Consider the following 55614-nt stretch of genomic DNA (forward strand, 5'->3'; position numbering starts at 1 on the left):
GATGTGTATAAGAGACAGCCCTACCCCCGCAGGGACTCCACGGCCTTCTCGATCCGCCGGGCCCGGGTCTCCGGGGCCTTCGCCTGCGTGACGGGGTCGGCGAGCGCCCGCTGCCGTGAGTTGGACAGCGTGTCGAACGCCGCACGCACGCCGGCCTCCTGCAGCGCGGCGGCCAGGTCCTCCGGCAGGTCGACCGTCCGGGGCAGGGTGTCGACCTCGAGCGAGACCTCGACGGTGTCCCCGGCGGCGATCCCGGCGGCCGCACGGTGGGCGGCCGACAGCGGCACCAGGAACTGCTCGTCCATGACCCCGACGGTGGAGCGGTAGGTGTAGCCCCGGTTGATCGTGACGACCACCGCGGGGCGCTTGCCGGATCCGAGCGCCTCGATGACGGACTCCGGGACGGGGAGTCCGGTCGCCGTCTTCCGCGCTTGCAGGACCGTCGTCGTGAACCGCATCCGTGCCTCCAGGCCTGGTCTGGGCGCGACCCTGCGCCCAGAACGAGCAAAGCGTACAGCCGCACCCGCTGTTCCGCCGTCGTTCACCACCGGAGCACGGGCCGGAAACCGGCCGCGTCCACGATCGAGCAGAACCCGGACACCCGGTCCCCGCAGCACCTTCCCCCACCCGAAAGGCCCACCCGTGCAGCACAAGCGCACCCTGGCCGGCATCGCCCTGGCCGCCGCCGCAGTCGTCACCCTCGCCGGATGCTCCTCGACGAGCTCCGCCAGCACGAGCAAGGGCGACGCCGACTGGAAGACCACCACCAGCGCCGAGTCCGCCGGCGGCATGGACGCCCTGGTCAAGGCCGCCAAGGCCGAGGGCCAGCTCAACGTCATCACGCTCCCGCCGACGTGGGCCAACTACGGCAAGATCATCGACGGCTTCACCAAGAAGTACGGCATCAAGATCAACTCCGCGAACCCGAACGGCTCGAGCGCCGACGAGGTCGCCGCGGTCAAGTCGCAGAAGGGCCAGTCCACCGCCCCCGACGTGCTCGACCTCGGGAACGCCGTGCTGCAGGAGAACCTCGACCTGTTCGCCGACTACAAGGTCGCGAACTGGGACGACATCCCCACGAACCTGAAGGACGAGGACGGCGCCTGGACGCGCGACTACACCGGCCTGATGTCGATCGGGTACGACTCGTCGAAGATCTCCGACGCCCCGAAGGACATGACGGACCTGCTCGGCTCCGAGTACAAGGGCAAGGTCTCGATCGGCGGCGACCCGACGCAGGCGAACCAGGCCGCGTCCGCGGTGTACCTGGCGGCGCTGGAGAACGGCGGCTCGGCCGACGACATCACCAAGGGCGTCGACTTCTTCGGCAAGCTCAAGCAGGCCGGCAACTTCCAGAACGTGCTGCCGACGCAGGCCACCGTCGCCTCGGGTGAGACCCCGGTCGTCGTCCAGTGGTCGTACAACAACCTGGCCTGGGGCCCGGCGGCGGGCGCGAGTGGCAACAAGGACTGGAAGACCGTCGTCCCGAAGGGGCAGGCGCTCGGCTCGTACTACTCGCAGGCCATCAACAAGGACGCCCCGCACCCCGCGGCCGCCCGCCTGTGGGAGGAGTACATCGCCAGCCCCGAGGTCCAGAACCTGTACCTGCAGGCCGGCGCCTTCCCGTCCACCCTCGCCGCGCTGACGAAGTCGGGCAAGGTCGACCAGGACGCCCTCGACGCCGCCGGTGGCGCACCGAAGGACTACGTCGAGCTGACCGACGCGCAGGTCGCCGACGCCGCCAAGGTGCTCAAGGCCAAGTGGTCCTCGACGATGGGGTCCTGAGCAGCATGACCACCGCATCGGCAGACGCGCCCGCGGCGAGCGGCGCAGCCGCGACCGACGCCGCACCGGCGACGAGCGCGACGAGCGCGACGAGCCCCGTGCGCCCGACGTCCGCACGAGCGTCCACCGATGCCGTCCGACGCGGCGCCGGACCCCGTGTCCGGCGCCGCGTCGGCCTCGCCTGGCTGGGGCTGACGCCCTTCGCCGCCTACGTCCTGCTGTTCCTCGCGGTCCCCGCCGTGATCGCGATCGGCAGTGGCTTCTTCGACGGCTCCGGAGCGTTCACGTTCGCGAACCTCGCGGCCTTCGCCGACCCGTCCGTGCTGCGGGCGTTCGGCGGGTCGTTCGGCCTGTCCGCCGCCTCCGCGGTCATCGGTGCCGTGCTCGGCGCGGTCGTCTGCTGGGCGCTCTCGGCACTGCGGCCGGACGGACTGGTCCGGTCGATGATCGACTCGGCCGCGAGCGTCCTCGCCCAGTTCGGCGGCGTCATGCTCGCGTTCGCGTTCATCGCCACGATCGGTGTGCAGGGCCTCGTCACGACGTGGTTGGTGACGGTCTTCCACGTCGACCTCAACGCGGACGGCGCCTTCCTGTACACGGTGCCCGGGCTCGTGATCCCCTACGTCTACTTCCAGGTGCCGCTCATGGTCCTCACGTTCATGCCCGCACTCGAGGGCGTCAAGGCCCAGTGGGGCGAGGCCGCCGCGACCCTCGGGGCCTCGCGCCTGACGTACTGGCGCCGGATCGCGTTGCCGGTCCTGGCGCCGGCGTTCTGGGGGTCGCTCCTGCTGCTCTTCGCGAACGGCTTCTCGTCGTTCGCCACCGCCGCGGCCCTCATCTCGCAGGGCGGCATCGTGCCGCTGACGATCCGCACGCAGCTCACCAGCGAGACGCTCGCCGGCCTGCAGAACGTCGCCGGGGTGCTCGCCTTCGGCATGGTCGTCGTGATGGCGGTCGTGATGGGCGCGTACTCGCTGCTGCAGCGCCGTGCCGCACGGTGGCAGCGATGAGCGCGGCGGCCCCGGTCCGTCCGGTCCGCCCGGCGCAGCCGGTTCGGCTCGGAGGCCCGTCCCGCGTCCGCCGCTTCGGCACGGCCCCGTCCCGTGGTGCGGCAGCGATCGTGCTCACCGTGATCGGGCTCCTGTTCGCCGTGCCGCTGGTCGCCCTGCTGCAGTTCACCTTCCGGCAGGGCACCGACGGCGGGCTCACCTTCGCGCACTGGGCGGCGATCGGTGACCCGGCCAACGCGTTCACCTACCAGCCGGTGTTCGACGGGCTCGGGGCGTCGCTGCTCATCGCCGTGATCACCGTCGGGATCGTGCTGCTCGTCCTGCTGCCCGCCCAGATCATCACCGCGCTCCGCTACCCCAGGCTCCGGAGCGTCCTGGAGTTCGTCTGCATCGTGCCGATCACCGTGCCGGTCGTGGTGCTCGTCGTCGGGTTCATCCCCGTGTACCAGGTCGTCTCGCAGGTCTTCGGGTCCGGCTCCTGGACGCTGGCGTTCGCGATCGGCATCATCACGCTGCCGTTCGCGTTCCGCCCGATCGCCGCCGCCATCACCGCGACGGACCTGATCGTCCTGTCCGAGGCGGCCCGGTCGCTCGGTGCCTCGTGGTGGACCGTCACCTGGCGCGTGCTCCTGCCGAACCTGCGCCGGGGCATCACCGCCGCGTGCTTCCTCACGATCACCGTGGTCCTCGGCGAGTACACCCTCGCCGCGTTCCTCTCCCGCAGCACGTTCCAGACCGGGCTCGTGCTCGTGCAGGGGACCGACCCGTACGTCGCCGCGATCTTCTCGGTCGCCGCGCTCGCGTTCGGCTTCGTGCTGCTCGTCCTCATCGGCCGCATCGGGACCCGTCGCACGGGCCGCGTCCGCCGCACCCGCACCACCCGTCGTCCCCGCCTCGAGGAGTCCGCATGACCGTCACCGCTCCGGCAGCCCCGGCGTCCCTCGCCACCACCGGTGCCGTCGTCGAACTCCACGCCGTCGAGAAGCACTACGGCGCACACCGTGCACTCGCCGGACTGTCCCTCCGTGTCGAGCCGGGGGAGTTCGTGTCACTGCTCGGCCCATCCGGTTGCGGCAAGACGACGGCGCTCCGCGCGCTGGCGGGCCTCGAGGCCATCGACGCCGGCTCGATCCGCATCGACGGCCAGGACGTCGCCGACACCCCGGTCAACAAGCGCGACATCGGCATGGTGTTCCAGCAGTACTCGCTGTTCCCGCACATGACGGTCCGGCAGAACGTCGCCTTCGGCCTCGAGATGCGCCGGGTCCCCGCCGCAGAGCGCAAGAGCCGGGTGGTCGAGGCCCTCGACATGGTCCGCCTCGGCGAGTTCGCCGAGCGGTACCCGCACCAGCTCTCCGGCGGGCAGCAGCAGCGCGTCGCCCTGGCCCGTGCCCTGGTCACCCGCCCCCGGGTGCTCCTGCTCGACGAGCCGCTGTCGGCCCTCGATGCGAAGGTCCGGGTGTCGCTGCGCGACGAGATCCGCCGCATCCAGAGCGACCTCGGCATCACCACCGTGTTCGTGACGCACGACCAAGAGGAGGCGCTCGCCGTCTCCGACCGGATCGCCGTGATGCAGGCGGGCGACATCGAGCAGGTCGGCACGCCCGAGGAGCTCTACCGCACCCCGTCGTCGGCGTTCACGGCGGACTTCGTCGGCCAGTCGAACCGGCTGCAGGGCGACCTGCGCGGGGGCGACGTCTTCGTGTACGGGTTCCGGGTGCCGGCGCTCGACTCCTCGGCTCCGGACGGGCCGGTGCTCGCCTACGTCCGGCCGGAGGACATCGCCTTCGCTCCGGAGGGCATCACCGGCACCGTCGTCACCTCGAGCTTCCTCGGGTCGATCCGCCGCACCACCGTCCGCCTGGACGACGACACCGTCGTGACCGTCCAGCACGAGGTCGGCGACCGCCGGGCCACCGGCGACCCCGTCGCCGTGCGCCTGCTCGGCGCACCCGTGGCGGTCGCGCCGCTCGCGTAGCTCCACCCCCCCCGCGAAAGCGACAGATCGCGCTCGCGACCGCGCTCACCGTCGCGAAAGCGACAGATGGGCGCGGATGCTTCGCGGACTTCTGTCGCTTTGGCGGGGTGGGCGGCACCGACGGCGGACGGGAGGCCCGTGGCGGCCTGGCACCGCGCCTCCAGACCGGTGGGGTCAGCGCTGGAAGCGCGCCTCGCGCTCGTCGGCCAGCCCGGCCTCGACGCGTGCCCGCATGTTCTCCGACATGTCGGGCAGGGCGTCGAGCCGGGCCCAGAACGCCTCGGTGTTCTCGCCGTCGGCGGGGTTCGGCGTCCCGGAGACGTACCGGCAGGTGAAGACCAGGTCGAGGTACTGCGACCGGTCGCCGTTCGGGTAGGTCATCTCGGGCAGCACCTGGACCCAGGCCAGACGTTCGGCGACGGCGACGACGTCGGCTTCTTCCAGGACCTCGCGTTCGGCGGCGACGGCGGGTTCCTCGCCCGGGTCGACGATCCCGGTGACCGGCGTGTACGCGCCCGTGTCGGCCCGCCGCACCACGAGCAGTTCGCGCTCGGCGCCGGAGCCGCGGGTCACGATGGCGCTCACGCCCGACAGCCAGAGCGGCGCCGTGCCGATCTTCTCGCGCAGGGACAGGACGAAGTCGGGGGTCGGCATGCCTCCACGCTACCCACACGACCCCTGTCGCAGACTGGTCATGACCAGTAGGCTTGCCGTGTGGAGATCATCATCCTGCCCACGCCGGACGAGGTCGGTCGCGTCGCCGCGGCCAAGATCGCGTCCGTCGTCGCCAAGAAGCCGTCCGCCGTCATCGGTCTCGCCACCGGATCCAGCCCGCAGGGCATCTACACCGACCTGCAGCGCCGGGTGCAGGCGGGCGAGATCTCGTTCGCCGAGGCTCGTGGGTTCGCCCTCGACGAGTACGTCGGCATCCCGCTCGAGCACCCCGAGTCGTACGCGGCCGTGATCGCTCGCGACGTCGTGGCGCCGCTCGGCTTCGACGCCTCGCGCGTGCGGGTGCCGGACGGACGTGCCGCCGACCTGGAGTTCGCGGCCAAGGAGTACGACGCCGCGATCCGTGCCGCGGGCGGGATCGACGTGCAGATCCTCGGCATCGGGGCCAACGGCCACATCGGGTTCAACGAGCCGACCTCGTCGTTCGCCTCGCGCACCCGCATCAAGACCCTCGCGCCGTCGACCCGTGACGCCAACGCGCGCTTCTTCGACTCGCCCGAGCAGGTCCCGACGCACTGCATGACGCAGGGGCTCGGCACCATCCTCGAGGCCCGCGAGCTCGTCCTCGTCGCCCAGGGCCCGTCGAAGGCCGCGGCCGTCGCCGCTGCGATCGAGGGGCCGCTCAGCTCCTTCGTGCCCGGTTCGGCCCTGCAGCTGCACGAGCACGCGACCGTCGTCGTCGACGAGGAAGCCGCCGCCGGGCTGCAGCTCGCCGACTACTACCGCTACACGTACGCGAACAAGCCGGCCTGGCAGCGGTTCGAGTAGGCGTCGGGCTCGGGCTCAGGCGCGCGCGGCTGCGGCGAGGCGGCTGAGCCCCTCGTCGAGGGTCTCCGCCGAGCACCCGAAGTTCAGCCGCGCGAAGCCCCGGCCCTGCCGTCCGAACGCCGGGCCGGAGCCGAGCGCCACCTTCGCCCGGTCGACGAGCTCCGCCGCGGGGTCGTCGCCCCACGGCAGCGCCCGCAGGTCGAGCCACGCCAGGTACGACGCCTGCGGCTGCCGGTACTCGGCGCCGGGCAGCACGTCGCCGATCCGCTCGGCCAGGGTGCGCCGGTTCGCCGCGAGCTCGGTGAGCAGTGACGCCAGCCACGGTCCGCCCTCGCTGAAGGCCGCGACGCTCGCGGTGTAGCCGAGGATGCCGGTGCGCTCGACGACCTCGGTCGGCAGTCCGTCGAACCAGGCGCGGGCCCGCTCCGAGGCGCCGATCATCATCGCGCACTTCGTGCCGGCGAGGTTCCAGGCCTTGCTCGCACTCGTCAGGGCGACACCGAGCGACGCGGCCTCGGGGCAGGACTCCAGGAACGGCGTGAACACCGCGTCGGCGTGCACGAGCGGCGCGTGGATCTCGTCGGACACCACGACGGCGTCCCACTCGGCGGCCAGCTTCGCGAGTGCGACGAGCGACGCGCGGTCGTGCACCAGGCCGAGGGGGTTGTGCGGGTTGCAGAGCAGCACCGTGCGGGCTCCGTCGGCGAACGCCTGTGCGATGCCGTCCAGGTCCATCCGCCAGCCGGCCGTGGTGTCGAAGGGGTCGGCCGGGCCTGCGGGGGCGAGCAGCGGGACCTCGGTGACGGTGCCGCCGGCCTCGGACACGTACTCCCAGAACGGCGGGTACACGGGCGGCATGATGACCACCTGGTCGCCCGGCTCGATGACCCGGCGCAGCACCTCGACCGCCGCGACCGACACGTCCGTGGTGGTGCGGACGAGGTCGGGGTCGACCCGCCATGCCCACCGGCTCTCGGCGAAGTCGGCGAACGCCTCGGGCAGGGCCCGTCCGTGCCCGACGTACCCGGTGTCGCCGTTCGTCACCGCCGTGACCAGGGCGTCGCGGATCGGCTCGGCGAGCATGCTGTCCATCTCGGCGACGAACATGGGGAGCACGTCCGGCGGGTAGGCCGTGTACTTCTCGCTCGTGCGGGACCGGTACGCATCGAAGACGGACACCATGACGCTCATGCGCCCATCCTGACAGCGAGGCACGCGGGGCGCGAGGGTGGTGGTCAGGCCGGGCGGAGGCCCGCCAGCAGCACCTCGACGTAGCGCTCGGGGTCGTGCACCCGGGAGCCACCCGCCACGGCGGCTGCCCGCATCCCGCACAGCAGTCGTCGCAGGTCGTCCGCGTCGACATCGGCACGCACGAGCCCCTCGGCCCGTGCCCGTGCGAGCAACGCGTCGACGGACTCGACCAGGTCGCCCGCGAGCGCCGCGGTGTCAGCGCACGAGAACCCGCCGTTCGTCAGGAGGTCGCCGAGGGCCGCGTCGTCGACCATGCTCCGGAACGCAGCCGTCACGACCCCCCGGAGCGCGTCCACCGCGTCGGGCAGCGCGACGGCGACACGGACGAGGTCGAGCATGTCCTCGAGCGCATCGATCGCGAGCGCCTCGAGCAGGTGCTGCTGCGACGGGAAGTGCCGGTAGGCGGTCCCGACACCCACACCGGCCTCGTGTGCAACGGCGTTGAGGAGCGGCTGCTCGCCCCGCTCGAGGAACGACCGGGCGACGTCGAGCAGCGCGGTCCGGTTGCGTTGCGCATCGGAGCGCAGCGCTTCGGGTCGGGCCATCGCGATCGTCATGCGGACACTCTATCCGCTTGTGCTACCGTTCCGGATGGATCATCCGATTCCACACGACGAGTGAGCAGGAGACGACCATGGACACCTTCGAGTGGGAACCGTCCGCGATGCCCGACCAGCACGGCCGGACCGTGGTGGTCACCGGCGCGACCGGCGGACTCGGGCTGGTGGTCGCGACCCGACTCGCAGCCGCCGGAGCACGCGTCATCGCGGCGGTCCGCAACCCCGACAAGGCGGCTCGCGTCCTGCCCGTCGGCCTGGAGGCGCGGGTCGTCGACACCGCGTCGGTCGCCTCGGTCACGGCGTTCGCCCGGCAGCTCGCGGCGGACGGCATCGTCGTGGACGCCCTCGTCAACAACGCCGGCGCGACGCTGGGCGCGTTCGGGTTGACCGACGAGGGCATCGAACGCACCTGGGCCACCAACGTCGTCGGGCCGGCCGTGCTCGCCGACGCGATGATCCCGGTGCTCGGCGGACCGTCGCCCCGGGTCGTCCTCGTCGGGTCGAACCTGTCGCAGCGCACCCGCCGCGTGCCCGCACCGGGCGGGGTCGACGATCCGAGCGACTACTCCCAGCTCGCCGTGTACACCGACTCGAAGACGGCGGCGACGGCGCTCGCGGTCGACCTCGGTGAGCGGCTCCGCGCGGCCGGCTCGGACGTCCGCTCGGTCATCGCACACCCCGGCATCGCGGCGACGGGGATGAACGACCAGGCCGAGACCCTCGCGCAGCGCCTCGGCGGCATGATCGCCCGCAGCATGGCCCGGACCGCGGAGGACGGCGCTCGCTCGACGCTCTGGTCGGCCACCGCGCCGGACGTCGCCGAGGGGGTCTTCGTCGGGCCGGCGCTGCGTCGGGGTGACCGGCGACTGCACGTCGTGCCCGTCCGCGGGGCCGCCGCGGATCCGGTGTTCCGGCAGCGGGTCCGCACCTTCGTCGACGAGGTCGCCGCCCGCACCGTCGTCTGACCGAGGCCGGGCCCGACGCCGAACCCGACGTGAACAGCGGGAGAGCGCTCGGTGACGCAGGCGGCGTCCCCCGTCCGAGGGGGCTAGCGTCGCCGATGTGAACCGATCTCGCGTGCACCGTCGCCCGCTCGTCCGTCCGCTCCCGCTCGCCGCGGTGGCCACGATCGCCGCACTGCTGGGCACGGCGATCGTCGCCGCGCCGGCCGTGGCCTCGCCGTCGACGCAGGCCGGGCGCACCGTCAGCGATCCCGCGCGGTACGTCGACCCCTTCATCGGCACGAGCAACAACGGCAACACCTGGCCGGGTGCCACGGCGCCGTTCGGGATGCTGCAGTGGAGTCCCACGGGCACCGCGGGCGACCAGACGTCGACCCCGGTCGCGAACGGCTACTCGTACGACGTGAACCGGCTGCGCGGCTTCAGCCTGACGCACCTGAACGGTGCCGGGTGTGCGCCGGGTGCCGCGGGTGACGTGCCGATCATGCCGGTCACGACCCCGGTCACGACCTCGCCGTCCGCCGACTCGAAGGACGCCGTCTACGCCGCCGGGTACTCCCACGACCAGGAGTCCGCGAGCCCCGGCCGCTACGGCGTCACGCTCGACAACGGCGTCCGCACCGACCTGGCCGTGACCACCCGCGCTGGCGTCGGTGCGTTCACGTTCCCGGCCGGCAAGGACGCGAACCTGCTCTTCCGCACGTCGAACTCGATCAACGGCAGCGAGGCCGCGATCACCCGCGTCGACCCCCGCACCCGCACGGTCAGCGGCAGCGTCCTGACCGGCGGCTTCTGCAGCCGCCGCGCGAACGGCGGCGGCGCCACCAACCCGGACCGCCGCAGCTACTACCGCCTCTACTTCACCGCGACCTTCGACACGGCGTTCGCGAGCACCGGCACCTGGAAGGACGGCACGGTCCAGCCTGGAGGCACGTCCTCCTCCGGTGGGGAGGGCTACCTGACCGGCGCCGACCGCGCCGGACGCGGCTCCGGCGCGTGGGTCGGGTTCGATGCGCGTCGCGGAGCGACGGTGCAGGCGAAGATCGGCATATCGTACGTGAGCGCGGCCGGAGCGGTCGCCAACCGTGACGGCGAGGTGACCGGGCGCTCGACCGTCGCCAGCGTGGCGGCCGGCACACGGGCCTCCTGGAACCGTGAACTGTCGCGCCTGCGCGTCGGTGGCGGCACGGCGGACCGGACCACCCAGCTGTACACGTCGGTCTACCACGCACTCATGCAGCCGAACACGCTGAACGACCGTGACGGGCGCTACCTCGGGCCCGACCTGCGGGTGCACCGGATGGACCGCGGACACCGGGCCGTCTACGGCACGTACTCCGGGTGGGACCAGTACCGGGCGCAGATCCAGCTGCTGGCCCTGCTGCGGCCGGACGTCGCCGGGGACATGGCGCAGTCGATGCTGCGGTTCGCCGAGCAGAACGGCGGCGTGTGGGACCGGTGGCTGCACCTCGGAGCGCCGACGCACGTGATGACCGGCGACCCCTCGGCCGCGACGCTCGCCACCTGGTACGCCATGGGCGTCCGGAACTTCGACGTCCGGGCTGCCTACGCCTCGCTCAAGCGCCAGGCGACGGTCGAGAACGCGGACGCCGAGAGCGACATCGGGTGCCCGGGGCAGTGCCTGGCGCAGCGGCCCGCACTCGACGAGTACCTGGAGCGGCAGTACGCGGCGAACGACGACTGCTCCTGCTGGGGCGGTGCGGCCGAGACCCTCGAGGACTCGATCTCCGACAGCGCGCTCGGGTACTGGGCCGGTTCCCTCGGGCTGCGGTCGGACGCCCGGATGTTCGCGGAGCGGGGGACCTACTGGAAGAACACCTTCAACGCCGCCGTCGGCTACCAGGCTGCTCGTCAGGCCGACGGATCGTGGACGCCCGACTGGTCGCCCTCGACCGGCACCGGGTTCGCACAGGGCACCAGCGCGCAGTACACCTGGCTCGTGCCGCAGGACGTGCAGGGGCTGTCGAGCGCGCTCGGCGGTGACGACGCCGCGACCGCTCGGCTCGACGACTTCTTCCACGACAGCACCGGTGCGTTCGCGGTGACCGGTGGCGACGCCACGAAGTTCGACCCGACGAACGAGCCCGACATCCACACGCCGTGGATGTACAACGCCCTCGGCAAGCCCTGGAAGACGCAGGAGACCGTGCGGCAGGTCGTGGACGACGCCTACTCGACCGGCCCCGGCGGCCTGCCGGGCAACGACGACCTCGGCACGATGAGCGCCTGGTACGTCTTCGCCTCGATCGGCCTGTTCCCGCAGACGCCCGGGCGAGCGGAGATGCTCATCGGCAGCCCGACGTTCAGCACGGTCGACATCCGGCGCTCGAGCGGCGAGCGGATCGTCATCCGGTCCTCGGGGACCGAGCCGTACGTGCAGAGCGCCCGGTTGAACGGGTGGACGCACGAGCGGTCCTGGGTGCCGGCGTCGTTCGTCACCCGGGGCGGCACGCTGTCGCTCCGGGTCGGGGGCACGGCGGACACGGGCTGGGCGAGCGGGGTGCGGGGGCGCCCGATCGACCGCTGAACACCGCTTGACACGCCATACTTCAGCGGTGATATGTTGACCTCCTCGGGGAACACGAGGGGGCACCATGGGGGATCTGACGGTCGACCTGCCGACGATGCAGGCGGTCGCACGAGCGGCGGGGCAGGCGGTCACCGACCTCCGCTCTGAGCGCCCGTTGTCCGGTTCGGACGGCGGCGCGTTCGGCTCGGGGGCGGTCGAGTCCGCGTTCGTCGCGTCGGCCAGGGCGCACGACGCGATGATCCGCTCCCTCGGTGACGACGCGGACACGCTGCGCGAGTACGTGACCGCCGCCGCCGAAGCGGTCCTGTGTGCGGATGCCGACCTCGCCCGGCGGGTCCGGTGAGCGCGGACCCGGTCGCGGGCGACCCGGACGGCATCCAGCGGATCGCCCGTCGGCACGACGACCACTCGGACGCGGTCCGTGACGGCGCCCGGCACGTGCTCGTCGCCGCGGAGCACGCGGCGTCCGGCTGGGCGGGGCGGGCGCAACAGCGGTTCCTCGTGACGGCGGCGGCGATGCCGGCGAGTGCCCAGCGCGTCGCGGCGCGGCTGGACGCGGCGTCGGCCGCACTCGCCACCTACGCACGCCAGGTGCGGGAGATCCAGCACGACGCCGCGAGCCTGCAGACGACCCGGCGGAACACCGCGGACGACATCGCGGCCAACGAGCGGGCGATCCGCGATGCCACCGTGGTGGCGTCCGGACCGGATGCGGTCGAGTCGGACCGTGCGCTCCTGCAGCAGCTGGAGCGCAGCGGGGAGTGGTTGGCAGCGCTGGACGCTCGGCTGACGGCGCAGTGGGACGAGCTCGTCGCCCGCCGAGCCGCAGCCGACCGAGCGGCGGCCTCCGCGCTCGAGGACCGGTCGGTGCTCGGCAAGCTGGTCTCCGCCACGGTCGTGTCCGCGATGAGCGACGGGCAGTTCCTCACCTGGCTCGGCACCCTCGACCCGGAGACCGTCGCCGCGCTCGGTGACGACGCACGGGTCGCCGAGCGGCTCGCCGGACTCGACCCTGCGCAGGTGGCCGGGTGGTGGCAGGCGATGTCGGGCGTCGACGGTGTGCCGTCCGCGGTCCAGCGGGCGTTCGTCGCGGCGATGCCGGCGGTCATCGGCAACCTGAACGGTGTCGCCTCCTGGGCGCGGGCACGGGCGAACACGACGGTGTTGGCTGACCGGCTCGCACACGCGCGGAAGCAGGTCCGCCACTGGCGTGGGCGGCACGACGCCGCCCGGAACCCGGCCGAAGCGGCGACGGCACGGGAGCAGCTGCTCGTCTGGGAACGGCAGCGCGACGCCTACCGGAACATCCAGGACACCCTCGCCACGACACCGGTCTCGCTGGTGGCACTCGTCGACGACCGTCCCCCGCTCGCGCAGATCGTCGCGGGTGACCTCGACCGTGCCACGCACGTCAGCGTCATCGTGCCGGGCATGAACACCGCGACGTACCAGGACGGCACGGTGCAGGACTACAGCGCGATCGCCCGCGGGATGCGTCGTGAGGAGGCTCGTGTGGCTGGCATCCGCCGCAGTGACATCGCCGTCGTGTCCTGGATCGGCTACCACCCGCCGATGGCCGACGACCCGTCCTTCCGGACCGTCCTGGCGGACGACCGAGCGCGAGCGGGCGCCGAGCGACTCGTCGCCGACTTCGACGGGTTCCACGCGGCGCGAGCGGCCGCCGGGCGGGACGCCGACCTGACCGTCATGGGGCACTCCTACGGCACGACCGTGGCGACCATCGCCCTGACCAAGACCCACGCCGACCACGTGGTGCTGCTCGGCTCGGCCGGCGTGACGGACGCCGTACCGAACGCGTCCGCGCTGCACGTGCCCGAGGGGCAGGTCTTCGCCAGCCAGGGCGCGAAGGACGGCTGGGCCGTCACCGGGCAGAACCTGTCCGGTCGGCGTGACCCGACCGAGTCCACGTGGGACGCGCACGCGTTCAGCTCCGAGACCGAGGGTCGTGGGTCGGACACCCTGCACGGCGTCACCCGCCACGGGCCGTACGACGGCGATGACGACGACGGCCGGTACTCGTACTTCGACGATGGGACCACCGCCCAGCACAACGCTGCACGAGCGGCGATGGGACACGGGGACGAGATCCCGGAGCGAGGCGGCCCCTTCGACCGGATGCGGCAGCAGACCAGGGACGACTGGCTCATGTACGGCTGGCAGACCGGGGGCACCGGTGACCCGACGCTCTGAACCGTGGGGCGCCTCACTCGCCGGAGCCCTGGTGGTCACCGCACTCCTGACCGGGTGCACCGGCGCCTCCCCGGACTCCCCGATCCAGAAGGACACGTCGATGAACGTCGAACAGTCGCACCAGGACGTCCTGGACATCTTCGCCGCCGTGCGCTCGGTCGTCGGGCAGGACGGTTGGGGTGACGAGGACCCCGGGTGGAACCTCTGCGGAAGTGATGGCGAGGACGCTGCGCAGTACACCTACGCGAGCACTCGGCGGCTCCCGCTTCCTGGTACAGCGGATCAGGTTGCCGAGGGGGTCACACGGGCCCTCGCGGCGATCGGGTACGAGGGTGCGCGTGTTCAGCACGACACGGAACTCACGCCGGAGCGGACGGTCATCAGCTACCCGAAGGGGTACCTCGGTGGGACAGCGGCAGACGGGTTTGCCATCTTCTTCCAGGCGTTCGATTCGTACGCGGACGTGTCCATCGACGGCCACTGCGTCCCCGGCCGGGCCCCACGGTTCGGTGAGCCGCTCAACCCCCGCCCGACCGACCTGCCATGACGTGTCCGAGCGAGCCGTCTGCGCCGTGCGCGCTTCAGCGCAGCTCGCGCCCGCCGCCCCAGACGCGCTCGACCTCGAGCGACGGCGTCAGCGCCACAATGTCGGCGGCGAACCCCGGAGCCAGCCGACCCAGACGGTCGCCGAGCCCCAGCGCGCCGGCCGGCACGCTCGTCAGCGCCGCCACGGCCTCGGGCAGGGTCCGCCCGGTGAGCGAGACCGCGTTGCGGAGCGCCACGTCCTGCGTCAGCGTCGACCCCGCGATGGTCTCCGTCCCCGCCACGTGTGCGACGCCGTCGGTCACCGTGACGTCGAGCGACCCGAGCCGGTACGAGCCGTCCGCAGCGCCGGCGGCACCCATCGCATCGGTGATCAGCGCCACCCGACCCGGCGTCGCTCGGAAGAGCGTGTCCGCCACGACCGGGTGCACGTGCACGGCGTCCAGGATGAGCTCGAGCGTCACGCGGTCGTCCGCCACGGCGGCCCCGATCGGCCCCGGTGCGCGGTGGTGCAGCCCGGGCATCGCGTTGCAGGCGTGGGTCAGGATCGTCGCGCCGGCGTCGAACGCGGCCCGCGCCTGGTCGTACGTGCCGACCGTGTGGCCGACGGCGACCGTGACGCCGGCGTCGACGAAGCGGCGGACGGCGTCGAGCGCTCCGGGCAGCTCGGGCGCGATCGTGACCTGGCGGATGACACCCTCGCCCGCTTCGAGCAGGGCGTCGACCGCGGCGGGGGTCGGGTCGATCAGGAACGACTCGTTGTGGGCGCCCTTGTTGTGCGGGGACAGGAACGGCCCCTCCAGGTGCACACCGAGCACGAGCGGGTCGGTCGCCATCACGGCGCGGACGTGGGCCAGCGACGCCGCGAGGGCGGGGACCGGGTTCGCGACGAGCGACAGGACGGAGCGGGTCGTGCCGTGCGAACGGTGCATCGCGAGCGAACGGTCGAACGAGTCGTCCTCGTACGCCTCGGTCGCCCCACCGTGTCCGTGCAGGTCCACGAAGCCGGGCGTCAGGACCGCGTCACCCAGGTCGACGACCCGGTCGGCCACGGGGGCCTCGGGGCCGGAGCCGGTCGCGTGGATCGTGTCGCCGGCGACCAGGACCCAGCCGTCGGCCGTGGTGCCGGCCGCGTCGACGACGCGGGCTGCGCGGACCAGCGTGCGCTGGGCCTCCTGGCCGGTCTGGAGGCCCGTGGTGCTCATGCGGTCTCCTTGCGGAACGCGATCACGCCGCTCAGGGCGGCGATCACGATGAAGACGATGCCGACGACCGGGTGGCCGATGGAGATCCAGGTCGCGCCTCCGGCGACGACCAGGGCGACCTCGACGATGGTCTTGCCGACGATGTCGGTCTCGATCGGGGAGCGCGGCGACCGGAAGAAGTACCAGACGACCGCCGCGAACAGCGGAGCCCCGACCATGAACAGGTAGCCGGGGAGCGGGAGCTGCCACGACCAGTAGCCCCAGAAGGCCAGGGACAGCAGACCGAACACCATCACGGCGATCCGCAGGATCATCCAGGCCTCGAACCGCCGACGCGGCTGCCGGACGGCTGCCGGGTCGGGGACCGATTCCCAGTCGACGGGGGACTGCGGGGCGTTGGTCATGGTGCTGCCTACTTGAAGATGATGGTGCGGGCGCCGTCGAGCAGGACGCGGTCCTCCGCGATCCAGCGCACCGCCTGGGTGAGCGTGCGGGACTCCTCGTCCTGCCCGATGGACACCAGCTCGGCCGGTTCCTTGGTGTGGTCGACGCGGACGACGTTCTGCTCGATGATCGGGCCCTCGTCGAGGTCGCTCGTCACGAAGTGCGCGGTCGCACCGATGAGCTTCACCCCGCGGGCATGCGCCTGCCGGTACGGGTTCGCGCCCTTGAAGCCGGGCAGGAACGAGTGGTGGATGTTCACGGCACGCCCCTCGAGTGCCGCGCAGAGTTCGGGCGACAGGATCTGCATGTAGCGGGCGAGGACCACGAGCTCGATGTCGTGCTCCTCCACCGCCTGCAGCACGCGCCGCTCCATCTGCTCCTTCGACTCGGCGTCGGTGACCGGGCGGTGCTCGAACGGCACGGAGTAGAACGCGGCGAGCTCGGACAGGTCCGCGTGGTTCGACAGCACGAGGGGGACCTCGATCGGCAGCTGTCCGCCGCGCTGCCGGTAGAGCAGGTCGTTCAGGCAGTGGCCCGCCTTCGACACGAGCACGAGGGTGCGCAGCGGACGACCGACGACGTCGAGCTGGACGCGGGCGTCGTAGCGGGCGGCGACGGGGGCGAGTGCTGCCTCGAAGGCGGCGCGGTCCACCGGCGCCATCACCTGCAGGCGCATGAAGAACGTGTTCGTGTCGGCGCTGGAGAACTGCTGCGACTCGGTGATGTTGCCCTGGGCGGCGACGATCGCTCCGGAGACGGCGTGCACGATCCCGGGCTGGTCGTCGCAGACGAGCGTCAGGGTCCAGTGCGTGGGGGTCGGGTCGGTCACCGGATCAGGGTACCGGCCGCGGGGGACGTGCTTCGTGAGCAGGAATGGTCGAGTGCGCCGCGGCGACTCGACCATTTGTGCTCACGAACCGTCAGTGGCGGGCGCGGCAGTGGTAGCGCGCCCGGCGTCAGCGCCGGCGCGCGAGCAGACGACGGACGAAGTAGACCTCCATGCACAGGGCCAGGACCGTCGCCGCGATGCCGATGCCGATGTACGCGGAGCCCCGGTCGGCGTTGACGATCGCCGCGATCGGGATGCCGATGCAGAGGATGCCGCAGATCACCACGTTCCAGATCGCGCCTGCCTTGGTGTCGCTGCTGAACCCGCCGCCGTTCGCCATGCCCGCGACGCTACCGGTCCGCGGGTGGCGAGGTGCTCCAGGACGTCCGGAGGCCGCCGAGTGAGCAGAAGACGTCGGGTGCGGGGGTGCGACCCGTCATCTTCTGCTCACTCGGCGTCGGGTGCGGGTGCGGGTGCGGGCGCGGGCGTGGACGCGGGCGTGGACGCCGGCGCGGGCGCGGCGGTGGCGCGCCCGGCGTCGGCGTCCCGCAAGCGCCGGTCGGCCAGGGTCAGCACGGTCAGGAGCACCGCGACGCCGAGGATCACCCACGCCAGCACGTGCAGGTCCGGCGTCGTCGGGGCCTGGCCGAACACGCCACCGATGAGCGAGGACGCCGCGATCGCCCCGATGTACACCGCGGTGCGCGACAGCCCGGCCGCGGTGCCGATGTACTCCGCGGGGACGAGCCGGTACAGCGCCGCCTGGTTCGACACCGACGCCAGGGCCTGCGGCACCCCGAACAGCGCCGGGGTCAGGGCGAGCAGGACGACGGGCGACCCGGTGTGCAGGAAGAGCAGGAGCACACCGCCCAGGATCGGCACCAGTGCGGCGACGACGAGCGGCCCGCGGATCGCGGTCTTCCGTGCGACCACGAACGAGGCCACCCCGGCGACGATCGCGGCCGGCAGCTGGATGTACCCGGCGACGTCGCTCGGGTAGCCCGCGACGTCCTGCACCCACTGCGAGAACCCGTAGGTCATCGTGTAGGCGAGCAGGTACGTCAGGAACAGGCGGCCGTACGTCCGGGACAACGCGCCGTTCCGGGCCAGCAGCCGCACGTCGACGAACGGTCGCACGGCCCGGAGCTCCCACGCCACCAGGGCGACGAGCAGCACGACGGCCACCGCGAGCAGCCACCACAGCCCGGCGGACAGGTCGAGCAGGAAGACGAGCAGCGCCGAGACGGTCCCGGTCATCAGCACCATGCCGAGCGGGTCGAGCGCCTGCAGCACCGGTAACTCGGCGTCGTCGCGCGGACGCAGTCGGTCGGACGGCAGCCAGAGCGTCGCCACGACGATGCCGAACACCGCGAGCGGCACGTTCACCAGGAAGATCGCGTGCCAGCCGAACGCGGCGATGAGCGCCCCGCCGAGCGGTGGGCCGGCGGCGGCGGACACGAGCGACGTGATCGACAGCGCCCCGAGCACGAGCGGCGGCGTGGGCTTCCCGATCCGGACGGAGTGCTGTCGGAGGGTGGTGAGCGCCGCCGGGTACGCCGACGACGTCCCGATGCCGATGAGCACCCGGGCGAACACGGCGCCGCCGAACCCGGTCAGCACCTCGGGCACCACCCCGGCGATCCCGACGATGACGAGCCCGGTCAGGAACACCTTCTTCGGGCCGAACCGGTCGGCGAGCTTGCCCATCGTGGGCTGCGCGATCGCACTCGCCAGGTACAGGGCCGCGACGAGCCAGATCGCCTGCGCCGCACCGATGCCCAGGTCGCGGGAGATCGGGGTGAGGGCGACCGACACCATCGTGGTGTTGATCGGGTTGAGCAGGGGCCCGACGAGCACCGGGATGAGGAGCTTCGGGCCGAAGCCGTTGCCCGTGGTCGTGTCGGGGGTCGTGGTGGTGGTGGTGGACGTGAGAGCGCTTCTTCCGGTTGCAGGACTGGGCGAGGGGTGCGGGTCAGGGATCGACGATCGGCCCGAGCAGGTCCATCGCCCGCGCGACGACGCGGCGGTCCGCCTCGGGGAGGGTCGCGAGTCGCTCGGCGAGCTCGTGGTTCCGCGCGGCCCAGGCGGCCTGGCGGGCGTCCCGACCGGCCGCCGTCGCGCTGACGATCGACCGCCGGCCGTCCGTCGGGTCGGCCTGCCGCTCGGCCAGGCCGAGGTCGACGAGGGCCTGGACGGTCGCGCCCATCGACTGCGGTCGGACACCCTCGGCTCGCGCCAGGTCGGCGATGGTGGCCGGCCCGTGCCGCAGCAGGCGTCCGAGGGCGGCGGTCTGCGACGCCGTGACGTCGTCCGACTTCGAGGCCAGCAACGACCGCCGCAGTCGCCCGTGCATCGTCAGCACGGCGTCGGCCAGGTCGGTCGGGTCGGTCTCCGGTGCGTCGGTCACGCCCGGAGGCTAGTCCGTCACCAGCCCGCCTTGCAAGTTTGCCTTCTGATATCGCTCAGGGAACGGCGGACCCGTCGTCGCCCGCGTCCGGCTCGAGCAGCGGGAGCAGGGTCGCCGAGATCGGTTCCGCACCGTCGCCGAACCACGCGTTGCTCGCCCGGACGATCGGGTGGGCTCGTGCCAGCAGCGCCTCGCCCTGGTCGGTCAGCCGCATCCGGGAGGCCCGTCCCCGGCCCGGTGCGGCGCCCCGCTCCACGAGTCCCCGCGTCGAGAGCCCTCCGACGAGCGTCGTCATGCTCTGCGGTCGGACGCCGACCGCTCGCGCCAGGTCGGCCTGGCTGAGCTCGCCCGCCGCCGCGAGCTGGATGAGCGCCCCGAACTCCACGGGTGTCAACCCGAGCGGCGCCAGCTCGGCCGCGAGCCGACGGGAGAGCGTCCGTGCGGCCCGGATCACCGTCCACGCCACGATGCCGTCGACGTCGTCGCGCGGGGCTGGGAGTTCCTGGGGCACGGGGCGATCGTACCGGCGTACGTTCTGGTATCAGGAAACTGATATCAGAACGAGTCAGCGGGACGAGGAGCAGACATGGGCGAGATCGTGGCGGTCACCGGCGTGACCGGGGACGTCGGGGGCAAGACTGCGGAGCTGCTGCGGGCGGCCGGGGTGACGGTGCGTGCCGTGGTCCGACGGCCCGAACAGGTCGACGCGCTCCGGGCGCGGGGCATCGACGGACGTCTGGCCGACCTGGACGACGAGGACGCGCTCACCGCGGCGCTCGAGGGGGTCGACCGGTTCTTCCTCGTGACGCCGGTCAGCCAGCGGCAGCGCGAGCAGGGCACCACCGGGGTCCGTGCGGCGCAGCGTGCAGGGATCGGCCGGATCGTGCAGCTGTCGGGCGGGGACGCCGCCGAGCACTCCCCGATGTCGTGGGCGAGCGCCGCCTGGCACATCGACCGGCTGGTGCGCGAGAGCGGGCTGGCGTGGACGATCCTGCACCCCTCGTCGTTCATGACGAACGTGCAGCCCTCGGCCCCGGCGATCCGACGGGGGTGGTTCCCGCACACCACGGGCCGCGGGGTGATCGGCTGGATCGACACCGAGGACATCGCCCGGACCGCCGCCCGGGTGCTGACGGAGGACGGCCACGACGGCACCGAACCGGTGCTCACCGGCCCGGACCTGCTCGATGCGCGGGGTGTCGCCGCCGCGCTCGCCACCGGGCTCGGCCGACCCGTGCGCGCCTTGCACCTGCCGAGCCGGGTCTACGCCGGCGTGCTGCGCGTGAGCGGCGTGCCCGCGTGGCAGGCCGAGGGGCTCCGGCAGCAGTTCGGCCGGGTCGTCCGCCGCGGTCTCGACGGCGTCGACGTGATGAGCGACGACGTCCTGCGCATCACCGGCACCGCACCCCGGAGCCTGACCGACTGGGCGCGAGCCCACCGCGACGACCTGCTGGGGTGACCCGCCGCACCGGAGGTGATCCGGGCCTCCAGGCCGTGGGCCGTCAGCGCGACGTGAGCGTGACGACCAGGTGTTCCTGCACGTAGCCGAGCCAGTCGTAGACGTCGCGCAGGCCGACGCCCGCGTCGGCCTCGACCGAGCGTTCCTCGTCGTCGGCGTCCTCGATGCCCAGCCGATCGGCGATCGTCAGCCGCAGGTCGGTGAGGGTGCGGAGCCACGCCTGCTCGTCCTCGGCGTCGAGCGAACCGTCGCGGGTACCCGTCAGCCAGTCGTGCACGATCGAGGCGTTCGTCGTCTTCTGCGTGAGCAGGTCGGACTCCGTGTACTTCCGGAACTCCGCGCTCGCCGCGTCGTCGCCGGGGTAGGCGTCCGGGAACATCCGTTCGCTGATCGGGTCGGTGGACAGGTCACCGCCGAGCACCTGCCGCAGCTGCTCGGTGAGCGAGGCGAGCAGGTCGCGCTCGCCGGAGGACAGGCCGAGGTGGACGCCGTCGGCGCGGCGGACGAACGGGATCACGCTTCGGGGGCCTTGTCGACGGTCGCCTGCAGCCCGTAGCCGTGCATGGACTGCACGTGGGCCTCCATCGACTCACGCGGGCCGGTCGCCACGATCGCCCGGCCGTCGTCGTTGACCTGGTGCATGAGCCGCTCGGCCTGCTCGCGTGAGAACCCGAAGTGCCGCTGGAAGACGTAGGTGACGTACGACATCAGGTTCACCGGGTCGTCCCACACCACCGTGACCCACGGGGTGTCCGCCCGCGCACTGGTCCGTTCGTCCGTGGTGGTCCGTTCGTCCACGTCGGGCGAGAGCAGCGTCATGCATCCAGGGTGACACAGGGTGCGGTGGCTCGGTACGATCGTCAGGTCGCGACTGGCGTTGGATGGGTCACCATCGGGGAGCGACAAAGACACGGTGCGCGGCCGTACGCCTGGGCTGCACCGACCGACCGTCCGAGTGCGACCAGCTGGTCGTCCGCACACCGTAGGAGTCCCGTGTCCATTGCCGATCTGCCCCCGTTCGTCTCCGACTCGGCCGAGGTGGCCGAGCAGACCGCCGCACGCGCCGCCTTCAACGCCCCGCTCGCCGAGGTCGACCCCGAGATCGCCGCCGTCCTGCAGCAGGAGCTCGGCCGCCAGCGCGACACCCTCGAGATGATCGCGTCCGAGAACTTCGTGCCGCGCGCCGTGCTCGAGTCGCAGGGCTCCGTGCTCACCAACAAGTACGCCGAGGGCTACCCGGGCAAGCGCTACTACGGCGGCTGCGAGTACGTCGACGTCGCCGAGCAGCTCGCCATCGACCGTGCCAAGGCGCTCTTCGGTGCCGAGTACGCGAACGTGCAGCCGCACTCCGGTGCCACGGCCAACGCGGCCGTCCTGCACGCCATCGCCTCGGCCGGCGACACCATCCTCGGCCTCGAGCTCGCGCACGGCGGTCACCTGACCCACGGCATGAAGCTCAACTTCTCGGGCCGCATCTACAACGCCGTGGCGTACGGCGTCGACCCCGAGACGTTCGAGGTCGACTACGACGACATCCGCGCCAAGGCCATCGAGCACCAGCCGAAGGTCCTGATCGCCGGGTGGTCCGCCTACCCGCGCCAGCTCGACTTCGCGAAGTTCCGCGAGATCGCGGACGAGGTCGGTGCGAAGCTCTGGGTCGACATGGCGCACTTCGCCGGCCTCGTCGCCGCCGGGCTGCACCCGTCCCCGGTCCCGCACGCCCACGTCGTCTCGTCGACGGTCCACAAGACCCTCGGCGGCCCCCGCTCGGGCATCATCCTGTCGAACGACGAGACCCTGTTCAAGAAGCTGAACTCCGCGGTCTTCCCGGGCCAGCAGGGCGGCCCGCTCATGCACGTGATCGCCGCGAAGGCCACCGCGTTCCTGCTCGCCGGCACCCCGGAGTTCAAGGACCGTCAGGAGGGCACGATCCGCGGCGCCCAGGCCCTCGCCGCCCGTCTGACCGCCGCCGACGCCAAGGCCGCGGGCATCGACGTGCTCACCGGCGGCACCGACGTGCACCTGGTGCTCGTCGACCTGCGCGCGTCCGAGGTCGACGGCAAGCAGGCCGAAGACCTGCTGCACGAGGTCGGCATCACCGTGAACCGCAACTCCGTGCCGTTCGACCCGCGCCCGCCGATGGTCACCTCGGGTGTCCGCATCGGCACCTCGGCGCTGGCGACCCGCGGCTTCGGCGACGCCGAGTTCACCGAGGTGGCCGACATCATCGCGCTGACCCTCATGCCGAACCCGGACGTCGCAGCACTCTCGGCGCGGGTGAAGGTCCTGACCGACGCGTTCCCGCTCTACGCGTGAGCGGTTCGGTCAGCGCGGCGCTCCCGCGCGAGCTCTGGGCCGGTGAAGGGAGTGCCGTCCGCATCGACGGCACGGCCCTCGCCGCCCGGACGCTCGACGAACTCAGGGGCCGGATCGACCGCCTGCACGAGCACGGCATCCGTCCGGGTCTCGGCACGATCATGGTCGGCTCGAACCCCGGCTCGATGTCCTACGTCGCGGGCAAGCACCGCGACTCGGCGTCGATCGGGCTCGACTCGCACCGCATCGACCTGCCCGAGACGGCGTCCGCTGCCGACATCCGGGCCGCGATCCTGCAGATGAACGACGACCCCCGGGTCACCGCGTTCATCGTGCAGCTCCCGCTGCCGCAGGGCATCGACCCGACGCCGATGCTCGAGCTCATGGACCCGTCGAAGGACGCCGACGGCCTGCACCCGACGAACCTCGGCGAGCTCGTGCTCGCCGTGCCCGGTGGTGCCGGCACGATCGACGCACCGCTGCCCTGCACACCGCGGGGCATCGTCGCGATGCTCGACGCGTACGAGATCCCGATCCGCGGCGCGCACGTCACGATCATCGGCCAGGGGCTGACCGTCGGACGGCCGCTCGGCCTGCTGCTCACGCGGCTCGAGGCGACCGCGACCCTGACGCACTCGCTGACCGCCGACGTCGCCGCGGAGTGCCGTCGCGCCGACATCATCGTCGCCGCGGCCGGGGTCGCCGGGCTCGTCAAGCCGGACTGGGTCCAGCCCGGTGCCGCAGTCATCGACGTGGGGATCACCCGCGTGGTCAACGAGGAGACCGGCAAGGCGAAGCTGCACGGCGACGTCGACCCCGCGGTCGCGTCGGTAGCGGGCTTCCTGTCGCCGACCCCCGGTGGCGTCGGGCCGATGACCCGCGCGATGCTCATGAAGAACGTCGTCGAGGCCGCCGAGCGCCAGCTGTCGTAGCGCGCGGTCGCGCGCGGCGTGCCGGTCGCGTGACGCTCGCGTGCTGGTCGCGTGGCGATGGTGAGCAGCAATGGTCGGGTGGCGTCATCGCACCCGACCATTGCTGCTCACGAAGTGCACTCCGCCGGTGCTACGGTCGCGGCATGGGGGACGAACGACTGCAGACGACGCCGGTGATGCGAGCCCGGCCCGAGCCGTCGCAACTGACCAAGGACGCCCGGTGGCTGATCGTCATCGTGGCGATCTGCGTGCTGTTCCAGGCTCCCGGGTCGACCTGGGCGACGACCTTCGTGCACGCCGGCCAGGAGTACACGTTCACGTCGGGCCCCTGGTCCGGATGGACGCTCGCGACGGTGGGGTTCGCGGTCGCCGGGTTCGTCGTCGCGATCGCCCGCCGTGGTGCAGCCCGGTTCGACGAGCACACCGTGATGGGCCTGACCCTGGCCGCCGTGCTCGGGACCACCGCCCTGGTGTGGTTGCTCATGCCGGCGCAGACCGCGTGGGTGGAGTGGGCCGTGGAGCACGGTCGGACGCACCCGTTCGTGCTCGGGAACGTGGTGGAGTACGTCCGTTACGCGGACTACCTCGGCTGAGTCGGCGGGGGCGCGGCGGGGCTGTCGGGGTGCTGCCGTTCTTTCGCGCTGAGCGACAGCCCACGGGCTGATCGCCGCGTGAACTGTCGCTCAGCGCGAAACGTCGAGCGGCGGAGCGCCGTCAGTCGCGCCGGGCGCCCTGCGCGGCGTGCACCGTGAACACGTTCGGCTCGCGGAACCCGGCGTCGGCGAAGGCGGCGGTGACGGCGGCGGTGATCGCCTCGCGTGACTCCTGGTCGACCAGCGCGATCGCCGCACCGCCGAACCCACCACCGGTCATGCGCGCACCGACGGCACCCTGCTCGACCGCGGTCGCGACGGCCAGGTCGAGCTCCGGCACGGAGATCTCGAAGTCGTCGCGCATCGACTCGTGCGACGCGACGAGCAGGGAACCGATCGCCCGGGGACCCTGTTCGCGCAGCGTGCGGACGGTGTCGAGGACGCGCTGGTCCTCGGTCACGATGTGCCGGACCCGGCGGAAGGTCTCGTCGTCCAGGAGCTCCTGCGCACGAGGCAGGTCCTCGACGCTGACGTCACGCAGTGCCTCGACGCCGAGCACCTGGGCACCCTTCTCACACGAGGCCCGACGAGCCGCGTAGCCACCGGTTGCGTGGGCGTGCTCGACGCGGGTGTCGATCACCAGGACCTCGAGCCCGTTCGCCTCGAGCGCCAGGTCGACGACGGCGGTGTCGAGCGTGCGGCAGTCGAGGAACACGACGGCGTCCTGCTCGCCGAGCAGCGAGGCGGACTGGTCCATGATCCCGGTGGGGGCACCGACGGCGTGGTTCTCCGAGTACTGCCCGACGCGCGCCAGGGTCTTCCGGTCGAGGCCGAGTTCCCACAGGTCGTTGAACGCCAGCGCGACACCGCATTCGATCGCCGCACTGGACGACAGGCCCGCACCGACCGGCACGTCGGACTCGATGAAGACGTCGAACCCGGTCTTGTCGTTCAGATCGGCACCGGCATGCTCGCGCAGGGCCCATGCGATCCCGAAGACGTAGGCCGACCAGCCGCCCATCGCCTCGGGCGACAGGTCGTCGAGGGACAGCGCCATCGGCTCGCTCGAGGCGTCGAAGGCGGAGGCGACGCGGATCGTCCGGTCGTCACGCTGCGCGATGGAGGCGGTGGTGCGACGGTCGATCGCGAAGGGCAGCACGTAGCCGTCGTTGTAGTCGGTGTGCTCACCGATCAGGTTGACGCGACCCGGGGCGGAGTACCGCACCGTCGGCTCGTACCCGTAGACCTGCTGGAACGTCATGCGCGCTCGACTCCCTGTCGGATGAACTCGGCCGCCTTCTCGGGCACGAGGTCCCCGATCCAGGCGCCCATGGCGGCTTCGCTGCCGGCCAGGAACTTCAACTTGTCCGCCGCACGTCGCGGCGAGGTGATCTGCAGCATCAGCCGCACGGTGTCGCGGGCGGTGTGCACCGGCGCCTGGTGCCACGCGGCGATGTAGGGCGTCGGGTCGCCGTAGAGCGCATCGAGCCCGCGGGTGAGCCGGAGGTGCATGTGGGCCAGCTCGTCCTTCTCGGCCTCGGTCAGGCCCGCGAAGTCGGGGACGTGGCGGTGCGGCAGCATGTGGATCTCGATGGGCCAGCGCGCGGCGAACGGGACGAAGGCGGTGAAGTGCTCGCCAGCGAGGACGACCCGCTCGGAACCCCGCTCGTTCGCGAGGTGCTGCTCGAACAGGTCCGGACCGAACCGTTCGATGCTCGCGAGCAGGCGCTGGGTGCGCGGCGTGATGTACGGGTACGAGTAGATCTGCCCGTGCGGGTGGTGCAGCGTGACACCGATCGCCTCGCCCCGGTTCTCGAAGGGGAACACCTGCTGGATGCCCGGCATCGCGGAGAGTGCGGCGGTGCGGTCGGCCCAGGCTTCGACGACGGTGCGGGCACGCGACTCGGAGATGGAGGCGAAGGACCCGGAGGTCTCGGGCGAAAAGCAGACGACCTCGCACCGGCCGACCGAGCGGAGCTGGCGGTTCAGGCCGACGTCGCTCAGGGACTCGAGTGACTCGGGGGCGTCGTCGGCTTCGAGCAGCGGGCCGAACGACGGCGAGCGGTTCTCGAACACGGCGACGTCGTAGCGGCTCGGGATCTCGGACGGGTTGGCCGGGCTCTGGGGCGCGAGCGGGTCCTGGTCGGCCGGCGGCAGGAACACCCGGTTCTGCCGGGACGCCGCGATCGACACCCATTCGCCCGTCAGGACGTCCTGCCGCATCCGCGCCGTCTCGGGCCGCGGGTCGAGCACGCGCTCGTCGATGCTGCGTTCTGCGGGCAGTGTCGAGTCGGCGTCGTCGAAGTAGAAGAGGTCGCGGCCGTCCGCGAGCTTCGTCACGCGCTTGGTGATCACCGGAACAGCCTAGCGCCCATCCGAAGCGTTGCGAAAGACATCGGAAGCAAGCGAAACTGTCCACATGACGGACGCCGACCTCTCCTTCCTCGCCGGCGCGCTGCCCGCGCCCCTGCGGCAGGACCGCATCGTCGCGATCGTCGACGGCGCCCCTGGCATGGTCCGGACGGCCGCGTTGGCCGCGTCCCTCGGCACCAGCGAGGTGACGGTCCGCCAGGACCTCGCCGTCCTCGACCAGGAGGCCCGGATCCGGCGGGTGCACGGAGGCGCGGTCCGCCTCGGGGCCGGGTCCACCGAGCGCCCCTTCGAGGAGACCGCCGTCGAGCACCAGGTGGCCAAGGCCGCCATCGGCCGTGCGGCCGCTGCGCTGGTCCGCCCGGGGGAGTGCGTCGTCCTCGACGTCGGCACCACGCCGGCCGCCGTCGCCGAGGCCCTCGTGGCGCGCACCGAGCTCACCGGCGTCACGGTCGTCACGAACTCCCTCACCACGGCGCTCGCGCTCGAGCGTGCGGTCCCGCGCTTCACCGTGATCGTCACCGGCGGCACCCTCCGGCCCCTGCAGCACTCGCTCGTCGCCCCCTTCAACGGCGCGGTCCTGCCGATGATCGCCGCGGACCTCGTGTTCCTCGGCGGGACCGGACTCGACGTCGACCACGGCCTGACGAACGTGAACCTGCCCGAGACCGAGGCCAAGCGGATGCTCGCGGCGACGGCCCGGCGTACGGTCGTGGTCGCGGACGGGTCGAAGTTCGGCCGGGCCCACATCGGGGTCGTCCGCGCGCTCGAGGACATCGACGTCGTCGTCACCGCCGAGGCCGACGCCGCCGCGGTCGCCACGATCCGGGCGGCCGGGGCCCAGGTGATCGTCGCCGACGGCGAGCAGCACACCGAATCAGCCGGAAGGAAGAACACCCCATGACCGCAGCACCCACGGGTGGCCAGTACCGCCTCCACCACGCCGGACCCGACGGGGTCGTCGAAGCCGTGGTCACCGAGGTCGCCGCGGGCATCCGCGAACTCCGCGTCGCCGGCTTCGACATCACCGAGCCGTTCCCCGTGACCGAGCAGCCGCCGGGGGCGAACGGCATCGTCCTGGCGCCCTGGCCGAACCGCGTCGCCGGTGGTGTGTGGGAGTTCGACGGCAAGCGGCAGCAGCTCGACGTCTCGGAGCCGAAGTACGGCAACGCGTCGCACGGACTGCTCCGGTTCGCCCCGTACCGGGTGGTCTCGCAGACCGAGACGTCGATCCAGCAGGAAGCGACGATCCACCCGCAGCACGGGTGGCCCTTCACCCTCGAGACGCGCGTGCTGCACGAACTCGTCGACGACGGCATCCGTGTCACGCACGAGGTCACGAACCGTTCGGGCGTGCGCGCACCCTTCGCTGTCGGCGCGCACCCGTACCTGCGTGCCGGTGACACCCCCGCCGACGACCTGGTCGTCACGCTCGACGCCGCGACCGCCTTCACCGTCGACGAGCAGAAGGTCCCGAACGGTTCGGTGCCGGTCGAGGGCACGCCGTACGACCTGCGCCAGGGGCGACGTGCCGGGGACTCGGACCTCGACACCGCCTACACGGACGTCACCCCCGACGCCGACGGGATCCGCCGCACGACGATGCACGGGCCGGAGGGCGACGGGGTCGAGCTCTGGCAGGACGCCTCGTTCCCCTACGTGCAGGTCTTCACCTCGCGCGAGTACCCGCGGGGCGACGGGAAGGGCCTGGCGGTCGCGGTCGAACCGATGACGGCGCCCGCGAACGCCCTGAACTCGGGCGAGGGCCTGCGCTGGCTCGAGCCGGACGAGACCTGGACCGGTTCGTGGGGGATCCGCCGCGTCTGGTCCTGAGGAGTCCGGTCGGCACCACCGCTGACACGAAGAAGGCCCCGCCGGGTGTCCGGCGGGGCCTTCTGTGTTCGTGTCGGACGCCGGGCGTCAGCCGCGGCGCATCCGGAGTGCCTCGACCGCGAGGGACTCGGTCGCGTACCGGCCGACCTCGTGCGCCCACGCCGGGTCGTCGCCACGGAGCGCGATGAAGTCCTTGCGCTGCCGGCAGACGTAGCCGAGCACGGCGGTGGCCGTCGCGACCTCGATGAAGTCCTTGCGGATGTGGCGGGTCGTGACCTGGGCGTTGCGGCGGAGCGTGTCGAGCAGGAGCTCGTTGCTCATCGTCGTGTTGGTCGCTGCTGCGAGCTCGACGATGCGGCGCGCGTCACCGGTGGTGCTGGTCTGCGTGGCTTCGATGGGCTCGATCACGGTGTACCCCGTTCGTTCGTGGTGGTGCTGTGCTGCAGGATCCGGTGATCGGATCCGGGAACGACACTATCGGCGGCAGCCCAACAATCCGCTGAGGGCGGGCTGTGGTGGGCAGGGGATCTCCCATGAGCCCGCTGGGGACGGGTTGTACCCCGTTCAGGAGCAGATGGCGCCGCTCAGACGCAGCGGGCGCTGCCGACGGGTGCGCCGAGGGCGTCGAGGGACTCGCTGACGCGGTCCGCCAGGTACTGGTAGCCGGCGTCGTTCGGGTGGCCGCCGTCGACGGCGGAGTACCCCGGGCTGTTGCTCGACGTGAACCACCTGCCGGCGAGGGCGTCGATGTACGGGACACCGGCGGCGGCGGCACCCGCGGAGACCGACGCGGCGACACCGACGGTCGAGTTCGCCCACGGCAGCGGTGCTGACGGGCCGAGCGCGACGACGACGGCGTCCGGCCAGGTCTGCTGCGCCGTGCGGAGGGTCCGCTCGACGGTGGCGCGGAGGGTGTCCGAGTCGACGAGCCAATCGTTCTGGCTTCCCTGCACGATCACGAGCTGGGGGTCGAACGCAGCGTGCCGCTCGAGGCGTGGCCCGTACGTGTAGTGCGACGAACCGGTCCGACCGGTGTCGACGTAGCCCGTGCCCGGGTACCCGTCGATCTTGGCCGTCCACCCACGGTCCTCGCTGAGGTCCTGTGCCCAGCCGCGGAGTCCGCTGGCCGAGCCCCGACCCGAGGTGTACGAGTCACCCACGATCAGGACGCGTGACCCGGGTTCGATCGCCGCGGCGACGCGATCGGCCGAGACGCCGGGGGCAGCGACGGCCGAGGCCGAGGTCGACGAGGACACCGGCTGGCAGGCACTCGAGACGCTCGGCAGGATCAGCAGGAGTCCGGAGACCCCGAGTGCCATCGCGCCGAGGGCGAGTGCCGGCACCAGCTTCCGGCGGCGTCGGCGCATCGTCGCCGGGCCGGTGGGGGTGCCCGGCCGCTCGCGCTGCGATCGTCGGCCCATCCGTCGCATTCTAGACAAGAGGCCAGACCGGGGCTGTGAAGGCAGGCCGGAAGGTGTGGGCCCCGTGGGGCTCGAACCCACGACCCTCGGATTAAAAGTCCGGTGCTCTACCAACTGAGCTAGAGGCCCTCACCCGCAAGGCTAGCGGGTGAGGGCCTCCGGGACGGAACCGTCTGACCGGGTCAGCCCCGGCGTCCGGTGAGCGTCCGCAGCAGCCACGCGATGACCGCGATGATCAGCAGCACGATGCCGACGTAGAGCAGGAACTTGAGGCTCGCAGCGAAACCGCCGACGAACAGCAGGATGACTGCGATCACAGCCAGGATGATGAGCAGGGCGTTCATGGAAGATCCTCTCCTTCACGTGCAGGGAGGAGCGCCTCCCTGCCGCAACACGGTACGCGTGGCGCAGCGGTTGCGTTCTGGGCGAACGGGACGCGGGCGTGTCACCGGCCGCGCCTACACTGCTGCGGTGCCTCGCGATCACCACCGTCCCGTCCACTTCACCGACGCCGAGTTCGCCGCCATCCAGGGCGGTGAGGACCCGGCGCTCGTGAACCGTGTCGCGCACGAGACCGCGAACGCCCTGCTGCACCGGGTGCGCGAGGACCCGGACCCGGCCGTGGTCGAGCGGCTCGTCACCTACACCGACGTGCACGGCATCGACGCCATCGCGGAGCTGTGGGCGCGGGTCGGGGCGCACACCCTGCCGGGGGCGCTCTGGCGGGTGTACCTGGTGCGCGTCGTCATCCGGCAGAACCCGGAGGAGATCGCGTACCTGTTCGAGCGGGGCACGGCGCAGATCGGCACGATCGACCAGGCGGTCGCGGGTGCCGAGGAACCGACGGGGCCGGCGGAGATCCTGACGCTCGCCGACCGCATCCTGCACGGCCTGTACACGGGCGACCTCGCGGTGGCGCTCGACCGCGGGGCGTCCTTCTGCCGACTGACCGCCGCCGGCGCGACCGCCGTGGCGGACGAGTCCGACCTGGTGGCATCCGAGCGCGCGAGCGAACTCACGACGCGGGCGCTCCGCCTGACGGAGCTGGCGGCCGACCTGACCGAGGCTGCGGCGCTCTGGCGCCGCGACAGCCTGGACTGAGCGAGCGGCGGGGCGGACCCGCACCGGGCCTCCAGGCCAGGGCCGCGCAGCAGCGCGATGACGCGCCAGGCCAAGGGCCGCGCAGCAGCGCGATGACGCGCCAGGCCAAGGGCCGCGCAGCAGCGCGATGACGCGCCAGGCCAAGGGCCGCGCAGCAGAGAACCCGGACGCGACCGCGTCCGGGCACAAAAAGACCGGGCCGCAGAAGCGCCTCTCGGCGCGAGGCCGCTCGAAGCGGCGAATTTTGGAGCCCGGGGCTTGCTGCGGCCCGGCGAGACCAAGTCTACGAGACGTCGGCTGATCACTCGACCCTGTTCACTCATGGTGGACAGAACCGGCCCCGGGCGCGCCCGCGCGCACCCCGGTGCAGGCCCGCCGCGCCCATCCCGTCGAGAAATCCCGACCCCCATCCAATCCACAGCGGGGACCGCACCGAATCATCAGCGTGACGGACGGAATGCCCGTCACGAAGCGAGAGGCCCGGTGTGACCCGGACCGGCACCGCCGGTCAATTCCCTGTGGGTCACGCCGGCCCCTCGTCTCGACCGCCCATGCGGAGGCTTCGTGCTACCCGCCTGGTCAACGAAAGCAACCGAGAGGAGGGAAACCTGCAATGCTTGCCCTCGTGGATAGCGACACCGAACGCTGGAGCTCGTCAGAGCCAGCTCAGGCATCGCCGGACGACCTCCTCGCCCGGGTCGCCGCCGGTGACCAAGCCGCCTTCGCGGACCTCTACGACGCACTCTCCGGTCGGGTCCTCGGTCTGATCACGCGCCTCCTCCGGGACCGCGCGCAGTCGGAAGAGGTCACACAGGAGGTCTTCCTGGAGGTCTGGCAGCAGGCCACCCGCTTCGACCGGAAGCGTGGGACGGCCGCCAGCTGGGTCCTCACCATGGCCCACCGCCGAGCGGTCGACCGGGTCCGTGCCTCGCAGTCGTCGCACGACCGCGACACCAAGATCGGCATCCGCGACCTCGAGGCCGGTTTCGACCAGGTCTCCGAGTCAGTCGAGATCCGCATCGAGCACGAGCGCGTCGGCCGAGCGCTGGCGAAGCTCACCGAGTTCCAGCGGCAGGCCGTGCAACTCGCGTACTACGGCGGCTACTCGCACAGCGAGATGGCCGAACACCTCGGTGTCCCCATCGGCACCGTCAAGACCCGTCTCCGTGACGGGATGATCCGACTCCGAGACGAGATGGGGGTGACCTCATGACCGAACGCCACGACGACCCCGCACTGATGACGGGTTCCCACGCACTCGACGCGCTGTCCGACGACGAGCGCGCGCTCCTCGAGGACGCCCTCCGGACGTCCCCCGAGCTGCAGGCCGAGAACGACTCGCTGCGCGAGACCGCGCTGCAGCTCGCCTACGCCGTCGCACCGATCGAGCCCCCCGCGTCGCTCAAGGCGTCGCTGCTGGCCCGGATCGCGACGACCCCCCAGGCTGCGCCCCTCGCCGACACGACGGTCGACCAGACCCCGGTCGCCGAGACCACCTCCGTCCAGGAGGCCCGTCCCGAGCCCGCCAGGCACGTCGCCTCGATCGCCGACGGCGCCACCGCCGGTGGCCGGGCATCGTCCGAGGCTCGCCGCCGCTGGTTCCAGCGTCCGGCGGTCATGCTGACGGCCGCAGCTGCCGTCGCCGCGGTCTTCTTCGGCGGACTCGGCGTCGGGTCGATCTTCGACCCGAACGGCTCCGGCACGGGCACCACCCAGGCCTCGAGCGGTCTCGACCGCATCTACGCCGCCTCAGACTTCCAGCGCACCACCACCAAGGTCGCGGGCGGCGGTTCGGCGACGGTCGTGTGGTCGAACGACCTCGGCAAGTCCGCGGTGATCCTCGACGGTGTCGAGCAGGCGCCGAAGGGCAAGACGTACGAGCTCTGGTACATCGGCTCCGAGGAGCAGGGCGGCACCATCAAGTCGGCCGGCCTGGTCGACGGTGCGGCTGACGGTGTGCACTCCGCCGTGCTCAAGGGCGCGATGTCCGAGGGCGCGACGATCGGGATGACGGTCGAGCCCGAGGGCGGTTCCGAGCAGCCGACCACGTCGCCGATCATGGCGGTCCCCACCACCACGGCCTGACGCCTCGGGCGGTCCTGCTGGACTGCCACCGACGCAGAACGACGAAGCCGCTGTCACACGACAGCGGCTTCGTCGTTCTTCGTCCGCACGGCTTTCCGGCGCAACCACGAAGGCCCGGTGCGCGTCCGTGGCGGACGTGCACCGGGCCTCCAGGCCGTCCGTCAGTGCGACGGACGGATGCCGATCAACCGAAGCGACCCGAGACGTAGTCCTCGGTGGCCTGCACGGACGGGTTCGAGAACATCGTCGCGGTGTCGTCGAACTCGATGAGCTTGCCGGGGGCGCCCGTGCCGGCGATGTTGAAGAACGCCGTCTTGTCGCTGACGCGCGACGCCTGCTGCATGTTGTGGGTCACGATCACGATCGTGAACTCCTTCTTGAGCTCCTCGATCAGGTCCTCGATGGCGAGGGTCGAGATCGGGTCGAGGGCCGAGCAGGGCTCGTCCATCAGGAGCACGTCCGGCTCGACCGCGATCGCGCGGGCGATGCAGAGACGCTGCTGCTGCCCACCGGACAGACCCATGCCGGGCTTGTCGAGGCGGTCCTTGACCTCGTTCCACAGGTTCGCACCCTGCAGCGAGCGCTCGACGATGTCGTCGGCCTCGGAGCGGGAGACGCGCTTGTTGTTGAGCTTCACGCCCGCCAGCACGTTGTCGCGGATCGACATCGTGGGGAACGGGTTCGGACGCTGGAAGACCATGCCGACCTGACGACGGACGAGCACGGGGTCGACGCCGGCGCCGTACAGGTCGTCGCCGTCGATCTTGACCGAGCCCTCGACCCATGCGCCGGGGATGACCTCGTGCATGCGGTTCAGGGTGCGGAGGAAGGTGGACTTGCCGCAGCCCGACGGGCCGATGAAGGCCGTGACGGTGCGGGGCTCGATGGTGATGTCGACACCCTCGACCGCCTTGAACTTCGAGTAGTAGACGTTGAGGCCGTCGACCTCGATGCGCTTGGACACGTTGATCCTTCTGGGTGGGTGGTGTCGCTGGTTCCGCGGGGGCGGAGGGTCAGCGGCTGAGCTTGGGGGCGAAGAGACGGGTGATGAACCGAGCGAGCAGGTTCAGCAGCATCACGATCAGGATGAGCACGAGGGCCGCGGTCCAGGCCCGGTCGACGAACGGCACCGGGTTGGCGCCCTGCTGCGAGTACTGCGTGTACGCGTACACCGGCAGGGTCATCATCGGGTCACGGAACAGGTTGTAGTTCATGCTCGCGGTGAAGCCGGCCGTGACGAGCAGCGGGGCGGTCTCACCGATGACGCGGGCGATGGAGAGCATGACGCCGGTGGTGATGCCGGCGAGGCTGGTGGGGAGCACGACCTTGAGGATGGTGAGGTACTTCGGCACCCCGAGGGCGTACGAGGCCTCGCGGAGTTCCATCGGGACGATCTTCAGCACTTCTTCGGTGGAGCGCACGACGATCGGGATCATCAGCACCGACAGGGCGACGGAGCCGACCAGGCCGAAGCGGGCACCCGGGCCGAGGAACAGCGCGAAGAGCGCGTAGGCGAACAGGCCGGCGACGATCGACGGGATGCCCGTCATGACGTCGACGAAGAACGTGATGCCCTTCGCCAGTGCGCCGCGACCGTACTCGACCAGGTAGATCGAGGTGAGCAGCCCGATCGGCACCGAGATGAGCGCCGCGAACAGCGTGATCTCGAGCGTGCCGATGAGGGCGTGGACCGCGCCGCCGCCCTCGGAGATGACCCCGCGCATCGAGTACGAGAAGAAGTTCGCGTCGAAGCGGGCGACGCCCTTGGCGATGACCGTCCAGAGCAGCGACACCAGCGGCAGGACCGCGATGACGAACGCCGTGATGACGAGCGAGGTGACCAGGCGGTCGACCGCCTTGCGGCCACCCTCGACGATGCGCGAGATGACGACGATGAGGACGTCGAACAGGACCGTGCCGAGGAAGATCGCGGCGACGACGTTGAAGTCCTTGACGGCGCCACCCGCGTTGAGCAGGGCAAAGACCAGGACGAGGGCGACCCAGCTGCCGACGAGCAGCAGCCACGGGACGGAGGCGTGCAGCTTGCCGTTGGCGTAGACGTTGCCGGCGGTGCCGGTCTGACGGAGCGCGAGGGACATCGGGTGCGACCTCTCAGCTGACTCGGCTGCGGACGATGTACCGCGCGAGCATGTTGATGACCAGGGTGATGACGAAGAGGATCAGACCCGACGCGATGAGCGCGTTCAGTGCCGTACCGGATGCCTCGGCGAACTGCAGGGCGATGTTCGCCGCGATCGTCGAGGGGTTCTGCGACGTCAGCATCTGGAACGTGACGTTCGTCGAGACCGACAGCACCAGCGCGATCGCCATCGTCTCGCCGAGAGCACGACCGAGGCCGAGCATGATCGCGGAGACGATGCCGGACTTCGCGAACGGCAGGACCGACAGGCGGATCATCTCCCAGCGGGTCGCGCCGAGGGCCAGGGCCGCTTCCTCGTTGAGGGTCGGGGCCTGCAGGAAGATCTCACGCATGACCGCGGTCATGATCGGGATCGCCATGACGGCGAGGACGATCGACGCGGTCAGGATCGTGCGACCGGTGCCGGACACCTGGCCGGAGAACAGCGGGAACCAGCCGATGTACTCGTTCAGGAACACGTAGAACGGCTTCACCAGGGGCGCCAGCACGGCGATGCCCCAGAGGCCGTAGACGACCGACGGCACCGCGGCCAGCAGGTCGATGACGTAGCCGAGGACCGGCGCGAGTCGACGCGGCGCGAAGTGCGAGATGAAGAGGGCGATCCCGAGGGACAGCGGCACGGCGATCACGAGCGCGATGAGCGCGGACCAGACGGTGCCGAAGACCAGGGGGCCGACGAAGTCCCAGAAGTTCGTGGCCTTGCCCGGCAGCTCGCCGACCTTGGCGGAGAAGGCCGGGATGCTCTGCCAGACGAGGAACGCGGCGACGAGCACGAGCACGAAGAGGATGAGGCCGCCGGCGATGACCGAGGCGGCGGAGAAGACGCGGTCGCCGACACGGACGACGGGCTTCGGCTTGGTCGGGGTGACGGTGGCCCCTGGCTGGGCCGGTGCGGTCGTCATGGGGTACTCCTGTCGGAGGAACGCCGGGGGAGGCGACGGGTTCTGGGGTGGTGGTGCGCGTCCGGGCCGTGGGCCCGGACGGGTGCGCGTCCGGGTGGGTCCTGGACGGGTTCGCGTCCGGTGGGGTCTTGGACGGCTGAGTGCCCGGACGCCGGTCGAGTGGGTGGGACCGGCGTCCGGGCGCTCAAGAGGCCTTACTTGATGGAAGCGACCGCGTCCTTGGCCTTCGACGCGAGGTCGGAGGAGAGGGCGGCCGACTTGGCCTCCTTGGCAGCGGCGTCCTGAGCGGCGCTCGAGACGACGTAGTCGAGGTAGCCCTTCACGAGCTCGGCCTTGTCGGCGTCCTTGTACTCCTGGCACGCGATGGCGTAGGAGACGAGGACCAGCGGCCAGGCACCGTCAGCGGTGTCCTTGCGGTCGATGTCGATCGCGAGGTCGTTGTCCTCGCGGCCGGTCGCGATCTTCGAGTCGGCGACGACCTGCGCGGCGCCGTCGGCCGAGATCTCGGTCGCCTTGTCGCCGACCATCAGCTTCGCGCGGTCGAGGTCGCCCGCACCGGAGTCGTCGATGTAGGTGATGGCGTTGGTGGCGTTGCCCATCGCGGAGGCGACACCGGAGGTGCCCTTCGCGCTGTCACCGACCGAGTACGGGAAAGTCTGGCTGGGCTCTTCGGTCCAGACGTCAGAAGCGTTCGCGGAGACGTACTCCGAGAAGTTCTGCGTGGTGCCCGAGTCATCGGAGCGGTGGACGACCGTGATGTCGGCGTCCGGCAGCTTCGCGTCCTTGTTCAGGTCGGCGATCTCGGAGTCGTCCCACTTGGTGATCTTGCCCGAGAAGATGCCCGCGATGGTCTTCGCGTCGAGGGTCAGGTCGCTGACGCCGTCGACCTTGTACGCGATCGCGATCGGGGAGATGTAGACGGGGATGTCGATGCCCTTGGTGTCCGCCTTGCAGGACTCGAACTTGCCCGAGAGCTCCTCGTCCTTCAGCGCGGCGTCGGAGCCGGCGAAGTCCGCGGCACCCGACATGAAGTTCTCGCGGCCGGCGCCCGAGCCGTCCGGGGTGTAGTTCACGGTGACGCCCGAGGCCTCGTTCTGGAAACCGGCGGCCCAGGTGGCCTGCGCGGTCTGCTGTGCCGACGAGCCGGAGCCGGTCAGGGTGCCGGAGAGCTTCGAGTAGTCGCTGCCGCTGGTGGAGGAGGACTCGGTGCTGCCCGCGTCCTCGTTTGCCGCGCACGAGGAGAGCACGACTGCGCCGGCGATCGCGATTGCTGCGATCGAACCGATTCGCTTGATGTTCACAGGGGTCCCTTCGGGAATGGAATGCAGTGGGACCACTGCGGTCCCTGGGCCGGTGCCGACCCGGGAGCGACTGTAGGGACGCGAGGTGACCGCAATCACCCCCGCTGGTGAACGGGAGGTGAACGAGGGGTTGTCCACGTCGGGGCGGCGTGCGCCGCTCCCGCGCAGGGAGCAGGATCGGGGGCACTGTGCGCTCGTTCGGAAGATGCGCACGCATGATCGCGGACGAGCGGCCGGGAGGCCCGGATCGCGTTCCCGGGCGCGGCGCGGCCCCGTCGTGTGGCCGGGTACCGGGCGTCTGCGCTGCGGTCCGGCGGTACTGCGGTCTGGCGGTCGCCGGCTACGCCGGGATCGTGTTGCGGTGCGTCTCGACCGCGACGAGGGTGTCCCCGGCGATGTGCATGACGGAGAAGTCCCCGACGGACAGCATCGCGGCGCGGCGCAGGTCGAAGCGGCCGGAGTCGTCGGCGGTCGCGGTGGCGATCCGGGCGATGATGTCGGGCAGCACCGGGCCGTGCGAGCAGAGGACGGCGGTCTTGCCCTTGTCGAGCCGGCGCCGGACGACGCCCTTGACGTCGGCGGCGCCGCGGTCGTGGGCGTCCTGGCTGATGTCGGCGGTGCTCGAGACCCCGAGCTTCGTCGCGGCGGACAGCGGTTCGACGGTCGCGAGGCACCGCGCTGCCGTGCTGCTCACGATCTTCTTCGGGCCGAACGCCGCGACCGGTGCGGCGGCGGCCTTGGCCTGCGAACGGCCGACGGGCAGCAGTGGACGGGTGGCGTCGGGGCCGTCCCAGTCTGAGCCGGGCACCGTCTTCGCGTGGCGCAGGGTGATCAGGGCGAACGTGCGGTGCTGTCCGGCGGCGGCGCGTACGGCGAACCGGTCGAGGATCGCGACGTCCCGCTCGTACGTCAGGCGGTTGCGGGCGTCGTCGATGGTGACCCACTCGAGCGCCGCGACCTCGTGGTTCGGCACGAAGGCACCGGCGCGGGCGTACTCCTTGGCCGAGACCCGGGCTGCCCAGTAGTGCACGACCTTGTCGCGGCCGTTCGGCAGCACGTACTCGGCGGTGCCGAGCGGTGCGCCGAGGTGGACGCGGTACCCGGTCTCCTCGTCGATCTCGCGCACGGCGGTCGTCGGGACGGCCTCGCCCGGGTCCACCTTGCCCTTGGGCAGGGAGACGTCCTTGTGGTGGTCGCGGTGGATGAGCAGCACGAGGGGGGTGCCGTCCTGTTCGCGCCAGACGACCGCACCCGCAGCGACGACGGGGCCCGAGGGACCGCCGCTCACCGAGTCGAGCGCTTCCGGGCCGAGATCTTCCGCATGGTCACATTCTGCACGTCCTCGAGCGGACGGCCCGCATCGTCCGTGGAGTGCCGTGTCCACTCGCCGTCGGACTCCAGGTGCCACGAGCTGGCGGTGTCGGCCATCGCCAGGTCGAACATCTCCTGGACCTCGTTGATGTGGTCCGGGGCGACCAGCCGCACGAGCGCCTCGACGCGTCGGTCGAGGTTGCGGTGCATCATGTCGGCGCTGCCGATGAACACCGCGGGGTCGCCGTCGTTGTGGAACGCGAACGCACGGGAGTGCTCGAGGTAGCGCCCGACGATGCTCCGCACGCGGATGGTGTCGCTGACGCCTTCCATGCCCGGCTTGAGCGAGCAGATGCCGCGCACCCACACGTCGATCGGCACCCCGGCCTGGCTCGCCAGGTACAGCGCGTCGATGATCTGCTCGTCGACCATCGAGTTGACCTTGATCCGGATGCCCGAGGGCTTGCCGGCCCGGGCGTTGGCAGCCTCGGTCTGGATGCGCTTGAGCAGGCCCTTCCGCAGGTGCAGCGGTGCCACGAGCAGGCGCTTGAACTTCTTCTCGATGGCGTAGCCGGACAGCTCGTTGAACAGGCGGGTGAGGTCCTTGCCCACCGTGTCGTCCGAGGTGAAGAGCCCCATGTCCTCGTAGATGCGCGAGGTCTTGGGGTTGTAGTTGCCCGTGCCGATGTGGCTGTAGTGCTTGAGCGTCCCGCCCTCTTGCCGGATGACGAGCACCAGCTTCGAGTGCGTCTTCAGCCCGACCAGGCCGTAGACGACGTGCACGCCGGCCTTCTCGAGCTTCCGGGCCCAGGTGATGTTGTTCTGCTCGTCGAAGCGGGCCTTGATCTCGACCAGGGCGAGGACCTGCTTGCCGGCGGCCGCTGCGTCGATGAGCGCTTCGACGATGGGGCTGTCGCCGGAGGTGCGGTACAGGGTCTGCTTGATCGCCAGCACGTTCGGGTCGGCCGCGGCCTGCTCGAGGAACGCCTGCACGCTCGTGGCGAAGGACTCGTAGGGGTGGTGGACCAGGACGTCGTTCGCCTTGATCGCGCGGAACAGGTCGGGCTTGGTGTTCGGCTCACCCGGCTGGAACTGCACCGGGGTGGTCGGCACGTGCTTCGGGTAGTGCAGGTCCGGACGGTTGATCTTGGAGATCTCGAACAGTCCGCCGAGGTCGAGCGGCGACGGCAGCCGGAAGACCTCTTCCTCGGTGATGTCGAGTTCACGCACGAGCAGGTCGAGGGTCACCGGGTCCATGTCCTCGGTGATCTCGAGGCGGATCGGCGGACCGAACCGGCGGCGCAGGAGCTCGCGCTCGAGGGCCTGGATGAGGTTTTCGGCCTCGTCCTCCTCGATCTCGACGTCCTCGTTGCGGGTGACCCGGAACACGTGGTGCTCGAGGACCTCCATCCCCGGGAACAGGTCGTCGAGGTGGTTCGCGATGAGGTCTTCGAGCGGGATGAAGCGCATCCGGCCGGAGTTGTCGTCGGGGAGCTTGATGAAGCGCGAGAAGTTCTGCGGCACCTTGAGGCGCGCGAACTCCTGGCGCTGCGACTTCGGGTTGCGGACCCGCACCGCCAGGTTGAGTGAGAGCCCGGAGATGTAGGGGAACGGGTGCGCCGGGTCGACGGCCAGGGGCATGAGCACCGGGAAGATCTGCTCGTTGAAGTACTCCCGCATCCGCTGCCGGTCGGCCTCGTCGAGGTCGGACCAGTGCTCGATGTGGATGCCCGCGGCGTCGAGGTCGGGCTTGAGCGACCCGATGAAGGCCTGGGCGTGCCGGTCCTGCAGCTCGTGGGCCTTCTTCGCGATGTCCCGCAGGACGTCGCTGGGAGCACGGCCGACGTTGGTCGGGACGGCGATGCCGGTGTCGATGCGGCGCTTCAGGCCGGCGACGCGGACCATGAAGAACTCGTCGAGGTTGGACGCGAAGATCGCCAGGAAGTTCGCCCGCTCCAGCAGGGGCTGCGTGCGGTCTTCGCCCAGCTCGAGCACACGCTGGTTGAACCGGAGCCAGCTGAGCTCGCGGTCGAAGTAGCGGTCCGTCGGCAGTGACTCGTGCTCGATCTCGATGACTTCGTCGAAGTCGTCGAGGTCGGGTGCGACGGATTCGCCGTCGAGCTGCGGTTCGGTGTCCATCCCCACATCCTGCCACCCGGCCCCTGCCACCGGAGGGGCCTCGGTGGACGCTGTGGAAACCGGCGGTGAACCGTTCGGTTGTGCAGGAACGGCCGCGACGGACCGAGGTGCTGCGCTCAGCGCGCGAAGACCTGCACGAACGCGCCCCACTGCGCCGGCGCCCGCTGCTCGAGCCACGCGCAGAACTCGGGGTAGGCGGCATCGATGGACAGGACACTGATCACCCCGCGCTGGCCGTGCACCTTGACGTCCAGGCCGCCGAAGCGGTTCGTCGTGGGCCGGATGTGCTTGATGGCAGCGGGGTCGACGGTCCGGGCGGCACGGAACATCGGCGTGACGACCAGCTGCGAGTCGTACGCCTCGACCCGGCGCCGCTTCTGCCCGACGCCCAGGTAGACGAACAGCAGCCCGAACAGCCCGATGCCGAGACCGCCGAGGAGCATCCCGATCGCCTCGGGGTCGTCGAGCAGGGCGAGTGCGGCCAGCAGGAAGAACCCGCCGACCACGATGAAGACGATCCCGATGATCCGGAGCAGCAGGTAGTTCCACCGGCGAGCGCGGACGGTGAAGAGCACGCCGTACGCCTCGTCCCCGACGACCGCCGACGGGGGGCGCTTCCGGTCGCTCTGGCGGACGAGTGCGGTGACGACGGCGGGGATGGCGACCATCGCCGCCATCGCGAGGAACACCGGCGACGGGTTGAAGTTCACCGGCGTGCCCCCGACCGTGCGTGCGGACGTCGTCGTTCGATGGGCGATCCGCCCTGGTCCCCCTGGATCATGGGCGCAGCGTATCAGCGACCTGAGGGTTGCTCCGGCGCCGCGTACTGCACGTCGATCGCGTGCTGTGTGAACCCCGAGCGCCGGTACAGCGCCAGCGCCGGCTCGTTGTCCCCCTCGACGTACAGCGCGGCGGCGGTCAGCCCGCGGCCGCGCAGCCGAGCGGTGCCCGCACGCATGAGCACTCCGCCGAGTCGCTGCCCCTGCAGGTCGGGCCGCACGGCGACGGCGTAGAACTCGCCGATGCCGTCCTCGACCTTGAGCCAGCACGAGCCCGCGAGCTGCCCGGAGGCATCGCGGAGCAGCAGCAGGTCCTCGCCTGCGAACCAGTCGTCGACCTCGCGGGCGTGCAGGTCGTCGAGCGTCATCCGCCCCTGCTCGGGGTGGTGGGCGAAGGCGGCGGCGTTCAGCGCGAGCCAGTCGGTCTCGTCGTCGGTGCCGGGGCGGAACGCCGACAGCGAGTAGCCGTCGGGCAGCGCCACGTCGGCATCAGCGTCGGCGGCGACGTCCACATCGGAGTCGGCGACGGGCGCCCGGAGCTGCAGCAGCGTGCGGACCGCGCGCCAGCCGAACCGGTCGGCCAGCGCACGCGCTGCCGGGTGGTCCCCGTGCGCCCACGCGAGCCGGGGAGCGGTCCCGCCGCCCAGCGCGAGTGCCTGCGTCACCAGGGCCGTGCCGATGCCCTGGCCACGGGCCTCCTGGGCGACGACCATCTCGAGCTCACCGTCACGGACCACGGCGACCCCGTGGTCGACGGTCAGGACGGTCGCGCGCCCCGCGCGGACGTCCACCAGGGTCTGGTCGGAGAACGGGGGAGCCTCGCCGGGGGCGACGAAGCTGTCGAGGTCGGGCAGCACTACTGTCCCATCAGGCGCTCGGCCTCGTCGTCGTAGACGTTGAAGCGGTACCCGACGTTGCGGACGGTGCCGATGAGCGACTCGAGGTCGCCGAGCTTGGCGCGCAGTCGTCGGACGTGCACGTCGACCGTGCGGGTGCCACCGAAGTAGTCGTACCCCCAGACCTCGCTGAGCAGCTGCTCGCGGGTGAAGACGCGTGACGGGTGGGTGGCGAAGAAGCGCAGGAGCTCGAACTCCTTGAACGTCAGGTCGAGCGGCCGGCCGCGCACCTTGGCGGAGTAGCTGGCCTCGTCGATGACGACACCGGACGCCTGGATCTTCGAGCTCGTCTGGCCCTTCGCCGCGCGACCGGCCGACAGCCGGATGCGGGCGTCGATCTCGGCCGGGCCCGCGCTCTCGAGCACGACGTCGTCGACGTTCCAGTCGCTGTTCACCGCGGTCAGCCCGCCCTCGGTGACGACGAGCACGATCGGCGTGGTCGACCCCGACGAGGCGAGGATCTTGCACAGGGCCTTCGCGCTGACCAGGTCGGTGCGGGCGTCCACGAACATCAGGTCGCTCTGCGGGGCGTTGACCAGCTGTGCGGCCTCGGCCGGCACGTGGCGGATCCGGTGGCTCAGGAGGCCCAGGCTCGGCAGGACGTCTCCGGGCGCGGTCGAGGTGAGTACCAGGAGCTGTGCCACAGGACCTCCGGAGGTGGATGACGTCGTGGAGACATCCTAGTGATGCTCGGGAAGGACTCATCCGGCCGGACGGATTGCGCGTCATCCCGCACTGCACGGCGCGAGCACCGCACCCCACGACGCGACCACCGCACCCCACGACGCGACCACCGCACCGCACGGGCGTGCGTTCCGCACCGCACGGTGCGTGCGCTCCGCACGTCCCTGCCATGATGGAGGGCGTGACCGAGCCCGTGCACCCCACCGACCAGCGTCGCCTGCGGCTGACGTCCGTCCTGCCGGTCTGGGTGCTGGCGGTCGTCGGGGCCGTGCTCGTGCTGACCGTGGCCGAGCGCGACGCCTTCGCCTGGCTGCTGCTCGTCTTCGTCGCCTGCGTGATGGTCAGCTTCGTGTTGCAGCTCATCACCGCCACGAAGGACGGTCTGGTCGAACGGATCAGCATCGCGTCGTCCGGGGCGTTCGTCGTGGTCCTCGTCACCGCGGTGGTGCTCCTGGCGCGTTGAGCCGAGCCGCGTAGACTCCGAGCATGGATTCGCTGCTTGCGCTCGAGCTCTTCTACGTCGGCCTCCTCGGCCTGGCGTCGCTCGCGATCGCGTTCATCTCGGTGGTCGTCGTCGTGAAGCTGTTCAAGGGCCAGCGTTGATCGAGCTGCCCGAGGGCCTCGCCCCCGAACTGGTCCCGCTGTCGTGGCTGGTCGGCGTGTGGGAGGGCGCCGGCGTCGTGGAGTACCCGGTCGGTGACGACGACGAGGTCCGGAACTACGAGTTCGGCCAGCGCGTCAGCTTCAGCCACGACGGCCTGCCGTACCTGAACTACTCGTCGACCACGTGGCTGCTCGACGACGACCACACCCCGCTCGCCGCCGAGATGGGCTACTGGCGGATCGACCGTCCGACCGAGCCGGGCGACCGCGGCCCCGCGATGCTCCTGGGCGACGGGCCCACGCCCTTCAGCACGGTCGAGAGCGTCGAGGCGCTCCGCAACACCACGGACGGCTTCGACGTCGAGGCCGCGATCATCCACCCGACGGGCGTCAACGAGCTCTACGTCGGCCGTGTGCTGAAGGGCCGGATCGACCTGTCGACCGATGCCGTGCTGCGCTCGCCGAACGCGAAGGACTACTCCGCCGCGACCCGTCTGTACGGACTGGTCGAGGGCAAGCTCTTCTGGGCGTGGGACATCGCCGCGCTCGGTCGCGAACTCACCTCGCACGCCTCGGGGCAGCTCGCGAAGGTCGACTGATGTCGGTGTTCGACGCGCGTGACGGCTTCGTCGCGGCCGACTCCGTCGCCGCGCACTTCGGCAACCCGATCGGGGAGCAGCGCCTGCTGACCCGGGGGCGTGCCGTCGTCGAGCTCGGACTCGGTGTCGTCACCGTCTCCGGACCGGACCGGTTGTCGTGGCTCAACTCGATCACCTCGCAGCAGCTCACCGGGTTGCCGACCGGCGTCAGCACCGAGACGCTCGTGCTCGACCAGGCCGGACGCGTCGAGCACGCGGCCCGCGTCGTCGACGACGGTGCGACGGTCTGGCTGCTCACCGAGCGCGCTGACGCTGCGCCGCTCGCCGGGTGGCTCGACTCGATGCGCTTCATGCTCCGGGTCGAGGTCGCCGACCGCTCCGACGACTTCGTCACCCTCGGCTGGTTCGGGGCGGACGCCCCGTTCGCGTCCGTCGAGTTGCCGGAACCGCCCGTCGCCGAGTGGGTCGACCCGTGGGGCGCCGTCACGCCGGGCGGATGGGGCTACGCCGACCAGGAGGCCCACCCCGGCTCCGACTGGACCCTCCGCATCGCCGTGGTCACCCCCGGCACCGCGGCCGCGATCGCCACGTCGGACGTCCCCGTCGCGGGGCTGCTCGCGTACGAGGCGCTGCGGATCGCCGCCTGGCGCCCGACCCTGTCCGACGTCGACGAGCGGACGATCCCGCACGAGCTCGACTGGCTGCGTTCCGCCGTGCACCTGTCGAAGGGCTGCTACCGCGGGCAGGAGACCGTCGCCAAGGTCCACAACCTCGGGCACCCGCCGCGTCGGGCCGTGCTGCTGCACCTCGACGGGTCCGACGGCGTGCTGCCGGCGCCCGGCACCCCCGTGCTGCTCGACGACAAGCAGGTCGGTCGGCTCTCGGCCTCGGCGATCCACCACGAGCTCGGTCCGATCGGGCTCGCCGTGGTGAAGCGCTCGCTCGACCCCACCGCGACCCTGCGGCTCGAGGCCGACGACGTCGTGGTGACCGCGGCGCAGGAGACCATCGTCCCGCCCGAGGCCGGTGCGACGGCGAACGTCCCGCGCCTGCCCCGCCTCGGAGTCGTCAAGCGCTCCTAGCTCCCCGTTGACGGTCGCAAAACACCGGTGTTCGCCGGTCGCACCGCGGTTTGCGGGTGTTCGGAGCGCGAACACCGGTGTCTTGCGTCGCAGGGTCAGGCAGGCTCGACGGCCGACCACGGGACGCTGAGCTCGCCGAGCCGCCAGCGCGTCACCCCGTGCAGCACCGGCCAGCCGCGGTCACGCATCCCACGCACCGTGGCGATCCACCGCTGTCGGGGCCCGTACGTGCCGAGCGGAGCCGCGACCGCCCACGACAGGTCGAGGTCGCGCAGGAACGCGTGCACCCGTTCGCCGGGCACGTTTCGGTGGATCAGGGCCTTCGGCAGCCGCTCGGCGACGATCGAGGGTACGTCGAGCCCGGCGAGCCGGAGCGACACCGTGAAGGTGTGCGGCGCGACGTCGTCGAGTGTCACCCACGATGCGACCCGGCCGACCTCGTTGCAGGTCCCCTCGACGAGCGCACCGCCGGGCTGCAGCCGGTCCTGCATGATCCGCCACGACCCGACCACCGCGGACTCGTCGTACTGCCGCAGCACGTTGAACGCCCGGATGACGGCGGGCCGGCGCTGCCCGGGCGTCGGCGTCTCGAAGCCCCCCAAACGGAACGTCACGCCGTCGCGGGTCCCGGCGTTCGCGAGCGCGACCCGCGAGGGCTCGATCTCGATGCCGGTCACCTCGACGTCGGGTCGGACGGCCGCCAGCCGGTCGCGCAGCTCGAGGGTGGTGGTCGGTGAGGCCCCGTAGCCGACGTCGGCGACGAGCGGGTCGTCCGTCCTGCGCAGCACCGGCAGGGTCGCGATCCACCGGTCGACGCGGCGGAGCCGGTTGTACCCGGTCGTCCCGCGCGTCACGTTCCCGATGGGCATGCGTCAAGGGTACGGGGCCGGTACCGCTCGGTAGACTCGGAGGCATGACCTCCACGCTCGTCCTGCTCCGTCACGGCAACAGTGACTGGAACCAGAAGAACCTGTTCACCGGTTGGGTCGACGTCCGGCTCAGCGAGCTGGGCGAGAAGGAGGCGAAGCGCGCCGGCGACCTCATCGCCGAGTCCGGCATCGTCCCCGACGTCCTGTACACCTCGCTCCTGACCCGTGCGATCCAGACGGCGGACATCGCGCTGCTGCAGGCCGACCTGGCCTGGCTGCCGGTGAAGCGCGACTGGCGCCTCAACGAGCGCCACTACGGCGACCTGCAGGGCAAGGACAAGGCCCAGACCCTGGCCGAGTACGGCGAGCAGCAGTTCATGGAGTGGCGCCGCTCGTTCGACGTCCCGCCGCCCCCCATCGCCGATGACGCCGAGTGGTCGCAGTTCGGCGACCGCCGCTACGCCGAGCTCGGCGACCGGCTGCCCCGCACCGAGTCGCTCAAGCTCGTGATCGACCGCCTGCTGCCGTACTGGGAGTCCGACATCACGAAGGACCTCGCCGCCGGCAAGACCGTGCTGGTGACGGCCCACGGCAACTCGCTGCGTGCGCTCGTGAAGCACCTCGACGGCATCTCCGACGACGACATCGCCGGCCTGAACATCCCGACGGGCATCCCGCTGGTGTACGAGCTCGACGACGACTTCACGCCGACGAAGCCCGCGTACTACCTGGACCCCGAGGCCGCCGCAGCCGGCGCCGCCGCCGTGGCCGCCCAGGGCGCCAAGAAGTAGCACCCACGCAGAACGCCCCGTCCGGCATCCGGGCGGGGCGTTCGTGCGTGTGCGGGGGTTCGCGAAAGCGACAGTGGGCCGCCGACGTTCCGCCGACTCCTGTCGCTCTGCCAGGAGGAACGGATCGCCCCGTCGACGACCTGTCGCTTCGGCAGCACGGTCAGCTCGACGAGCCGTGGCTGGTCAGACGAAGTGCGACGCGATCTCCTGCACCAGGGCGCCGACGTCGTAGGGCTTCGTCGTGTCGACCCGGATCACCGGGACGCCGGGCAGTCCGACGGGCCGGGCGTCGTCGCCGTGCTCGTCCCAGAAGGCCAGCACGTCGGCCAGGTCCCCGTGCACCTCGTGCCGCACCGGCACGGTGCCCGGTTCGTACCGGTCGCGCAGCCGCTGCTCGGCGGTGGCGCGGTCCGTGTCGCACCACACCTCGACGGCGCGAGGCGAGCCTGCGGACGCGAGTCCGGCCTCCAGGAGGTCGCGGTCACGGGACGGCAGCCAGACAGCGTCGAGGACGACCCCGTTCTCGACGGCCCGCGCCATGGACCACATCGTGTCCATCGCGATGCCGCCGAGCGGCCGCGAGGCGATCATCGGGCCGACGACGTCGGCGAGGGGCTCCTTGATGCGGTCCTTCGACAGGAACGGGCAGCCGAGCACCTCGGCGAGTGCCGTGCCGATGCTGCTCTTGCCGGAACCGGGCATGCCGTTGACGATGATCGCGACCTGGGCCATGCCACGATCCTCGCAGACCGATCGGGCCGGGTCAGACCGATCGGGTCGGGTCAGACGGCCGCGGTCGAGGTGGACGCGCCGGTCCAGTCGCCGGTGGCCAGGTACTCGACCTTCTTCGCGATCGAGACCGCGTGGTCGGCGAAGCGCTCGTGGTAGCGAGAGGCCAGGGTGGCGTCGACGGTGTCGATCGGCCCGCCCTTCCAGGCCTCGCCGAGCACGAAGTCGAAGACGCTGGCGTGCAGTTCGTCGACGGCGTCGTCCTCGTCGCGGATCTCGGCCGACAGCGCGATGTCCTCGGTGGCGAGCAGCCGCGTGAGCTTCTGCGCCATCGCGACGTCGTGCCGGCCCATCTCCTTGAAGGTGCTGCGGAGGCCCTTCGGCACGACCTTCTCGGGGAAGCGCTGGCGGGCGAGCTGCGCGATGTGCTCGGCCATGTCGCCCATGCGCTCGAGCGAGGAGCTGACGCGCAGGGCGGTGACGACAACGCGCAGGTCGCGGGCGACCGGGGCCTGGCGGGCGAGGATGTCGATCGCGATCTCGTCGAGGCTGTTCGCGGCGAGGTCGATCTTCTCGTCGTCGGCGATCACCTCTTCGGCGAGGGCGACGTCGGAGTCGCTGAAGGCCTGCGTGGCTCGGGTGATGGCGGACTCGACGAGCCCGGCGATCTCGGTCAGTCGCTCCTGGACGTCCTGGAGTTCCTGCTGGAAGACTTCGCGCATGGGGGAGTACCTCTCTCTGCGTACCGGACGAGTGTCGTCAGCCCAGGTGAACGAACGGTGACGCGGGGCTGAACGCTTCGCGTTCTGGCCTTCCGCAGACGGTGAACGGTACCGGAACCCCGCATGACCATCCCTACACTGGCGGCATGGACAACGCGTGGCTCGTGCCACTGTCGATGCTCCTCGGCGGGGTCTTCGGCGCGGGCGTCGTGGTGCTGATCATCACCGCCGAGCGGACGGCACGTGCTGCCGACGTGGCGGAGCGGACCCTGCCGGACGGCGTCGCAGCGGTCATCGCGACGATGCACAACCCGGCGGTCGTCATCGACCCGTCGAACACCGTCGTCGCGGCATCCCCCCAGGCCCTCACGGCGGGGCTCGTCGTGCGCCGACGCCTGGTGCACCACGAACTGCTCGAGCTCATCGACCGGGTGCGCAAGAGCGGGGAGATGGGGTCGGAGGACCTCGAGCTGCCGCGTGGTCGCCACGGGGAGCTCATCGGCTACCTCAGCTTCCGTGCCGCCCAGCTCGGCAACCGGTACGTCCTGCTCACGGCGGACGACCTGACCGAGAGCCGGCGCATCGACGAGGTCCGCCGCGACTTCGTCGCCAACATCTCGCACGAGCTGAAGACGCCGATCGGCGCCATCGGCCTGCTGTCCGAGACCCTCGTCCTCGCCGCCGACGACCCCGTGCACGTGAAGAAGTTCGCCGCGCAGCTCATCACCGAGTCCGAGCGGCTCGGAGCGCTGACGAAGGACATCATCGAGCTGTCCCGGCTGCAGTCCGTCGACGCGCTCGAGAACAGCGAGGAGACCGGCATCGACAAGATCGTGCAGGCCGCGATCGACGCGAACGAGGTCGTCGCCCGCGCCCGCTCGATCGAGATCATCCGCGCCAAGAAGTCGAAGCTGCGGGTGATGGGCGACCGCGGGCTGCTGCAGGTCGCGGTGTCGAACCTCATCGCCAATGCGGTGAAGTACTCGCCGGACAACACCCGCGTCGGCGTGGGCGTCCGGTCGTCGAAGGGCTTCGTCGAGATCGCGATCACCGACCAGGGCGTCGGCATCCCCGAGGCCGACCTCGACCGCGTCTTCGAACGGTTCTACCGTGTCGATCCCGCACGGTCGCGCGCCACCGGGGGCACCGGCCTCGGGCTCGCGATCGTCAAGCACGTCGTCAGCAACCACGGTGGTGACGTGCGCGTCTGGTCGCAGCCCGGCAAGGGCTCGACCTTCACCATCCGTCTGCCCGAGGCAGATCCCGAACTGACCACAGCACTCGAAGAGCAACTGGAAGAGCAGCCATCGTGACCAAGATCCTCATCGTCGACGACGAGCCGGCCCTGAGCGAGCCCCTGGAGTTCCTGCTGCAGCGTGAGGGGTACGAGACCTCCGTCGCTGCCGACGGCGTGACCGCGCTGTCGAAGTTCGACGCGGAGAACCCCGACCTGGTGCTCCTCGACCTCATGCTGCCGGGCCTGAGCGGCACCGAGGTGTGCCGGCAGATCCGGACCCGGTCGAACGCGCCGATCATCATGCTGACCGCGAAGGACTCGGAGGTGGACATCGTCGTCGGGCTCGAGCTCGGCGCCGACGACTACGTGACGAAGCCGTACTCGACCCGGGAGCTCCTGGCCCGGATCCGTGCCGTGCTCCGTCGCCGGACCGAGGACGACCCGGCGGACAGCGGCATCCTGCAGGTCGGCGGCATCCGGATGGACGTCGAGCGGCACACGGTGTCGGTCGACGGGTCCGAGACCCCGATGCCGCTCAAGGAGTTCGAGCTCCTCGAGCTGCTGCTCCGGAACGCCGGCCGTGTGCTGACCCGCGGGCAGCTCATCGACCGGGTGTGGGGTTCCGACTACTTCGGCGACACCAAGACCCTCGACGTGCACATCAAGCGCATCCGCTCGAAGATCGAGCGGGTCCCGTCGACCCCCGAGATCCTGGTGACGGTCCGCGGTCTCGGGTACCGCATCGAGGCCTGAGACGGACGGACAGGAGGCCCGGTGCGAGTCCCTGGGACTCGCACCGGGCCTCCTGTGCGAACGGCTCGGGCGCGGTGTCAGCCGCGCCCGTCGGCGTCAGTTGGTGCCGTTGTCGCCCTCGGACGAATCCGTCTGCGAGTCGGTCGGCTGCGTGCCGGGCACGGCCTCGCCGGTCGACTGTGCGCCGCTCTCGGACGGGGACGTCGAGGTGGGCGTCGGGGTCGGGCTCGGCGCGAGGGTCTGGTACTCCTCCTGCGAGCTCGTCAGCACCGGCACGTTGGCCGAGGTGCCCTCGGCGTCGGGGTAGCTGAAGTAGACCTTCACGAGCGAACCGGGCTTGGCGTCCGCGTTGTCGAACACGATCGGCTCGGCGTCACCGGCGGTGGTGCCCTGCGTGGTGTCGCCCTCTTGCACGCTCGACTCGTCGTCGCTGCCCGCACCCGCGGCCATGGCGAGGTCGACGTGGGTGTTGGCCGGCACGTCGACGGTCTGGGTGTCGCCGCCGATCTCGATCGAGACGGTGTAGTCGTCCTGGTCGTCGTTGTTCACCAGCGTGCCGATGAAGCGGGCGCTCTCACCGTCGTCCGAGATCAGGAGGGCGTTCCGCACGTCGACCTTGCCGGTCGAGACGTCCACGCCGTCGGTGATCTGCTTGATGTCGACGGTGTGGGCCGGCGACATGAACTCGCACCCGGTGGCGCCGAGCGCGATGGTTGCCGCAACGGCGACGGACACGAGTACCCGAGGTCGCAAGAGATTCCTCCGTAAGTCACGATGGAGACCGGGCGGTCCCCGCGCCCATCCTAGCGATCACCGGGAGGGGTGAGCGTTGAGGGTCCCCTTACCGGAACGGCCCTTGTGGTAAACTGGATGTCTGGGAACGGAGCCTGATACATGCAATTCGAGGTCGGCGAGACCGTCGTCTACCCCCATCACGGGGCGGCAACCATCTCTGAAGTCAAGACTCGCGTCATCAAGGGCGAGGAAAAGGTCTACCTGAAACTGCGGGTGACGCAGGGTGACCTGACGATCGAGGTCCCGGCGGACAACGTCGACCTGGTCGGCGTCCGCGACGTGATCGGCAAGGAAGGACTCGACAAGGTGTTCGAGGTCCTCCGGGCGCCGTTCACGGAAGAGCCCACCAACTGGTCACGTCGCTACAAGGCGAACCTCGAGAAGCTCGCTTCCGGTGACGTCATCAAGGTGTCCGAGGTCGTCCGCGACCTCTGGCGGCGCGATCAGGACCGCGGGCTCTCCGCGGGTGAGAAGCGGATGCTGGCCAAGGCCCGGCAGATCCTGATCTCCGAGCTCGCGCTGGCCGAGAAGACCGACGAGGACAAGGCATCGACCGTCCTCGACGAGGTCCTGGCTTCCTGAGCCTGACGACAGCGCACTGAACACGACAGCACGAACGACGACCGCACGGTTCCCCGAAGGGGTGGACCGGGCGGTCGTCGTCGTTGCGGCGGGGTCCGGCACCCGGCTCGGCGTCGGGACCGCGAAGGCGTTCGTGCCCGTGGCCGGTGCGCTGATGCTCGCGCGGGCGCTCGAACCCCTGTTCGCCTTGCCGTCACCGACGCTCGTCGTCGTGGTCGCACCGGCGTCGCACCTGGACGAGTGCCGCCAGGTGGTCGGTTCGGTCGCGGGTGCTGCGGTCGCGTATACGGCCGTCGTCGCCGGAGGCGCGGATCGCCACGGGTCGGTCGAGGCCGGCCTGGCCCTCCTGCCGGACTCCGTCACCACGGTGCTGGTGCACGACGCGGCGCGGTGCCTCACGCCCGCGGCACAGTTCTCGCGGGTGTTCGACGCCGTCGCCGCCGGTGACGGTGCGGGCGTCGTGCCGGCGCTCCCCGTCACGGACACGGTCAAACGGGTCGACGGTGACGTCGTCGTCGAGACCGTCAACCGTGCGGCGCTCGTCGGGGTGCAGACGCCGCAGGGCTTCCCGCTCGCGGCACTTCGGCGGGCGTACGCGGTGGCGTCGCAGTCCGAGACGGACGACGCCGGGGTGTTCCAGGCCGTCGGGGGCACCGTCCGGTTCGTGCCGGGGGACGCCGACGCCTTCAAGATCACGACGCCGTGGGACCTCGGCCGGGCCGAGTCCATCGTGCGGGCGCGGACCGAAGCTGGTGCTGGTGCTGGTGCTGGTGCTGGTGCTGGTGCTGGTGCCGCTGCTGGTGCCGGTGCGGCGGGTGCCAGCCAGTCGGACGCCGTCGCGGTCCGACTCGGGCTCGGGGTCGACGTGCACGCCTTCGACGACGCCTCGCCCTGCCGCGTCGGGCTGCTCGACTTCCCCGGCGAACCCGGCCTCTCCGGGCACAGCGACGGTGACGCGGTGGCGCACGCGGTGTGCGACGCCCTGCTCTCCGCCGGGGGCCTCGGCGACATCGGCGGACGCTTCGGCACCGCTGACCCGCAGTACGCCGGCGCCACGGGCGACGTGTTCGTGCGCGGCGCGGTCGCGTTGCTCGCCGACGCCGGGCTCGTGCCGGTGTCCGTCACCGTGCAGGTCATCGGCAACCGGCCGCGTATCGGCCGCCGCCGTGACGAGATGCAGGACGCCCTGTCCGCGGTCGTCGGTGCGCCCGTCGCCGTGTCCGGCACGACGACCGACGGGCTCGGGTTCACCGGCCGTGGCGAGGGGCTCGCGGCGATCGCCACGGCACTCGTGCGTCCCTCCTGAAACCGCGGCCCCGCGCCGATTAGGGTTGAGGCGTGACCGTTCGCCTCTACGACTCCCGCGCCGCAGCCGTCGTCGACCTCGTGCCCCTGGTCGACGGACACGTGAGCGTCTACGTCTGTGGTCCGACGGTGCAGTCGTCGCCGCACATCGGGCACCTGCGGTCCGCGCTCGTCTACGACATCTGGCGTCGGTGGCTCACCCACCGCGGGTACCGGGTGACCCTGGTGCGCAACGTCACCGACATCGACGACAAGGTCCTCGACCTGGCGGCTGGCACCGACGAGGAGTGGTTCGCCCGCGCCTACCGGGTCGAGCTCGAGTTCACGGCCGCGTACAACGCCCTCGGCATCCTGCCCCCGACCTACGAGCCCCGCGCCACTGCGAGCGTGCCGCAGATGCACGAGATCATCCAGCGCCTCATCGACCGCGGGCACGCCTACGCCGCCGACGACGGCTCGGGTGACGTCTACTTCGACACCGGCAGCTGGGCCGACTACGGGGTGCTCACCCGTCAGCGGCGCGAGGACATGGTCGAGGCCGCCGACGCCGATCCGCGTGGCAAGCGCGACGCCCGTGACTTCGCGCTCTGGAAGGGTGCGAAGCCCGGCGAGCCCTCGACCGCCAACTGGGACTCCCCGTGGGGCGCCGGCCGCCCGGGCTGGCACATCGAGTGCTCGGCGATGTCGCGCCGGTACCTCGGTCCCGCGTTCGACATCCACGGCGGCGGGCTCGACCTGCGCTTCCCGCACCACGAGAACGAGCTCGCGCAGTCCACGGCCGCCGGGGACCCGTTCGCGTCGTACTGGCTGCACAACGGCCTGGTGACGGTCGAGGGCCAGAAGATGTCGAAGTCGCTCGGCAACTCGATCTTCGCGGCGGACTTCCTCGGATCCGCCCGTCCCGCCGTCGTCCGCTACTTCCTCGGTGCCGCCCACTACCGCTCGTCGATCGACCACCACCAGGGCTCACTGACCGAGGCCGAGGCGGCGTACGACCGCATCGCCGGGTTCCTCGAGCGCGCCGAGACCCGGCTCGAGGGTGTCCACCTCGCCGACGCCCCGGCCGTGCCCGAGGCCTTCGCCGCGGCGATGGACGACGACCTCTCCGTGCCCCAGGCCCTGGCCGTGCTGCACGAGACCGTGCGCACCGGCAACGCTGCCCTGGACGCCGACGATGCGGAAACGCTCGGGACCGCGTACCATCAGGTGGCTGCGATGGTGGAGGTGCTCGGCATCGACCCGCGAGCCGACCACTGGTCGGGCGGCGGCCACGACACCTCGGCAGGCCCGCTCGCCGCCCTCGTCGAACGCCTCGTGCAGGAGCGCGCGGACGCCAGGGCAGCACGGGACTTCACCGCGGCCGACCGCGTGCGCGACGACCTCGCCGCCGCGGGCATCACGATCGAGGACACGCCGTCCGGAACACGCTGGAGCATCGCCTGAACACGGCAGTGCCGAACAGGAGCTACGCATGAAGAACGTCTCGGGAAGCAAGAAGGGTCGGCCCGGCGCCGTCCGCACCGGTCGCAAGGGCAACAAGCAGGTCGGCTCCGGCGGACAGGGCGCCCAGGCGCTCGAGGGTCGCAAGCCGACCCCGAAGGCCGAGGACCGCCCGTACCACCCCGCCGGCAAGCGCAAGGCCGCGAAGGACCGCTTCGAGGCGGCCAAGGGCCGGCACGGTTCCTCGAGCACCCCGCAGGGTCGCACGGGCCGTCCGCCGGCACGCAAGACCGACGACTCCGAGCTGGTGACCGGGCGCAACTCCGTGCTCGAGGCCCTGCGCACGAAGACCCCGTCGTCGACGCTCTACATCGCGTCGCGCATCGAGGTCGACGACCGCGTGAAGGAGATCCTCGCGCTCGCCAACCACCGCGGCGTGCCGATCATCGAGCTCATGCGTCCCGAGCTCGACCGCATCACCGGACACGACAGCGTGCACCAGGGCGTCGCCCTCAAGGTGCCGGCGTACCAGTACGCGGTGTCCGAGGACATCGTCGAGCAGGCCTTCTCGCGTGACCAGGTCCCGCT

The 55614-nt window shown here is 71.2% G+C and carries 60 protein-coding genes, 1 tRNA gene and 1 riboswitch (1 of these 62 only partly in view); of the genes, 29 read left to right on the plus strand and 32 right to left on the minus strand.

What is annotated here, in order from left to right; all coding sequences use genetic code 11:
- Positions 1 to 20: 20 nt before the first annotated feature.
- The gene (locus tag DEJ05_RS12240) at positions 21 to 458 is read right to left on the minus strand and encodes a YdeI/OmpD-associated family protein (protein ID WP_111110534.1); all 438 of its coding nucleotides are present in this window, start codon (positions 456 to 458) and stop codon (positions 21 to 23) included.
- Between the two features lie 184 nt (positions 459 to 642).
- Here DEJ05_RS12240 and DEJ05_RS12245 point away from each other — a divergent pair, with 184 nt between their 5' ends.
- The 4 genes from DEJ05_RS12245 to DEJ05_RS12260 are packed head-to-tail and all read left to right on the plus strand — an operon-like array spanning position 643 to position 4773.
- Positions 643 to 1785 (plus strand): ABC transporter substrate-binding protein, encoded by a 1143-nt coding sequence (locus DEJ05_RS12245; protein ID WP_111029030.1) that lies wholly within the window; start codon positions 643 to 645, stop codon positions 1783 to 1785.
- Between the two features lie 5 nt (positions 1786 to 1790).
- Positions 1791 to 2795: an ABC transporter permease subunit gene (locus DEJ05_RS12250; protein ID WP_258370508.1), complete on the plus strand. Its 1005-nt coding sequence runs from the start codon at positions 1791 to 1793 to the stop codon at positions 2793 to 2795.
- Positions 2792 to 3706 carry an ABC transporter permease gene (locus DEJ05_RS12255; RefSeq protein WP_111029032.1) on the plus strand — a complete coding sequence of 305 codons (915 nt, stop codon included), beginning with the start codon at positions 2792 to 2794 and terminating at the stop codon, positions 3704 to 3706. Before DEJ05_RS12250 ends, DEJ05_RS12255 begins: the two co-directional genes overlap by 4 nt.
- Complete coding sequence (locus DEJ05_RS12260) at positions 3703 to 4773, plus strand: ABC transporter ATP-binding protein (protein WP_111054111.1); 1071 nt, start codon at positions 3703 to 3705, stop codon at positions 4771 to 4773. The genes DEJ05_RS12255 and DEJ05_RS12260 overlap by 4 nt, the downstream gene beginning before the upstream one ends.
- Positions 4774 to 4947: 174 nt before the next feature.
- Here DEJ05_RS12260 and DEJ05_RS12265 read toward each other — a convergent pair whose 3' ends face one another.
- Positions 4948 to 5427: an NUDIX domain-containing protein gene (locus DEJ05_RS12265; protein WP_111110535.1), complete on the minus strand. Its 480-nt coding sequence runs from the start codon at positions 5425 to 5427 to the stop codon at positions 4948 to 4950.
- 60 nt (positions 5428 to 5487) lie between these two features.
- On the opposite strand from DEJ05_RS12265, the gene nagB reads away from it, so the two are divergent.
- Positions 5488 to 6273, plus strand: a complete 786-nt coding sequence (gene nagB / locus DEJ05_RS12270; protein WP_110895274.1) for a glucosamine-6-phosphate deaminase — start codon at positions 5488 to 5490, stop codon at positions 6271 to 6273.
- A 15-nt stretch (positions 6274 to 6288) separates the two neighbouring features.
- Here nagB and DEJ05_RS12275 read toward each other — a convergent pair whose 3' ends face one another.
- Together DEJ05_RS12275 and DEJ05_RS12280 are read right to left on the minus strand one after the other, a co-directional pair.
- Complete coding sequence (locus tag DEJ05_RS12275) at positions 6289 to 7464, minus strand: MalY/PatB family protein (protein ID WP_111110536.1); 1176 nt, start codon at positions 7462 to 7464, stop codon at positions 6289 to 6291.
- A gap of 44 nt (positions 7465 to 7508) precedes the next feature.
- Positions 7509 to 8081, minus strand: coding sequence for a TetR/AcrR family transcriptional regulator (locus DEJ05_RS12280; RefSeq protein ID WP_111092814.1), 573 nt, complete (start codon positions 8079 to 8081; stop codon positions 7509 to 7511).
- A gap of 77 nt (positions 8082 to 8158) precedes the next feature.
- Between DEJ05_RS12280 and DEJ05_RS12285 the strand changes: the two genes are divergently transcribed.
- The 5 genes from DEJ05_RS12285 (at position 8159) to DEJ05_RS12305 (ending at position 14355) form a co-directional block, all read left to right on the plus strand.
- Complete coding sequence (locus tag DEJ05_RS12285; protein ID WP_111110537.1) at positions 8159 to 9049, plus strand: SDR family NAD(P)-dependent oxidoreductase; 891 nt, start codon at positions 8159 to 8161, stop codon at positions 9047 to 9049.
- 97 nt (positions 9050 to 9146) lie between these two features.
- Positions 9147 to 11594, plus strand: a complete 2448-nt coding sequence (locus DEJ05_RS12290) for a GH92 family glycosyl hydrolase (protein ID WP_258376146.1) — start codon at positions 9147 to 9149, stop codon at positions 11592 to 11594.
- Between the two features lie 67 nt (positions 11595 to 11661).
- Positions 11662 to 11940: a hypothetical protein gene (locus tag DEJ05_RS12295; RefSeq protein ID WP_111110539.1), complete on the plus strand. Its 279-nt coding sequence runs from the start codon at positions 11662 to 11664 to the stop codon at positions 11938 to 11940.
- Positions 11937 to 13808 carry an alpha/beta hydrolase gene (locus DEJ05_RS12300; protein WP_111110540.1) on the plus strand — a complete coding sequence of 624 codons (1872 nt, stop codon included), beginning with the start codon at positions 11937 to 11939 and terminating at the stop codon, positions 13806 to 13808. Before DEJ05_RS12295 ends, DEJ05_RS12300 begins: the two co-directional genes overlap by 4 nt.
- Complete coding sequence (locus DEJ05_RS12305; RefSeq protein ID WP_258376147.1) at positions 13792 to 14355, plus strand: hypothetical protein; 564 nt, start codon at positions 13792 to 13794, stop codon at positions 14353 to 14355. The genes DEJ05_RS12300 and DEJ05_RS12305 overlap by 17 nt, the downstream gene beginning before the upstream one ends.
- 34 nt (positions 14356 to 14389) lie before the next feature.
- Here DEJ05_RS12305 and nagA read toward each other — a convergent pair whose 3' ends face one another.
- The 7 genes from nagA to DEJ05_RS12340 all read right to left on the minus strand — a co-directional run bounded on the left by nagA (position 14390) and on the right by DEJ05_RS12340 (position 19747).
- Positions 14390 to 15556: an N-acetylglucosamine-6-phosphate deacetylase gene (nagA, locus tag DEJ05_RS12310; protein ID WP_111110542.1), complete on the minus strand. Its 1167-nt coding sequence runs from the start codon at positions 15554 to 15556 to the stop codon at positions 14390 to 14392.
- A complete protein-coding gene (locus DEJ05_RS12315; protein ID WP_111110543.1) occupies positions 15553 to 15960 on the minus strand; it encodes a YrdB family protein in 408 nt (135 codons plus the stop codon). Before DEJ05_RS12315 ends, nagA begins: the two co-directional genes overlap by 4 nt.
- Positions 15961 to 15968: 8 nt before the next feature.
- On the minus strand, positions 15969 to 16829 hold the full coding sequence (gene purU, locus DEJ05_RS12320; RefSeq protein ID WP_110861849.1) for a formyltetrahydrofolate deformylase: 861 nt from the start codon (positions 16827 to 16829) through the stop codon (positions 15969 to 15971).
- 127 nt (positions 16830 to 16956) lie between these two features.
- Entirely contained in the window at positions 16957 to 17169 is a 213-nt protein-coding gene (locus tag DEJ05_RS12325; RefSeq protein WP_111110544.1) for a hypothetical protein, read from the minus strand.
- Positions 17170 to 17276: 107 nt separating this feature from the next.
- A complete protein-coding gene (locus tag DEJ05_RS12330; protein ID WP_111110545.1) occupies positions 17277 to 18686 on the minus strand; it encodes an MFS transporter in 1410 nt (469 codons plus the stop codon).
- 115 nt (positions 18687 to 18801) lie between these two features.
- Entirely contained in the window at positions 18802 to 19236 is a 435-nt protein-coding gene (locus tag DEJ05_RS12335) for a MarR family winged helix-turn-helix transcriptional regulator (protein ID WP_220032954.1), read from the minus strand.
- 55 nt (positions 19237 to 19291) lie between these two features.
- The gene (locus DEJ05_RS12340) at positions 19292 to 19747 is read right to left on the minus strand and encodes a MarR family winged helix-turn-helix transcriptional regulator (RefSeq protein ID WP_111032312.1); all 456 of its coding nucleotides are present in this window, start codon (positions 19745 to 19747) and stop codon (positions 19292 to 19294) included.
- Positions 19748 to 19822: 75 nt separating this feature from the next.
- Here DEJ05_RS12340 and DEJ05_RS12345 point away from each other — a divergent pair, with 75 nt between their 5' ends.
- Complete coding sequence (locus tag DEJ05_RS12345) at positions 19823 to 20695, plus strand: NAD(P)H-binding protein (protein WP_111110546.1); 873 nt, start codon at positions 19823 to 19825, stop codon at positions 20693 to 20695.
- A 43-nt stretch (positions 20696 to 20738) separates the two neighbouring features.
- Here the strand turns inward: DEJ05_RS12345 and DEJ05_RS12350 are convergent, their stop codons facing one another.
- Together DEJ05_RS12350 and clpS are read right to left on the minus strand one after the other, a co-directional pair.
- Positions 20739 to 21212 carry a DUF2017 family protein gene (locus DEJ05_RS12350; RefSeq protein ID WP_111110547.1) on the minus strand — a complete coding sequence of 158 codons (474 nt, stop codon included), beginning with the start codon at positions 21210 to 21212 and terminating at the stop codon, positions 20739 to 20741.
- Positions 21209 to 21514, minus strand: coding sequence for an ATP-dependent Clp protease adapter ClpS (clpS, locus tag DEJ05_RS12355; protein ID WP_071404706.1), 306 nt, complete (start codon positions 21512 to 21514; stop codon positions 21209 to 21211). Before clpS ends, DEJ05_RS12350 begins: the two co-directional genes overlap by 4 nt.
- Positions 21515 to 21552: 38 nt before the next feature.
- Positions 21553 to 21637, plus strand: a riboswitch (ZMP/ZTP riboswitch).
- Positions 21638 to 21733: 96 nt separating this feature from the next.
- Here clpS and glyA point away from each other — a divergent pair.
- The 3 genes from glyA (at position 21734) to DEJ05_RS12370 (ending at position 24536) form a co-directional block, all read left to right on the plus strand.
- Entirely contained in the window at positions 21734 to 23011 is a 1278-nt protein-coding gene (gene glyA, locus DEJ05_RS12360; protein ID WP_111029113.1) for a serine hydroxymethyltransferase, read from the plus strand.
- Positions 23008 to 23943, plus strand: coding sequence for a tetrahydrofolate dehydrogenase/cyclohydrolase catalytic domain-containing protein (locus DEJ05_RS12365; protein WP_071404707.1), 936 nt, complete (start codon positions 23008 to 23010; stop codon positions 23941 to 23943). Before glyA ends, DEJ05_RS12365 begins: the two co-directional genes overlap by 4 nt.
- 143 nt (positions 23944 to 24086) lie before the next feature.
- On the plus strand, positions 24087 to 24536 hold the full coding sequence (locus tag DEJ05_RS12370; protein WP_111029046.1) for a hypothetical protein: 450 nt from the start codon (positions 24087 to 24089) through the stop codon (positions 24534 to 24536).
- Between the two features lie 121 nt (positions 24537 to 24657).
- Here the strand turns inward: DEJ05_RS12370 and galK are convergent, their stop codons facing one another.
- Entirely contained in the window at positions 24658 to 25797 is a 1140-nt protein-coding gene (gene galK, locus DEJ05_RS12375; protein WP_111029047.1) for a galactokinase, read from the minus strand.
- Entirely contained in the window at positions 25794 to 26891 is a 1098-nt protein-coding gene (galT, locus tag DEJ05_RS12380; RefSeq protein WP_111029048.1) for a galactose-1-phosphate uridylyltransferase, read from the minus strand. Before galT ends, galK begins: the two co-directional genes overlap by 4 nt.
- A gap of 64 nt (positions 26892 to 26955) precedes the next feature.
- Between galT and DEJ05_RS12385 the strand changes: the two genes are divergently transcribed.
- Complete coding sequence (locus DEJ05_RS12385) at positions 26956 to 27810, plus strand: DeoR/GlpR family DNA-binding transcription regulator (RefSeq protein ID WP_111029049.1); 855 nt, start codon at positions 26956 to 26958, stop codon at positions 27808 to 27810.
- The gene (locus tag DEJ05_RS12390; protein ID WP_111029050.1) at positions 27807 to 28739 is read left to right on the plus strand and encodes an aldose 1-epimerase family protein; all 933 of its coding nucleotides are present in this window, start codon (positions 27807 to 27809) and stop codon (positions 28737 to 28739) included. Before DEJ05_RS12385 ends, DEJ05_RS12390 begins: the two co-directional genes overlap by 4 nt.
- Before the next feature lie 87 nt (positions 28740 to 28826).
- Here DEJ05_RS12390 and DEJ05_RS12395 read toward each other — a convergent pair whose 3' ends face one another.
- The 4 genes from DEJ05_RS12395 to DEJ05_RS17900 form a co-directional block, all read right to left on the minus strand.
- Positions 28827 to 29147 (minus strand): hypothetical protein, encoded by a 321-nt coding sequence (locus DEJ05_RS12395; protein ID WP_027466636.1) that lies wholly within the window; start codon positions 29145 to 29147, stop codon positions 28827 to 28829.
- 176 nt (positions 29148 to 29323) lie between these two features.
- The gene (locus tag DEJ05_RS12400) at positions 29324 to 30160 is read right to left on the minus strand and encodes an SGNH/GDSL hydrolase family protein (RefSeq protein ID WP_181433049.1); all 837 of its coding nucleotides are present in this window, start codon (positions 30158 to 30160) and stop codon (positions 29324 to 29326) included.
- A gap of 56 nt (positions 30161 to 30216) precedes the next feature.
- Positions 30217 to 30289, minus strand: a tRNA-Lys gene (locus DEJ05_RS12405).
- Between the two features lie 53 nt (positions 30290 to 30342).
- Positions 30343 to 30504, minus strand: coding sequence for a hypothetical protein (locus DEJ05_RS17900; protein ID WP_017888098.1), 162 nt, complete (start codon positions 30502 to 30504; stop codon positions 30343 to 30345).
- Positions 30505 to 30631: 127 nt separating this feature from the next.
- On the opposite strand from DEJ05_RS17900, the gene DEJ05_RS12410 reads away from it, so the two are divergent.
- The 3 genes from DEJ05_RS12410 (at position 30632) to DEJ05_RS12420 (ending at position 33346) form a co-directional block, all read left to right on the plus strand.
- Complete coding sequence (locus DEJ05_RS12410) at positions 30632 to 31261, plus strand: DNA-directed RNA polymerase subunit beta (protein ID WP_111029052.1); 630 nt, start codon at positions 30632 to 30634, stop codon at positions 31259 to 31261.
- A gap of 613 nt (positions 31262 to 31874) precedes the next feature.
- Positions 31875 to 32474, plus strand: a complete 600-nt coding sequence (gene sigK, locus DEJ05_RS12415; RefSeq protein ID WP_027466633.1) for an ECF RNA polymerase sigma factor SigK — start codon at positions 31875 to 31877, stop codon at positions 32472 to 32474.
- On the plus strand, positions 32471 to 33346 hold the full coding sequence (locus tag DEJ05_RS12420; protein ID WP_111029053.1) for an anti-sigma factor domain-containing protein: 876 nt from the start codon (positions 32471 to 32473) through the stop codon (positions 33344 to 33346). The genes sigK and DEJ05_RS12420 overlap by 4 nt, the downstream gene beginning before the upstream one ends.
- Before the next feature lie 184 nt (positions 33347 to 33530).
- Here the strand turns inward: DEJ05_RS12420 and pstB are convergent, their stop codons facing one another.
- From pstB to DEJ05_RS12465, 9 genes are all read right to left on the minus strand, one after another.
- Positions 33531 to 34310, minus strand: a complete 780-nt coding sequence (gene pstB, locus DEJ05_RS12425; RefSeq protein WP_027466631.1) for a phosphate ABC transporter ATP-binding protein PstB — start codon at positions 34308 to 34310, stop codon at positions 33531 to 33533.
- Positions 34311 to 34359: 49 nt separating this feature from the next.
- Positions 34360 to 35445 (minus strand): phosphate ABC transporter permease PstA, encoded by a 1086-nt coding sequence (gene pstA, locus DEJ05_RS12430; protein WP_111024123.1) that lies wholly within the window; start codon positions 35443 to 35445, stop codon positions 34360 to 34362.
- A 13-nt stretch (positions 35446 to 35458) separates the two neighbouring features.
- Positions 35459 to 36409 carry a phosphate ABC transporter permease subunit PstC gene (gene pstC, locus DEJ05_RS12435; protein WP_071404716.1) on the minus strand — a complete coding sequence of 317 codons (951 nt, stop codon included), beginning with the start codon at positions 36407 to 36409 and terminating at the stop codon, positions 35459 to 35461.
- A 194-nt stretch (positions 36410 to 36603) separates the two neighbouring features.
- On the minus strand, positions 36604 to 37710 hold the full coding sequence (gene pstS, locus DEJ05_RS12440; RefSeq protein WP_071404717.1) for a phosphate ABC transporter substrate-binding protein PstS: 1107 nt from the start codon (positions 37708 to 37710) through the stop codon (positions 36604 to 36606).
- A gap of 340 nt (positions 37711 to 38050) precedes the next feature.
- Positions 38051 to 38998, minus strand: coding sequence for an NUDIX domain-containing protein (locus DEJ05_RS12445; RefSeq protein WP_111029054.1), 948 nt, complete (start codon positions 38996 to 38998; stop codon positions 38051 to 38053).
- Entirely contained in the window at positions 38995 to 41160 is a 2166-nt protein-coding gene (locus tag DEJ05_RS12450) for an RNA degradosome polyphosphate kinase (protein ID WP_027466626.1), read from the minus strand. Before DEJ05_RS12450 ends, DEJ05_RS12445 begins: the two co-directional genes overlap by 4 nt.
- Positions 41161 to 41276: 116 nt before the next feature.
- Positions 41277 to 41870, minus strand: coding sequence for a hypothetical protein (locus DEJ05_RS12455; RefSeq protein ID WP_111029055.1), 594 nt, complete (start codon positions 41868 to 41870; stop codon positions 41277 to 41279).
- 83 nt (positions 41871 to 41953) lie between these two features.
- The gene (gene mshD / locus DEJ05_RS12460) at positions 41954 to 42796 is read right to left on the minus strand and encodes a mycothiol synthase (RefSeq protein ID WP_111110548.1); all 843 of its coding nucleotides are present in this window, start codon (positions 42794 to 42796) and stop codon (positions 41954 to 41956) included.
- Positions 42796 to 43479 (minus strand): response regulator transcription factor, encoded by a 684-nt coding sequence (locus tag DEJ05_RS12465; protein ID WP_017888078.1) that lies wholly within the window; start codon positions 43477 to 43479, stop codon positions 42796 to 42798. Before DEJ05_RS12465 ends, mshD begins: the two co-directional genes overlap by 1 nt.
- Before the next feature lie 221 nt (positions 43480 to 43700).
- Here DEJ05_RS12465 and DEJ05_RS12470 point away from each other — a divergent pair, with 221 nt between their 5' ends.
- From DEJ05_RS12470 to DEJ05_RS12480, 3 genes are all read left to right on the plus strand, one after another.
- Positions 43701 to 43982: a hypothetical protein gene (locus DEJ05_RS12470; RefSeq protein WP_128780538.1), complete on the plus strand. Its 282-nt coding sequence runs from the start codon at positions 43701 to 43703 to the stop codon at positions 43980 to 43982.
- 136 nt (positions 43983 to 44118) lie between these two features.
- Positions 44119 to 44721, plus strand: a complete 603-nt coding sequence (locus tag DEJ05_RS12475; RefSeq protein ID WP_111110550.1) for an FABP family protein — start codon at positions 44119 to 44121, stop codon at positions 44719 to 44721.
- Positions 44721 to 45803, plus strand: a complete 1083-nt coding sequence (locus DEJ05_RS12480; RefSeq protein WP_111110551.1) for a folate-binding protein YgfZ — start codon at positions 44721 to 44723, stop codon at positions 45801 to 45803. The genes DEJ05_RS12475 and DEJ05_RS12480 overlap by 1 nt, the downstream gene beginning before the upstream one ends.
- A gap of 95 nt (positions 45804 to 45898) precedes the next feature.
- On the opposite strand, the gene DEJ05_RS12485 is transcribed toward DEJ05_RS12480, so the two are convergent.
- Positions 45899 to 46672, minus strand: a complete 774-nt coding sequence (locus DEJ05_RS12485; RefSeq protein WP_111032326.1) for a class I SAM-dependent methyltransferase — start codon at positions 46670 to 46672, stop codon at positions 45899 to 45901.
- A gap of 44 nt (positions 46673 to 46716) precedes the next feature.
- Here DEJ05_RS12485 and DEJ05_RS12490 point away from each other — a divergent pair, with 44 nt between their 5' ends.
- Complete coding sequence (locus DEJ05_RS12490; RefSeq protein ID WP_111029059.1) at positions 46717 to 47463, plus strand: phosphoglyceromutase; 747 nt, start codon at positions 46717 to 46719, stop codon at positions 47461 to 47463.
- A 183-nt stretch (positions 47464 to 47646) separates the two neighbouring features.
- Here the strand turns inward: DEJ05_RS12490 and DEJ05_RS12495 are convergent, their stop codons facing one another.
- Positions 47647 to 48195, minus strand: a complete 549-nt coding sequence (locus DEJ05_RS12495; RefSeq protein WP_035809234.1) for an AAA family ATPase — start codon at positions 48193 to 48195, stop codon at positions 47647 to 47649.
- Between the two features lie 50 nt (positions 48196 to 48245).
- The gene (gene phoU, locus DEJ05_RS12500) at positions 48246 to 48914 is read right to left on the minus strand and encodes a phosphate signaling complex protein PhoU (RefSeq protein ID WP_027466613.1); all 669 of its coding nucleotides are present in this window, start codon (positions 48912 to 48914) and stop codon (positions 48246 to 48248) included.
- A gap of 146 nt (positions 48915 to 49060) precedes the next feature.
- Here phoU and DEJ05_RS12505 point away from each other — a divergent pair, with 146 nt between their 5' ends.
- Positions 49061 to 50227, plus strand: a complete 1167-nt coding sequence (locus DEJ05_RS12505) for a cell wall metabolism sensor histidine kinase WalK (RefSeq protein ID WP_071404724.1) — start codon at positions 49061 to 49063, stop codon at positions 50225 to 50227.
- Positions 50224 to 50904, plus strand: coding sequence for a response regulator transcription factor (locus tag DEJ05_RS12510; RefSeq protein ID WP_027466611.1), 681 nt, complete (start codon positions 50224 to 50226; stop codon positions 50902 to 50904). Before DEJ05_RS12505 ends, DEJ05_RS12510 begins: the two co-directional genes overlap by 4 nt.
- Before the next feature lie 96 nt (positions 50905 to 51000).
- Here the strand turns inward: DEJ05_RS12510 and DEJ05_RS18140 are convergent, their stop codons facing one another.
- A complete protein-coding gene (locus tag DEJ05_RS18140) occupies positions 51001 to 51657 on the minus strand; it encodes a hypothetical protein (protein ID WP_128780543.1) in 657 nt (218 codons plus the stop codon).
- A gap of 141 nt (positions 51658 to 51798) precedes the next feature.
- Here DEJ05_RS18140 and DEJ05_RS12520 point away from each other — a divergent pair, with 141 nt between their 5' ends.
- The 4 genes in view from DEJ05_RS12520 to rlmB are tightly spaced (at most 32 nt apart) and all read left to right on the plus strand, a layout consistent with a single transcriptional unit that may run on beyond the window.
- Positions 51799 to 52281: a CarD family transcriptional regulator gene (locus tag DEJ05_RS12520; RefSeq protein WP_017888066.1), complete on the plus strand. Its 483-nt coding sequence runs from the start codon at positions 51799 to 51801 to the stop codon at positions 52279 to 52281.
- A gap of 16 nt (positions 52282 to 52297) precedes the next feature.
- Positions 52298 to 53587 carry a 2-C-methyl-D-erythritol 4-phosphate cytidylyltransferase gene (ispD, locus tag DEJ05_RS12525; RefSeq protein ID WP_375334839.1) on the plus strand — a complete coding sequence of 430 codons (1290 nt, stop codon included), beginning with the start codon at positions 52298 to 52300 and terminating at the stop codon, positions 53585 to 53587.
- Between the two features lie 32 nt (positions 53588 to 53619).
- Positions 53620 to 55029 carry a cysteine--tRNA ligase gene (cysS, locus tag DEJ05_RS12530; RefSeq protein ID WP_111110553.1) on the plus strand — a complete coding sequence of 470 codons (1410 nt, stop codon included), beginning with the start codon at positions 53620 to 53622 and terminating at the stop codon, positions 55027 to 55029.
- A gap of 28 nt (positions 55030 to 55057) precedes the next feature.
- Positions 55058 to 55614: the 5' portion of a 23S rRNA (guanosine(2251)-2'-O)-methyltransferase RlmB gene (gene rlmB, locus DEJ05_RS12535; protein ID WP_027466607.1), read on the plus strand. Its footprint extends 454 nt past the window's final position; the window shows 557 of its 1011 coding nt (coding positions 1-557); it begins with the start codon at positions 55058 to 55060; its stop codon lies beyond the right edge, outside the window.

It is taken from the genome of Curtobacterium sp. MCLR17_045 (assembly GCF_003234405.1).
GTDB classification, from domain to species: Bacteria; Actinomycetota; Actinomycetes; order Actinomycetales; family Microbacteriaceae; genus Curtobacterium; species Curtobacterium flaccumfaciens.

Bases quoted from the DNA above. Each gene is read 5' to 3' on its own strand.
- phoU (WP_027466613.1), bottom strand. From the start codon at position 48,914: ATGCGCGAAGTCTTCCAGCAGGAACTCCAGGACGTCCAGGAGCGACTG.
- clpS (WP_071404706.1), bottom strand. From the start codon at position 21,514: ATGACGCTGCTCTCGCCCGACGTGGACGAACGGACCACCACGGACGAA.
- DEJ05_RS12260 (WP_111054111.1), top strand. From the start codon at position 3,703: ATGACCGTCACCGCTCCGGCAGCCCCGGCGTCCCTCGCCACCACCGGT.
- pstA (WP_111024123.1), bottom strand. From the start codon at position 35,445: ATGTCCCTCGCGCTCCGTCAGACCGGCACCGCCGGCAACGTCTACGCC.
- sigK (WP_027466633.1), top strand. From the start codon at position 31,875: ATGCTTGCCCTCGTGGATAGCGACACCGAACGCTGGAGCTCGTCAGAG.
- DEJ05_RS17900 (WP_017888098.1), bottom strand. From the start codon at position 30,504: ATGAACGCCCTGCTCATCATCCTGGCTGTGATCGCAGTCATCCTGCTG.
- DEJ05_RS12285 (WP_111110537.1), top strand. From the start codon at position 8,159: ATGGACACCTTCGAGTGGGAACCGTCCGCGATGCCCGACCAGCACGGC.
- DEJ05_RS12520 (WP_017888066.1), top strand. From the start codon at position 51,799: ATGCAATTCGAGGTCGGCGAGACCGTCGTCTACCCCCATCACGGGGCG.
- DEJ05_RS12280 (WP_111092814.1), bottom strand. From the start codon at position 8,081: ATGACGATCGCGATGGCCCGACCCGAAGCGCTGCGCTCCGATGCGCAA.
- DEJ05_RS12265 (WP_111110535.1), bottom strand. From the start codon at position 5,427: ATGCCGACCCCCGACTTCGTCCTGTCCCTGCGCGAGAAGATCGGCACG.
- DEJ05_RS12370 (WP_111029046.1), top strand. From the start codon at position 24,087: ATGGGGGACGAACGACTGCAGACGACGCCGGTGATGCGAGCCCGGCCC.
- DEJ05_RS12325 (WP_111110544.1), bottom strand. From the start codon at position 17,169: ATGGCGAACGGCGGCGGGTTCAGCAGCGACACCAAGGCAGGCGCGATC.
- DEJ05_RS12240 (WP_111110534.1), bottom strand. From the start codon at position 458: ATGCGGTTCACGACGACGGTCCTGCAAGCGCGGAAGACGGCGACCGGA.
- DEJ05_RS12495 (WP_035809234.1), bottom strand. From the start codon at position 48,195: ATGGCCCAGGTCGCGATCATCGTCAACGGCATGCCCGGTTCCGGCAAG.
- DEJ05_RS12315 (WP_111110543.1), bottom strand. From the start codon at position 15,960: ATGACCAACGCCCCGCAGTCCCCCGTCGACTGGGAATCGGTCCCCGAC.
- DEJ05_RS12450 (WP_027466626.1), bottom strand. From the start codon at position 41,160: ATGGACACCGAACCGCAGCTCGACGGCGAATCCGTCGCACCCGACCTC.
- pstC (WP_071404716.1), bottom strand. From the start codon at position 36,409: ATGACGACCGCACCGGCCCAGCCAGGGGCCACCGTCACCCCGACCAAG.
- galK (WP_111029047.1), bottom strand. From the start codon at position 25,797: ATGACGTTCCAGCAGGTCTACGGGTACGAGCCGACGGTGCGGTACTCC.
- DEJ05_RS12385 (WP_111029049.1), top strand. From the start codon at position 26,956: ATGACGGACGCCGACCTCTCCTTCCTCGCCGGCGCGCTGCCCGCGCCC.
- DEJ05_RS12485 (WP_111032326.1), bottom strand. From the start codon at position 46,672: ATGCCCATCGGGAACGTGACGCGCGGGACGACCGGGTACAACCGGCTC.
- DEJ05_RS12255 (WP_111029032.1), top strand. From the start codon at position 2,792: ATGAGCGCGGCGGCCCCGGTCCGTCCGGTCCGCCCGGCGCAGCCGGTT.
- DEJ05_RS12390 (WP_111029050.1), top strand. From the start codon at position 27,807: ATGACCGCAGCACCCACGGGTGGCCAGTACCGCCTCCACCACGCCGGA.
- DEJ05_RS12505 (WP_071404724.1), top strand. From the start codon at position 49,061: ATGGACAACGCGTGGCTCGTGCCACTGTCGATGCTCCTCGGCGGGGTC.
- DEJ05_RS12420 (WP_111029053.1), top strand. From the start codon at position 32,471: ATGACCGAACGCCACGACGACCCCGCACTGATGACGGGTTCCCACGCA.
- DEJ05_RS12490 (WP_111029059.1), top strand. From the start codon at position 46,717: ATGACCTCCACGCTCGTCCTGCTCCGTCACGGCAACAGTGACTGGAAC.
- DEJ05_RS12400 (WP_181433049.1), bottom strand. From the start codon at position 30,160: ATGGGCCGACGATCGCAGCGCGAGCGGCCGGGCACCCCCACCGGCCCG.
- DEJ05_RS12345 (WP_111110546.1), top strand. From the start codon at position 19,823: ATGGGCGAGATCGTGGCGGTCACCGGCGTGACCGGGGACGTCGGGGGC.
- DEJ05_RS12480 (WP_111110551.1), top strand. From the start codon at position 44,721: ATGTCGGTGTTCGACGCGCGTGACGGCTTCGTCGCGGCCGACTCCGTC.
- DEJ05_RS12250 (WP_258370508.1), top strand. From the start codon at position 1,791: ATGACCACCGCATCGGCAGACGCGCCCGCGGCGAGCGGCGCAGCCGCG.
- DEJ05_RS12275 (WP_111110536.1), bottom strand. From the start codon at position 7,464: ATGAGCGTCATGGTGTCCGTCTTCGATGCGTACCGGTCCCGCACGAGC.
- nagA (WP_111110542.1), bottom strand. From the start codon at position 15,556: ATGAGCACCACGGGCCTCCAGACCGGCCAGGAGGCCCAGCGCACGCTG.
- DEJ05_RS12295 (WP_111110539.1), top strand. From the start codon at position 11,662: ATGGGGGATCTGACGGTCGACCTGCCGACGATGCAGGCGGTCGCACGA.